The sequence below is a fragment of the Paenibacillus sp. KACC 21273 genome, from assembly GCF_028736095.1.
In the GTDB taxonomy this organism is placed as follows: Bacteria; Bacillota; Bacilli; order Paenibacillales; family Paenibacillaceae; genus Saccharibacillus; species Saccharibacillus kyungheensis.
The window spans coordinates 4297275-4354945 of sequence record NZ_CP117876.1; the positions used below are offsets into that span (position 1 = coordinate 4297275).

Here is a 57671-nt window from a genome sequence, read left to right on the forward strand (position 1 = left end):
TTCAAGCACAAGTTATTCAAAAGGCGTGGGAAGACCCTAGTTTTATGGAGATGTTAAAAACCGATCCAAAATCAGCATTGAAAGATGTCTTGGGTATTTCTTTTCCAGAACATGTGCAGCTCAAAACAGTTGAAGAAAAAAGCGATGAGTTCTATCTGGTAATTCCTCCAAAGCCTTCATCTATGATGGCTGACGCTAAAGTGAAAGTTGACGCTGGTTGGTAATATTCCCCTTGTATTGTTAATATGGTTTTCTATACTTATACATGTCATACAATCGTACACAAAAAAACTGTTACAACCTTCTGGCAGCGAACCCCTTAGACTTGCGGGTCCGCTGCTGGAAGATGAATAACAGCTTCTGTGCCTACATTCTTTTTACTTTTAAATTCTAATACTCCCCCGAGTGCTTCTATAATGCGAAAAGTCACCATCAGCCCCGGGCCTGTTCCTTTGGTTTTATTCGAAAAGTATGGTTCTCCTAATCGTTTTAACTCTTCTTCTGTCATACCACTTCCGTTATCTTGAATATGAATTTCAATTTCTTTGTCATTTTGTTCTGCCCAGATATGAATTTTACCTTCTTCAGGTAAAGCTTCTATACTATTCTTCACAATATTAATCAAAGCTTGCTTGAACTTGGAAGAATTGCCCCGGATATCGATATTTTCAGGGATATTCATAGTGATCGTTCCTCCTGCCAATGTAGCAAGTGGTCGCATAATCCCTTCGATATGTTGGAATTCTTGTGCTAAATTAAGTGTATTAACTTTATCAAATTCAGGCTTGGCAAATGTTAAAAAGTCTGTAATGATCGCTGATGCGCGGTCGAGTTCTTCTAAGGCAATCTTGAGATGCTCTCGTCCTTTATCATCTGTATTCATTTGTAACAATTGCAAAAATCCACGTGTCACTTGTAACGGATTGCGTACTTCATGAGCTACAGAAGCGGCAAGTTCGCTGATAATGTCCATTTTTTCTGAGCGCTGAAGTTCATTGTTAAATAATTCTAAGCGACTGGAGTAGAGCACCATCTGTTGATGATTTTGAGCAAATCGTCTTGCCATCACAGATATTAGTGAAATCACAAAAATCATTACGCCCCATTTCCAGAGGGTTACACTATAACTTCCAGCTTGGATATAAAACCATGTTAATTCTCCCCCGCTGATCAAAGCGAAAATAGAAAAGCCGGAAGCGAATAAGATTGCATCTTTGTTTTTGCGAAAAGCATACGTTACCGCTACGACCATCAAAATCAATAATTGAAGAATCAGCAGAATACCTAATGTTTTGACAGAAATAAAGTAGTAGACTGCAAAGTATCGTTCATTTGTTAAAATGTTAAAAATCATTGCCATTACGCAGATAAACGAATAGGCGTATTGGATTTTTTTCATTTTAGTAATGATGCCTTTGTAACCACTACCAAACACACATTCAAAAAAGTAAAGCAATGCAGGCAATAAGATAAATAAGCTTAAATCGAGTAAAACTGAATACAATTTGTAATAAGTCGGATAAAAAGTAAACAAAAATGGCGAGTAAGTTACCACTAATATGCCAAGAGAAAGAATAATGGCTGCTAGACTAAGCCACATTCTTAATTGATCTCGTCGTAAAAATACAGAACAGATCACCATGACCAGAGAGATAAAAATACAAGCACTACCCAGTACCACATCAATCAGATCCGAGCTAACATAAGAAATCAACATATCTTGATAATCGCCAACCATAATGCCTTGCTTCAGACTAATCTGTTCGCGCGCCGATTCTACCCAGATATACAGCAACTTGTAAGAATCTTGTTTGGTTAGTGGTAATAACAATTGATTTTGTTCATATGCATAACTACGTTTCGATTCAAAAATCTTATCTTGATCCAAATACACAATAATATGCTTACCATTTAGTTCCGGAATCAGTACACCGGCTGTATTCCACGATAATTCAGGCAAAGGGATACGAATCCATGCTGATGAACTATTCACCGGTTTGCCATCTTTCATAATTTCAGATGAAATCCAGGGGCTATCTTGATCACTATCCCATGGTTTGGATGTTAACGTATTTTGCGATTGCCATTTAATTTGCCAGTAATTAATAGAATGACCTGTTCGTTTTTCACTTTGAGTTGAAAATAAAGATAACGCCAAGACGACCACTATAACTGCGATTAAAACCCCGATTAAGGCTTTGGACAGAATCTTCATTTCAGCACCTCATTATAAATAAACTATGTAATACATATTCGTTTGGAAAATATACCCACCTTTATCTATTATACTTGCTCTCTTACTTCAGAGATACTATTAATTTTACAATGATACACCATCTACAAAACATTTCAAAATGCTTGCTCTATCGACTGATTTTGCATATTATTCTATATTACTTCACGTCTATTTACATCATGCTTCAGTTGTTGATATAGGATACAAATGACGAATAAATAATGAACTTTTATTTATAAAATAATACCGATACCGTTTGGTCAGCGACAGACTAGGGTAAGCACTATTGATATACGGACGTATTGGAGGGATTTACTAATGACAGACGACAAACATTACGATGACGTATTTTGGAAGACACGCAACACGATTTTAAATGATGAAGATTCCCAAACAAATACCGAAGAAGAACTGCCTGAAGATGCTAAAAAGGCTGTGATTTTACCGGAAAAGATGGATAATCCTTTGTTTGGACAGCTTGCTGATGAAGAAGATGCAGGTCCACATCCAAGTGCTGATCCAGAAGATCCTGAATCAGATGCAGCTCATATCAGCAATGATAAGCAAGAAGAATAATATAGGCTAACCCCTATCATTCATACAAAAAGATACCTGTTTTCGCACATATTGTGAAAACAGGTATCTTTTTGATGTTTTTTATTATTCTAATCCTATTTGCGTCCATAATCGGCTTTGATCTCACCCCAGCTTTTTGTTTCCCATTTCAAAATCTTATTATCATACTTATGTGTACGTAGCCATTGTTCTGCACGATCTACCAAATTCCAAATCTCGGCGGTAGATTCATCACGAACCAGTGTAGAGACTGCCTTTTTTTGTTTTACCCATTTCAGCGCATTAGCAGAATCACTATAGATTGTTTTGCTACTGCCTTGACGATGCAGATAAGCAAGCGCGTGAACAATCGCTAGAAATTCCCCTAGATTATTTGTTCCTTTGGCAATCGGGCCACAAGTGAAAATGACTTTACCTGTCTGTGTATCCACTCCCTGATATTCTACAGGCCCCGGATTACCGCGTGTGCCTACGTCTACTGATATACTATCGTAGTCTATTAGATCTTTAGAAATGGTGGCTGAAGACGAAGTACGCTTACTATAACTATTACCGCTAGTTGAATTGCTAGAAGAATTACTTTTGCCTTGTCCCCAGTGCTTTTTCCAGCCTTCTGCATATACTTTTTCAGCTTCAGCAAGCGTTTCATATGATTTATATTTAGCATCTTTGTATCCATTGGTATGTTGCTGACAATCTGCCCAAGAGGTATAGATTCCTGGATGATGTCCTTCCCATACTACATAATATTTTGACTTTGCCATACAGACCTCCATATTGTATTCCATCATTACTATTGGTTTAGATTGTAGTGTTCTTTTGCTCTGTGTGAGCTTAATTGTATTTATGAATGAGGTACTTTACCAATCGATTCAGAGGAATTCTCCAGTACAGGAATTTCCCAGCTGCGTCGCTTCACAAAAAGCGCGCAGATCAATAACATAACCCCATTGATCACAAACACCCAGCGAATATCAATCCAGTGTCCGAGCAGACCACCGATAATCGGCCCTGCCATCGTAGCGATCTGGGAAGCCGATTGATTCAATCCAAAAGCTCTACCGCGAAAATCAGACGGTGTGACTTTGACAATTAAAGCATTGATCGATGGTAATACTGCCGCATAAAATAATCCATACGCAAATCGCAATATACCAAATCCCCAGATATTCGTAAAGAAAAATTGTAACAGATTTCCGATACCGCTTCCTAATAAGCCGATAAATAAGATTTTACCGTATCCTATTTTACCACCTACTTTACCCCAGCGTGGAGCCATAATTAAAGTAGCTACACCGACAGCGGAGAACACAATTCCTGAACTTAATGAAGCATTATTGTTCGATACTCCCAAACTTTGTACATAGATCGTAATCAGCGGTTCCAAAATCATAATTGAAAATGTACTGATGCCCGCCAGTATCAATAGCGCTACAAATATAGGATTACCTGCGGCTTGCTTGAGATCATCACGAACATGAGAACGCTTAGCTGAACGATTAAAATTATGTTCTTTTGCCCAGAAGGTAGCGATAAGAGCTGCGATCAATACAATTGCTGCTGAAAATAAAAATGTATTGCGATTACCAAAATAATAACTCACAACTCCGCCAATCAGCGGGCCTATAATCGTACCTGTTGCGCCTGAGGTTGCCATGACTCCCAGTGCATAACCAGTTTTATTTTCCGGTGTGTTGGTGCCGACAAGAGCAATCGATGCTGGTACAAACCCTGCAAGCAATCCTTGAAAAATACGCACCACCAAAAATAAATAAGGATCTGTCACAAAATAATTAATCAAGTATAGAGCCGCTAGACTAAAGCCTGAACGAATCAGCATCGGTTTCCGTCCGTATTTATCCGATAATGATCCCCAGAATGGTGAAATTAAAGCACTCGCCAAAAAAGTAATCCCAAACGCAATCCCTGACCATATCTCTAAATTGCTTGTTACGCCCAGATCGGCTTTTAGAAAAATAGGTAGAAATGGAATAGAGATAGAGTACGCTGTACTACAAAAAAAGACTCCTAACCACAGTACAACTAAATTCCGTTTCCATGAAAAGTTCTCGATAGCTACCACTTATGCCTGCACGTCCTTTCCATCACACCACTTAAATATCTTACATTCTACTCTTGTTTAACCCATTCTCCAAATTCATTATCTTTTATAAGGAATGAATAACAATTTATAAGAGAGCGATTGCAATATTATAAATTCGGGTAAAGTACATGTAAGCCAAATCAATACGTGAAATCAAAATAGATATATTTATAACGTTAAGGGAGATGAATGATAATGAACAAACCATTTGATGATAATAGAGATGCTGCGGCGCAGGAATACAATAGATACCGGACGACTGAACCTGTCACTTCGGATGTAGAAGATGAATTGCGTACGATTCCTGAAAACGATTTAGATATTATTAATCCTACGATGCGTGATGAAGAAGGTATTCAACCGATTACAAGTGAAGATGTGGCTGTACGTGAAGCTAATGCAGAACTTGAAGATGAGCATGACGTGTCTCCATACAGTATTGATCTAGATGTAGCTGAGACACCGATTGATACAGGAAACGACTTGAATAGCGATCCACTTACAGATTTGGAAGATGTTACGATGGATGATGAGTTCCCAGACATTCCAGATGCTGATCTGTTAGATGGAGAGACTCCTGTCGATCCAGCGGCTGTTCCTTTAGAAGATCAAGATGCACATGGAACGGATATCTTAAACGGATCAACAGGCGAAGACGAACCAGACCGTTACGGACGTTAAGATAGTAACAAGGAGGAATCTACGATGAGTACTCATGATAAAGATCAGGATAAAGAAAAGAAAAACTTGGTGACTGAACGCGATAATGATGATGAATTTGGATTGTTCAAAGAAGATTCTTTTCCCGATTCAGCACCGGATGAAATTCAAAAAAGAGTAATCGATAATGAACTTCCGCATGATAATGAATTACCACGTCATGAAGAAGACAAAGATAAACCTGAAATAGAATAGAGTCTATACACCAAAAAGAACCTTTTCCTTATTGATTACAGGAAAGGTTCTTTTTGATTGTATATTAGGTCTTTTCAATCACAATAATACAGGTGCTATCTGGCAAAGGAACAGATTCGCCCCACTCATCTGTTATGTTTACTTTTGGTTGCAATGCTTCGGTATAACCGGCTTGTAAAAAAGATTCTAAATGAACAATATGTGCTTGTGCTCCTAAAGTCTGCTCGATAAAAGTACGATATTGAGAAGGTGTCATATACCCGAACTGCTCCTGCACTTCATGCACATAAGCTTCTTCTCCCCATGTGTACGTATATAGAAATTCCATCGCATCATTTACAGGCATTATCACTTCTTGCTCTCCTGTCACTTCATAATCAATCGAACGACCGACAAAATCTTGAGCATATCGTTCCAATGCGGACAGACCATCATCTTGCAAAAACTGAATCCGGCGCTTCTGCCCTGTCGGTTCAGTCATAATGCCATCCCGAATAATAATGCGTCCACCTTTAGAAAGAACATCATACGCACTGGATAAAGCCGCAGCGACCGTTTCCAGATTGAACTTATGCCCGTTAAATGGAACATATGAATATAACTCATGTAAAATCGACGAAAATAATACACTATCTACACTGCCAGGTTCAACAATTTCTCGTAATGCTAGCGCATCGCCTTTCATTACTTCCCATGAGCGACCTTCTAATTGCTTTTTACGTTGCAAAGCTTCGATCACATTTTCCGAAATGTCGATACCGATCGCACGTTTATCCGACGACCATTCTTCTTCGATCAAGTCTAGCATCACCCCGCCACCTGGCCCGATATCTATAATCGTCTCGCCGACTATATAACGGAGCAATATACGCTTATAATCGACCGTCTGATTCATCATTTCAAGATAACTTTCTTCATTATGAAAACGATCATAAGCATCACGCCGTAATCCAAATAGATCGAATAATAACAAAACAGCTTTCTCATATAGCGGTGACTTTTCTGCTTCGATACAGAATTCAATTAATTTCTCTGCCGCTGGTGAAAAAACAAAGTTAAAAAAGACTGTATCCGCAATATGAGGCTCTTGCACACATTCATAACTCAAATGCGGACTATCTTGTCCCCATGTACCTGTAGACAATTGATCCCAAGAGCACTCTGCCAACACTTTCTCAATCATTCTTTTTTTGTAGACATTTACTTTTTTGATGCCTTTGTAATCGTAATACATCGTATTCATTAATCGTTCAAAGCTGATATGGCGTACATCTTTAGGAACGATATGACTAATCAAAGTGAATATTTTGGCAAATTCTTCAAATGAGAAATCTTGTAATGCCGCTTCTACATACCAGAACGTCTGATGGTCAAGCAATGCAAAAGATTGCTCTACATTAATCTGTGCATTCAGTTGGTGTAGACTTTCAACTGTATTTTCTCCTTTATGAATACTGGCAGCCCGTAAGCGCAGTATCCGATCTTCGGTTGTCCAACCTACAGGATGCTCTTGATAGACAATCGGTTGGATCAACGCAAGCACATCATCTTGTACTTGTTGCCATAATTCTGACGAGACGGCTTCTATAATACAGCGGTTCAGTATCAGTAAAGTCGTTTTCATTTCTTCTGGTGATAAAATGCCATGACTGACTTGATCAGTTAACGGGAAATTTTCTGCAAAAGGTACTTCTCCACGCAGACATTGACCGATTAGTCCATGTGTCCGAATCAACGTAGTCACTAATTGAGTACGTTCTTGCTGTGGATCAGCAGAAGCATGCATATACAATTCTGCCGAGCCTTCATTATGTACAAATAAATTAATGCCTTGTTCTTGCCAGCGTATCCGTTCACGCATCGTTCCGCCTTTGGCTGTTTCAGACCATATCAGCACTTCTTCGATCATCTCTTTTTGCCAGTACGATACTCGCAATTGATCTAGAATGCGTAATGTACGTTCTACATAATCCAGTACAGGATTGGCATTGCTTAATTCTTGCAAAGTCGTTACACGTTCTAAATTGACAATTCGTTCTTCAGCGGATACCAAATAATGTAACCAAAGATATGGATTATCGGCAGATAAATAACCAAGATTACGATAATTGTCTATAGCAGTTAATGAATGTAGCATACGGTCACATCCTTATTTTCTCCAGAGTATAGGGTTATTGTTAGTTTACCCGTTTTGATGTGGATTGATAATAAAAAAGCGTTGAACCTGATGTTCAGCGCTTTTGAGTTTATTTGCCCATAGGAGACTCTACAAATTCTTTTCCTACAGAATACAGTTTATCTTTGTTAATAATATCTCCCAACCAACGACTTAATTTCACACCACTTTCTTCAGCAGTGTAAAAAACGCGTGATGGTGATAACGTATGCGGTGTACTTCGTTTCTTCGTACCGACACCATAATCGGTCACAAAGTAATAATAATTGTCTAACTCTTGATCCAGTTGTCCGGCAGAATCAAGCATACCTTGAGACCAGCTCTGCGTCATAACATCGTCTCCACTCACCAATCCAATCGTCTGCTGATTCAGTACAGCTTCATAGGAAGGTAAGACTTTATCATATAACGTATTGGATTGTAGCAAAATCGTATTCGCTGGAAGCTTCTGCGCATTGTAACGAAATGCCGCCGCAATAATATCTTCTTCGATCGGATAGCCGAAATGCTGCTCAAATTTGGATTGCCACACTTCATCAATAATATGATGCCACTGATGAGACGATAAATAAGAACCATCTGCATAATGATAGATTTGGGCATTCGGATAATGTTCTGCAATATGAGGAGCCCAGAATGCTGATCCAAATCCGCCTGCACTAGCTCCTGCGATAAATAATTTATCCGGTTCAGTAATATGATCGAATAACCAATCTAATCCTTTTAGCGTATTCGGTCTACCACTATAATGAGCTGTAAAATGAATTTTGCCTTTTCCTTTATACTTTACTTTATTGTTGCCAATATGGAAGTCTCCTGTCGCATAAGGGATATAAACAATCGTCCAATCGTAAAAAGGATTATCTTCACGATGATTATCCAGCATACCGCCTAACAGATCGGTTTTGTAAAAAGGAATATTGGCAAAATAATAACCTAACTCCCGATTATGCAATAAGGTACGCAATCCGAATGGCTTGGAAGCGGTATTGCGATCCCAGCTAATCCCTCCACCGGAAAAATAAACGACTACATTTTTACTTTTGCCACGCTTAGTTAGCAAGTAATAAGGTGATCCGTCTCCCGCTACTACAATACCGCTTAGATCTACCCGATTCCATTTATACAATGGCGATTCAGCAAAGCTGACTACACGAGTAGGACGCTTAATAACAAATAGAATAACAACGACAACAACCGCTACAATAATCAACCATTCAATGGTAGTCAACACCATTTCGATTCCTCTTTTCCCGCTTACTCTTCCTGTACGATGAATACTTTTGTTTTGCGCGGTGTACGATTCGCCTTTTTGCCTTTCAGTAACCATAGATCAGGGGTATCACTCACATCTTTGATCTCTAATTGAAAAGAGGTATTCGGTAACGATCTCGTGAATCGCAAAAATAACCGATTGCCATCTACAGCCGATTGACTGACTTTCAACTCATATGATTTACCCAATCCGATCGCTGGATATAACGTAACCGTACCAATAGATTGTGGATCAATACGCTTATTATAAATAATCATCACTTCATCAGGTGCTATACGAAGACCCGATGAAGGTAAAGGAGGCTCTGCATACATATACCCACCAATATGGTATTCATAAGCGGTCCAGCTCTGATATCCAAGCGCATAGGCATGATGTTCCAGTTCATCTATCCAACGTCTTCCTTTGATCATACTGGATTTGGAGCCGATATCTGCTTGAATACCAAGAGGTAATTTGGGATGTAATGCTCGGATCGGTGCAGCTATACTTTCATAATCGCGTATATAGTTAGAGGGTAGACCACGCTTCATCCAATCCGGCCAATGTGTCTGCAAAATATGCATATCAGGCTTGACCAGATCGATCATCGCCAGCGCATCCAGCCCTTGCCATTCACGTAGCTTTTGAGTGGCTTCAGGATCGCGTACAGCTAATGACCATGTAGCTACTTTAATATCCGGGCGCACATCTCTCGCTCCATGCTCGCCATTAATAATTTCATGGATTAATCCATTGACTGCTTCTACACGCATATCAACCCAGCGCTCATAAATATAAGGAATTTTTGTATAATAATTAGCTGCGGAAGAACGGGTAAAATTGGGCATATCCATTCCATATTTGTCGAGAAAAGCTTGCTGTGCAAGCGGTCCGATATCTCCATATACTCCGCGTTCGATTCCGTTCCATTCTGGAAAATAAGGTTCTGCAATCTCAATTCCATCGAAAGGAACATTTGCTACCAGATAAGCGATCACTTCTTTTTTCCATTGAATATATTCGGTTGAAAAGTGAGAAAAGCGCTCAAATCCATCATTGATCGGCTTGAGCAATTCCATCCGCCAAGACGACCATTCTTTAGGCGCAAGTTCTACACTGAATGTACCATTTCCTAATACAAGCGCCCATACGGCTATTTCTCGCTGTTGCAATGCTTCTACCAGTGCGATATCGACCTGTTGCTCATTCACAACAAAATAATGAACTGTTCGGTATCCAGCAAGCGCTAATTCATCAGCGATACTTTGCGAGGATCGATTAGCATAATACGGAAATAAAGGATCGATCTGTATACTTGCGCCATGCATCGCCCACGGACGATTACGCTGTAGCGGTGTACTCATCTGCGCGCTCCTCCTGCTCGGTATACCGGTGGTTTTCGCTTACGCCAAAATAATTGAAGAGAGCGGTGTGCACACCACAATGAAAAGCCTGCAAAAAGCACACCCCATAATACAGCAGGAATCCCAAATTGTTGCGCTAGCCCTGCCGCATCTCCAGCTCCAGCAGGGCTAGTAATACTAAGCCACAGAATCGTAATCGAGGATAATACCGATTCTTCTAGTGTCAAAAACAGAATCAACAAATAATAACCATTACGTAACCATTCGGGCGCAATCACCATGACACCACTAACAATCACAAATCCGATTAACCAGTACAGACCGAATCCATGATGCACATATAATATCAACATAATCAGCGCAATAATGCCTGTTAACACAATGCCTTCTTTTTGCTTGCGTTTGTGATACAGATAAAATAAAACAATCACAAATATCGAAGAACCCATATATCCTGCTAATCCGATCGGAAGTCCGCTCCACATAGAACTTATCGTTGTATATGTCACTCCACTATGGTCTGCATTCAGCTCTATACTACTGACCTGACCGGATGTAATTAACGTAATCATAGCATGTCCAAATTCATGAATCATCGTGTTCAAATTACGAAATAACGATGAAAAAGGGATCAATCGCGTCAATACCGCTGAGGCGATCAATAACAAAATCGTATTTAACCATTTATTCAAAAGGTCACACCCTTACTATTTTAAGTTGCTATCTTAAATATATCGCTTTATAGCCTGTAAATCCATCTTCTACCTTTACAGCTTATGGTATAATTTGTGAATCAAATCATTTGTAAAGGAGTGTCTATTGCTGTGGATCATAACGATAAAGTAGAACAACTGGAACAGCGTATTCTCAGGCTTGAACGCGAAGTCGCTGAATTGAAGCAACTAGAAATGCAACGAAGACAGGCTTCGCCTCCACCCGTATCTCCTAATCGAACAGCTCCGCCCCCACCATCTGGCTCACCTTTCACTCCGCCTCCGCCAACATCGAACTGGCAAGATGCTTATGTGAATGCACCGCCACCGAAAGGAAATTACAACGCTAGACCGCAAGCGCAGCCACAGTCAGGACCATTTGCTGGTGCACAGCGCCCACCTGTACAAGCGCCTTATACACCGCCTGTTCCCAAGCCACCCAAAGACTGGGAACATCTGATTGCGCGTGTATGGTTGCCGCGTGTTTTTATCGTTGTATTGATTCTCGGGATTGTGTGGGGATTTATAGCTGTGGTCAAAGCAGGCTATTTGTCTGAACCGATTCGTTGTATTCTCGGTGTACTGGTAGCAGCTATCTTATACTGGCTCGGAGAACGTGAGGTCAGTAAAGAACGACCCGCACTGGGCAAAGTGTTATTAGGCGGATCGATTGCGATTTTAATTTTGTCGATTGTTGCATCGTATCTGTTGTATGACTTGCTTCCGTTTATCTTTGCATTTTTACTGTATATCGGTGCACTTGTATTTGGAGTGTATATAGCATTAAGTCAGCGTTCTCAATCGATTGTTGGGATCACGTTGATTGCAGGTTATCTTGCGCCTGTATTGATTGCTCCTGATGATCCGAATCTATGGATATTTGCTGGATTTGAAACGATTTTCTCAGCAGTCATGTTAGTGGTAGCGATGAAATATTCATTCCGGGTCAGTTATATCCTGGCATTTGCTTTACTACATATTACGCTTGGACTAAGTATGATCTGGTATGGCTTCTCTGTACAAAATGTAGTAGCTGTTTTGATTCAACATGCTGTGATTTTAGCGATTTCTGTATTATGGAAAAAGCGCAGTACCAGTATGCAACTAGGTGTTCTTTTTACGAGCTTTGCCTTTGTCGGCGGATGGCTTACCATTTACTATCTCGATGGTAGTGAGACAGGCGCACGTTGGATGATTGCTATTTTGTCGCTGATGTATAGCATCTTGTATGCTTCCGGTATTCAAAAGCGTACTCCTGTCGGCATTGCTTATCCTGCTATGGCGATCTTTGGCTGGTTTTTGTTATTAAATATGATTCCGAATTTCCCTGCTCGTATGGCTGTTATTTTGGTCGAAGGTACACTAGCGTTCTTACTGGCTCTTCGATTCCGTAACAAATTACAATTGGTTCTCGCTTGTATTGTATATGCGTATGCACTGTTAGCGACATTGTTTGTTCCGATTGAACGTTTCTGGTCTGCATCTGCTTTTAACTGGTTAATCTTACTCATTACAATTCCAGCGATCTATCAGATTATTGGAAAATGGGTACATTCAGAAGATAAAGTCTATGGCTCACTGTATCGCAAACGTTATATTTTGATGTGGGCAGAAGCGATTCTGGGATTGATCTACCTTAGTCAATTGGTACACGTTGCTTCCCGATTCCAAAATGCTGATGTACGCCATCTGAGTCTTTCCAGTGCATGGATTATCTATGCGATTCTCATTATTGTGATCGGTATGGTTGTTCAGAAATCCAAATTGCGGATTATCGGAATATTGTTTATCTTTTTCACCTTACTCAAAATTATTTTTATCGATCTTCCAGATATTTCGATTGGCGTACGGGCGATCTTGTTTATTATATTAGGTGTGGTTGGACTGGGATTATCGCGTTTATTTTACAAACGCCGGGATAACAATGGACAACCTCCATCACAAGAGCCACCACTAGAAGCTAATATACCAACGAACAATCCTGAACGTTCTTATGAATCTTCAACTACACCATTAGAGAATCGTTCTGCTGATGTACCACCTGCTTCACCCGATAAACCTAAACATAATGATGATCTTTCATAAATGAAAAGATCCAAATGAATGATTAAAGAAAGAAGTGGAGAGATTGATTTTTACGATTTTGTACAGTGTGGTTCTACCGATTTTTGTTTTGATTGCGGTCGGGTCCATATTACAGCGTGTTTTCCAGTTGGATCTGTATACACTCGCCAAAATCAACTTTTACTGTATTACACCTGCGGCTGTTTTTATGAGTCTCTATCATTCCGATATGTCTGCTCAATTACTTGGAAGTGTTATCTTTTTCTATGCTTTGTATGTATTGATCTTGTATATTTTAGGATCAGCCACTTCCAAAGTGATGGGATATACCAAAGGGAAAAAAGCCGCTTTTAACAACAGTATTATGCTCGATAACTCGGGTAACTATGGTTTACCTATTAACGATCTAGTCTTTAAAGGCGATCCACTGGCTGCTTCTATGCAAGCTTTGATTATGTCGCTTCAAAGTCTACTGACTTTTACGTATGGAGTCATTTCGATTCAAGGATCACGACTAAATGGTAATTATCGAAGCGTGATTGTTGGATTTCTGAAAATGCCTGTACCGTATGCGCTGTTATTGGGTCTGGTTATGCATGCGTTTGCGATTCCTTTACCAGTGATTCTGGCTCAACCGTTAACGTATGCTCAACAATCGATGGTGGCAATTGCGCTAATCACGCTTGGTGCACAGATTGTCAAGTATCCGCTACGCTTATATCGGAAAGACATTTATCTAAGTATGGCGTTACGCTTATTCGCAGGGCCTGCTATCGGGCTTCTACTGATCTATATATTAGGTATTCATGGCATTCCTGCACAAGCACTGCTGATCGCGTCTGCGATGCCTACAGGTGTGAATACATCGATTCTGGCAGAAGAGTACCGGAATGAACCTGACTTTGCGGCTCAAACGGTATTGGTGTCTACATTAGTGAATGTATTTACGATTACTGCTGTTATCGCTTTGTCTCATCATTTATAAAATAAGGATAGAACTGGACGTTAAAGGGAATAGAGATGGTCTTATCCAAACTTGTATCTTGTTCTGTAGACGTTTTATACTAAGAATTGCTGATTCACAAGCGATCATTGAGCACTATAAACGACCTCAAAGGAGATGGATATTCAGATGTTGCGTCAATCACGTAAAAATGTAGCCTTTTTGCTTATCTTCACAGCGCTATTTTTGATTATTGCAGGCTGTGGTAACAATGGAACAAGCAGTTCCAGCACCGGACAAACAGGCACTTCAGGTACAACGACTGAAAGCACTTCAACCAGTACTTCAACTGACCAATCTGGTTCTACAACTGAATCAACAGGTACAGACAGCTCAGCAACAACAGGCACAACCGAAGAAGCTTCAGCGACAGACAATTCTGCTGATTTCAAACAAGCCAATGACCCTATCGTTACGATAGAAATGGAAAATGGTAAAAAGATCGAAATTGAATTATTCCCCAAAGCTGCTCCAAATACAGTGAACAACTTTATTTCTTTGGTGAAATCAGGATTTTATGACGGTTTAACTTTCCACCGCGTCATTCCTGAATTTATGATTCAAGGTGGCGATCCTGATGGTGCAGGTACAGGTGGACCTGGCTACAGCATTGCAGGTGAATTCAAGTCCAACAATGTACAAAATGATCTAAAACATACACGTGGTGTACTTTCAATGGCACGCGCTGCTGATCCTAATTCCGGCGGTTCCCAATTCTTTATTATGGTAGCTGACTCTCCTCAATTGGATGGAGAATATGCGGCATTTGGTAAAGTGACTAGCGGTATGGATGCTGTCGACGAGATTGTTAATCTTCCAAGAGATGGACAAGACAAGCCTAATACTCCTGCTGTTATGAAAAAGGTAACTGTAGATACTAAAGGGGTTACTTACCCTGAACCTGAGAAAGTAAAATAAGATGTATTCCAAGCCATTATCTCTAATGTAGATAATGGCTTTTTTGTTGTGAAGCTTATAGAAGCAATACTATTGATCGCACTTCACTAAAATGCATGCCTACTGAATAATCCATCACAATAAAAAAGGACGGTATCTGCATCGACACGTCCTTTCCCTTTTACCTATACACTTAATATCCAAAATCACAGCTCTGTTTAAATGTAGGCATTCCGTACTTATTTATACAGACTACAATTAGCCGATACTTCTCGTCCCATCAGCTTAAGTTATAGGATATACAAGATTGCCTTATTTTCATAGATTTGGATACTCAATTGCCTATCAATCCTCAGTCATTAAAATCAGGATAAATCCCTTCCCAACAAATAATATACGTAATTCCTACAAAAGGCTGCATATTATTATGTGGTTGAGTCATTCCGCTTGCCCCTATAGTTAAAGGTCCCATTATAGCATCTGATGCAGTATTATAAGTTGTCACTAGACCAGCTTTAGGAATATTCCCCCATATTGCTCCAGTAGGTTCTCCAGTACTTACTGTATTCATTGACTGCGGAATATGGTCATGTATAGGCATCTGACTGTAGTTTAGCGTCTCCGTTGTTGTCCCACCTGAAGTAGCAAAATTGTGTACTGTCAATCCTTGGCCTGCACCTCGATGGAGAGGAGCCTTTCCTGTCAAATCAGGTACTTTAAAATTTTGCATAGCTGTCCCACCAAATGTATTACCAAGCAAAGCATACAACACCTGATAATCACGAACATTTACCTGTTGACCATTACACAGCAACCAACCTATTGGTGCAAAGTTACCAGAAAACAATCGAATTTCTCCAACAAAAGGGTCCATAGCTAATTCCTTCCTTTCTCAATGTGAAATGCTTACGGTCTCGAAGGATATATACCTGTCAGTGCAATACAGAAGTTGAATGTCAAATATGGTTGCATGTTATTGTGTACAAGATCCCCACCACTTTTGCTAACTGCCGACGGAGAAAGTAATTGATTGGGATTAATACCTGTAGCATACGAGTTTACTGTTCCGGTCACTGCTGCAAAATTGCCAGCTGCTACTTTACTATTCGAACTAGTTTTGTTAGCTTTTAATGTATGGTTATGGTTAGGCATTTCATTTGCTGTCAGAGCATGCGCCGCTTCCCCCGAGGACTGCCCCAGTGTGATTCCCGTTCCTGGATTGACTGGAACACGTCCTTGCAAATTAGGAAGTGCAAAATCGTTCACACCGTCTCCGCCGTATAATGTAGTTATAATTGAAAATAAAGCCTGATTATTTCGGATTGGCAATTTTTGCCCGTTACAAGGTGCCCAGCCATTCGGAATAGTACCAAAAGCAAAGATTCGAATTTCACCGACAAATGGTTCTGCCATATCTATTCATCTCCTATCTAATATTATGAAGGCGTTGGGTAAATACCTTGCAGTGCAATAATAAAGCCAATCGTCAGGTAAGGCATCATATTATTATGTGCAGCATTTCCACCTTCACTCGAAATACTTGTATTATTCATAGCTGCTATCGTTGTTGTAGAGGTAGGAATACCATACATATTAACTGTTGTTGTAGCTGGCATGGCATTAGCAGGATTCGGTGTAGTTGCTTTCCCTGTACCACTTGCTGCATTTATCGAATGAGTATGAGATGGTAGTTGGCTAGCTACCAATGTGACCGTCTCTACACCTCCAGAATTACCCAAGTTATAAACGTTACCCCCAGGTGTTAACGTGCCCGCATGGATCGGTAAACGTCCTCGTAAATCTGGCAATGCAAAATTAGTTCTGCCATCTCCACCGTATACAGTTCCAATCAAAGCAAACAGCGCTTCATTCCCCGAAACAGATAATACCGCTCCGTCACAAAATGCCCAACCATTCGGAGCTTTTGTTCCTGCTAGTCCTGCAAACATCCGAATCTCACCAATATACTGATCGCTCATTGTGTAAACTCCCTTCAGGTCATTTTAATCAACTTTAAGTAAGTGTCATGTCATTATCGTACTGAATATAGGGCTTTGATACGTGCTTGGTAGGTACTCTCAGCATCGAATATAGCCAGCCTCTCCTCCTCTCCATGCATTTGCCTATTATCGTTGCCATTGCATTGTGATATAAGGAGGTGACTCTTCCTGTTCTGTAAACCCGAGCTTATAATAGAGCTGCCTTGCAGGGTTATTCTCTGCAACCTGTAGCATAATAAACGATGTAGTTTCTTTCAGTTGTTGTAATATAGATGTGCCATACCCTTGATTGCGGAAGTCTAGTAATAACGCGATAAATATCAGTCTTATTCTATCATCATGACGATCTGTAATGATGTATCCTGCCTTCCTATCATTAATCTCAATAATCTGATGACTTGCGGATGGATATTGATTTTGATAAGACATTTGCTGTGCCCGAAACTGCATATGCATAAGCATCTCAAGCTGTTCTTCTGGCATATTCATCATTATAAATTCCTCTACCCGTGTGCTTTTGAACACTTCAAACACAAAAACGGTATCTTGCTCTGTTACTTCAGTGAATACGAGCATAGGGTACCCCATTTCCTGCGATCAAGTTTATGTAATTTTATGTAATGCCTATATATCCGGTCTGCTCGATCAAGCAGATGCTGCCTTATATTAAAGCAGCATCCCACTCATCGATCTGACTGCCAAAAGCTCAGTCACTTGTTTCAACAGACTTACGGATCATAAATGTGACAAGATCAATTATTCGTTACCGATCCGTTTCTCCAACCCATCAGAAGATACTTGATAGTGGTGAGAAAAGGAGGCTTCTTCAATATCTGCAAATGCCCAGTGCGTAGCAGGTACGTCTTTCCAGCTTGGTGTTTCTACACCCGTTAATGGTCCTCGTTTAAGCAGACGATTCATCATCATAACAAGCTCTGCGCGAGTAACGCCTTCGTTCGGATGGAATCTACCATCCGAATAGCCTTTAACAACGCCAATCTGTACCAGTGTAGCGATGCTTGCTGCTGCCCAGTGACCGTTAACATCTTCAAAAGATGTTGTCGATGTGCTTGCTGGCGTTAGCTTCTGCCAGCGTACCGCCAGTGTTGCAAATTCTGCACGAGTGAGTGGACGATTCGGTGCAAAACGATCTGCCGACACACCTAGCATAATTTGTTGTGCCTGCAACTGACGAATCGCTTCGGATGCCCAGTGTGTACTCGGCACATCACTATAACGTGCTGATGTTGGCATTGCGGCCTCACTATCATTCGCTTGCATCACACGCCACAACATCGCGGCAAGCTCTGCACGAGTAGTGATTTGCGAAGGACGGAACGTATGGTCAGGATATCCATTAATATATGTTGTATGCTCACCTGTTGCTCCTGGTTGTGCCGGAGTTGATGGCTGAGATGGTATTGTCGGATTACTTGGTGTTGGAGTCGGTATTGGTGCTGCTGTACCACCTCCACCTCCGCCACCAGATGATGAGCGTTTTGGTTCGACATGCAAGATTGTGAATGTACTGAACTTACTAATATCTACTGTAATGCCTTCAACCTGACCGTTAGATGCCATTTGCACCATTCCACGTTGTAAGGCTATTTCACCATCACTATGCTGAATGTACACATACAGTCCAGCCGCATAAGCTGCTTGCTGTGCTGATGTTGCTGCTGGCAGATTCAACTTCGCTGCCGGGAATAACAAAGTTGTATTGTAAGAGCTGTAGTTCGTCTCAATCATCATCGGTGTACCAACTTGAGTTACAGTTCCCATAGATACTACCCGCTTCACCATCGGATCATTCATTGCCTGATCGGTAACTTGTGATACTTGTCCAGCTTCACGAATAGGTACGAAGCGGAAGAAAAGGCTTTGTCCAGCTGTTTGTAGCTGTGACAGTGTACTCTTGCTCAAAATCACCTGTGCAAAATCAGTATCCAGATTTAGGTCGACTTTGCTCGCAAGATCATTGTACGACGTTGCAGGTACATCAATCGTTACTTCACTTGCTGGATCGTTCGGTACATCAGTAACAACCACACGTACTTTGCTCTGATTATTATTGATTGCAGATTGCAGTGCAGAGGATAACTGAGATGCTCCAGCTACAACCTTATCAATTTTGCTTCCATCTGAAAGTGTTTTACGAGTGATTGGCGTCTGCTCCACATCGGTAGTGCTATTACCTACACGAATCGGCACGTTACGAGTCACTTCTGTACTAATAATACTGAGCCCTTGAGGCTTAACGATCACAAGGAACGTACGGCTAAGCTCTACACCATTATATTGAATCGTCGCCGTCAAAATAACAGAAGCTTCATCACTACTAGGTCGTATAACCGAACCATTACTTTGAACAATCTGCGACTGATTGGAGCTCCATACGATAGGCAATCCGTCTTGCATTGTCGGTAGAATCATATCTTGCGTTACAATTTCCCATGAATCATTGCCGTTATATCCAATCGCCAGATTATTGAGCGCATTCTTCACTTCATCCAGTGCGTTGGCACGAATAACATTCACTGTATAGCTAGCTGAAGTCTGTCCATCCTGCGCGGTTACTTTCAGAGTGATTGTGTTCGTTCCAATTTGTAGATTTGTTCTATAGGTGCTGGTACTGCTATCATAAGTCGCTCCAGTTACAGTTAATGTAGATAACGAATTGTATACGTCTGCTTTTACACTGTATTGCTCTACATTATTTGCTACATTGACTGTATACTCTGTAATCGCCGGGTCAAAAGTTGGCGTCAATGCGACTGGTGAAGCAGTTAATGCTTTCAGACGTGCATCCTTATTTGGTTCACGCATCACTTGAATCGTATATGTTTTGCGTGTTTGACCGTCTGTAGCAAGGACCTCGATTACTACAGTATTATTACCTGTTTGCAGCTCGATTGCTGCTGAAGTCGATCCATTCTGTACCGTATTTCCATTGATACGAATCGTTGCGTTGCTATCTGCTACAGTCGGTGTAAATGTAATACGATACACATCATTTGGTACCGAAGCCAAATAGCTTGTCTCTGCCGGCGTAAAGATTGGAATCAATGTACCGGCCGACAATTGCACAGATGTCAGATTTGCGTTACTGGATAGAAAATTGACGTTGACTGTCTGACTCAGTGTCGTATTCCCACTCACTACATTAGCCGTATAGACTACATTTTCAGTTTTCGTATTGGTGACAGTGAAGCTTGCTACACCATCTACATTCGTAGTCGATGTAGAAGGCGAAATTAATGAACTGCCACTTCCTTGTTGCAAAGTTACATCCTGACCGGATAGAACGTTACCATACATATCTTTGACTATTACTAGCACCGATGCAAAGTCTGATCCATTCGCCGAAGCACTAGCTTTGGAGGATGTAATCTGCGATATATTGGCATTTGCGGCACCCGGTGTGAATATAACCGGAATCGTATGCAAGATTAGCGTCACACTTCCGACAATAGCAGTATAGGTTACGCTCTCTGCTTTAGTACTTTTGACCATAAATGTTGCTACTCCGCTCGTATCCGTTGTTCCTTGAGTAGCTGTAATATTGGAGCTTCCGCTTCCTTGTGAAAGGCTAACAACTTTGCCACTGATTGGATTGCCTTGACTGTCTTGCAGTGTCACCGTAATTGTTGCACTATCCGTATTGTCAGCAACAACTCTTGTTTTAGTTGTCGTCACTTGTGATAAAGCAGCATCGACAGTACCGGGATCGAAGGTGACAGTTCCAGTCTGTGAAAGAGTAATGCTATCAGTTACATCAGTTGCAGTATATGTTACTACCCCAGCTTTAATGTTAGTAACAGTGAATATCGCTTGGCCGTTGGCATCAGTTACGACACCTGCCGATGGGGAGATAGCAGAGTTGCTGCTTCCTTGTGACAAGTTGATAGTTTTGCCAATGATCGGATTGCTATATGCATCCGTCAGTGTCACCGTTACCGTGCTACTATCGGCGCCATCTGCTGCTACATTCGCTTTAGACACCGCCACTGTAGATGCAGATGCACTTACCAAACCTGGCTGAAAAGTAACTCCCACCGTCGCTGTAATCGTCACTCCACCAGCAGTTGCTGTATAGGTAACACCTTCTGCCTTAGTATTTTTCACAGTAAAAGTGGCGACTCCATTCACATCCGTTGTTCCCTGTGTCGCTATAATTGACGAGCTCCCGCTTCCTTGATTCAGAGTTACCGTTCTATCATTGATTGCATTGTTACTAGAGTCTTTTAATGTAACCGTAATGGTCGCACTATCGATATTATTTGCAATAACTTTAGCTTTAGATGTAACTACTGTGGATAAAGCTGTATCCACAGCTCCCGGTGTAAACGTAACTGCTCCCGTTTGATTAATAATAAGGCTATCGGTTGCATCGGTTGCAGTATATGTTATTGTCTCTGCTTTTAAGCTGGTCACGATGAATACTGCTTGACCACTCGAATTCGTAGTTACCGCTGTAGATGGATTAATGGTAGAGCTTCCGCTTCCCTGCGTTAACGTTACACTTTTGCCGCTAACTGCATTACCATTCGTATCATTCAAAGTAACAGTAACGGTACTACTATCGCTTCCATCTGCAAACACGCTGTTTTTGGATACACTCACAGTCGATTGCGAAGCGTTCACTGCTCCCGGTTGGAAAGTGACTGCTGTAGTGGCTGTCAATGTCGTACTACCTGCTAAAGCAGTATAGGTAACACCTTCTGCCTTAGTACTTTTCACTGTAAAAGTAGCGACTCCGTTTGCATCGGTCGTTCCCTGTGTCGCTGTAATCGACGAGCTTCCGCTTCCTTGTGATAATGTAACAGACTGACTGCCCACAGGATTATTATTGATATCTTTTAATGTCACTGTAATGGTCGCATTATCCGTATTATTTGCGATCACATTAGTTTTGGAAGCTACTACAGTAGAAGTTGCTGCGTTCGCTACTCCCGCCTGGAAAGTAACGGTTGGTGTATTGGAGAGAGTTACGTTGTTCGCCGATGCCGTATATATGACAGCCTCTGCCTTAGTACTCTTGACTGTAAAGGTAGCAACGCCACTTGCATTCGTAGTAGATAACGCTGGCGAAATGGTAGAACTTGCGCTTCCTTGTGATAGCGTTACATCTTGACCGCTAAGGAAGTTGCCGTTTGCATCTTTGAGCGTCACTGTAATCGTTGCAGTACTGGTATTGTTCGCTGTAACTGTCGTTGGGGAGGCAGTTACAGTAGATTGTCCTGCACTGACTGGACCTGGTTGAAAGATAACACTAGCTGTTTGTGCAATGGTTACAGTATCAGCTGCTACAGATGCTGTATAGGTGTTTTGCTCTGCCTTTGTATTGGTTACAGTAAAAGTAGCTACACCACTAGCGTTGGTGACTTGCGATGCTGAAGAGATCACCGAATTGCCTGATCCCTTGGATAACGTAACCGTCTTGTCACTAAGCAGATTATTACTAGCATCCTTGACTGTAACAGTGATCGTTGAGCTAGATACGCCGTTTGCTGTTACAGTTGTTGGAGATGAGGTCACTGTCGATTGACTTGCACTCGCAGGCGCACCACTAGCAATCTGTGTAAGCACAGGAGCATCTGATACAACAATGATATTTTGATACGATGGATTAACAGACGTAGCAGCCCCAGTCAATAAAAACTGCACTGCTGAACCTGCTTTCGATCTTACAGCCGCATCCACATCAAATAGCAACGGCGTTCCGCCGGAAAGTGCTGCCGAAATAGCATTTGAATTTTTTGTATCGAGCAAGGTATAGTTAGAATCATTTTGTAAAGCTGTCATGGATGAGGGCCACGAGCCAGCATTCGGATTAGATCCACCGACATCAAACGGTGTAGCACCCGTATATTGCCATACTTGCAAAATCGGCGGATTGCCATCATTTTGATCCTGAATCTGGCTTACTTTCATTGATAGCATAGCTTTTTGTCCACTAGCGGGAAAACCGCTACTTGCAATATTATATTTAGCATAGGAATGAGATACTTTTGCATTACTAGATGATCCACCCATATACAGAGAATCATCTGGAAAAGCAGTATACCCAATATCAAAATCATGTGAACCCAATACAACAGCACTAACGTCTCCTGCCGCTGCTTCCGAGGTCTGCGATCCCCCTGGAAATGTATTGATAACGAGCAGTATACAAAGCACTCTTATCAAAAATACCCTCAACCACTTTTTCATCTTATTGCCCCTTTTGTTTTATTATTTGTATTTAATCAAAAATATGGTTAGCAAATATACAAAAATTGTATTAGGTAAGTATTGACGATACCCAATAAAATATTTATAAAAATGACTATTATCATACATGATATCGTATACAAAATAACTTATTTCCCATACAATTCCATAGAAATATATTACTCCTTGAAGTTCCTGTTTACAATAAAAATTATATCGTTAAATTCATTAAATATCGCATTGAGTACGTTTACAAAAAAATCATCCTATTTAAGAGTCTTGGACGTGACTACATATTTGATCATGTGAGAAAAATGACTATTCACAAGTAACTTTAAGCAACCGATAAACATTGTGTACAATCTTTTTATACAGTACATGTGTAAGTCTATCTAATCTCATATTTAATCAGGCAAATTTACTGAAAAGTAAAGACGCAAAGCCAAAGGGTCTAACACATGAATTGTAGGGCATGTCATGACAGCCGGTTACCGAGGAATACCTGATGCGGTATGAATCGAAGGAGTCCGATTCATCATGAATACGATGATGTCTTTTGTTTATAAAATAGGTCTAATGAGTGTAATGATTTGTCTTTTGCTAGGAGTTAGCAATATGAAATCGATTCATGCGCAATCAATTCAAAAAGCAACATGGTTGTGGAATACAACGCTTATCTTAGATTCGACAGCAGATATTTTACAGTTTGCCGCTTCACAACAGATTAATATGATTTACCTGCAAATCAATAGAGATCTGGATATTTCGCAGTATCAACGTTTTATCACAGCCGCTTCTGCACAGCATATTACCGTTGAAGCTTTGGATGGTGCGCCTTCCTGGGCATTGGATCAGGATCGCCACAAGTTGCAAGATACGTTGCAATGGATTACTTCGTATCAACAAGTCTCTTCGGCTACAGAGCAATTTAGTGGGATTCATATCGATATCGAGCCTTATTTGCTTCCAAATTGGACAACAGAACAATCGACTATCATTGCACAATGGCAACGTAGTGTACAGATGATTACAACCACTGCTCAAGCGCTTCATCTATCCGCTAGTGCAGATATTCCTTTCTGGTTGTACACATTAAATACGCCTGATGATCATTCTACACTCAGTCAATGGATGATCGATCAATATGATTCATTAACAGTAATGGCATATCGAGATTCAGGAGCAGCTATCTATGATATAGCTCAAGCCCAATTAAGTGAAGCCGATCATGCAGGTAAAGATATGTATATCGGTGTGGAAACGAATCCATCTTCTGAAGGCGATCATATTAGCTTTTATGGCAAAGGAGCAGATGCACTGACTACAGCGTTGAGTCAGGTGACTACACAAGCATCTACTCATTCTTCTTTTGCTGGAATCGCTGTGCATGATTATGTAGGCTGGGGCAAAATACTACAGCATTAATATCGCGAGTAAGAAAGTGATCTCTAATGACTTTCTTACTTAGCGGTATACATACAAAATCATTCAACGATCATCTCTCTTCTCCCACTAATATAACTTCCTTATTCAAGTTCCTGTATCTTATGACTATTAATAAAGTCGCTTAGAGATTTAACCCAATTGCTGATATAATTGAATGAATACATATTGTCAGCAAAGGGGCTCAATTAAAATGGAATCTTCACGAAATATCACCTGGCAGTCTTCCAATATCACACGCAAAGAGCGTGAGCAACGATACGGACAACGCAGTGTAGTTATCTGGTTAACAGGGCTTTCCGGTTCAGGGAAATCTACACTCGCATTTGCGCTGGAAAAAGAATTATTTGCACGTGAACATGCTTGTTATGTACTTGATGGAGATAATATTCGTCATGGACTCAATCGTGACCTCGGATTTTCAGAGGAAGATCGCAAAGAAAATCTGCGTCGTATCGGAGAAGTTGCCAAATTATTTATCGATGCAGGTACGATAGTGATTGCTGCTTTTATTTCTCCTCATGCTCAAGATCGGCAAATGGTGCGTGACTTATTTGATGAAGGCGATTTTATTGAAGTGTATATTGATTGTTCCCTTTCTGCTTGTGAAGAGCGTGATCCTAAAGGATTATACAAAAAAGCTCGTGCAGGTCAGATTCCGAACTTCACAGGGGTTAGTGCTCCTTATGAAGCTCCTCAACAGCCTGAATTGACGCTAGATACGGAACACCAGTCTGTAGAACAATGTGTTGCTAAAGTAATGGCTAAATTAGATCAACGGACACTTTAAATAATCCAAAAGAAAAACGGCTGTACAGTGACTTAGCCTCTACTTTTCCAGTGTTGGAATAGTGAGTATTAAGCGTTCTGTAGAGCCGTTTGTTTGGTTAATAATTGATGGAATGTGCCTTTGGTTTCGCGAGATAGCGCTCCAAATTCACCTTGTTGCACGATCTGTCCTTGATCCAATACGACCACTTGATCTGCATCACGAATCGTAGATAGACGGTGAGCAATCACGATCAAAGTCATTTTACCTTTGAGCTTCTCTATCGCCGCTTGAATCTTCGCTTCATTCTCACTATCTAGTGAACTGGTTGCTTCATCCAGTATCAGTACTTCCGGTTGACGCAGAATCGCTCGTGCCAGAACAATCCGTTGACGTTCTCCGCCAGATAGACGCACACCACGATCACCGATTACAGTATCTAATCCTTCAGGCAATTTGCGGACAAAATCTTCACATGCTGCAAAAGATAAGGCTTCCCATAACTGCTCTTCTTTCGCACGTGGATCAACTAGTAACAGATTTTCACGAATACTGCTATGGAATAAGAACGGCTCTTGCGAAACATACCCGATCGAATTACGCCATGTCTGCAAACGTTCACCGGTTAATGTCTCTCCATCTACAGTGACTTTACCTTCTTGCGGTTCCATCAGTCCCATTAATAGATCAATCAGCGTACTTTTTCCTGCTCCTGAACGTCCTACAATCGCTGTCATTTTACCGATAGGAATAAATAGATTGATATTGTTCAGCGCATTACCTTGATCTTCTAGATAGCGGAAAGATACATTTTCACAGCTAAGTCCCTTAGTCATATGAACTGTTTTTACTTGACCGGGTGCTACTGCTTTGTAAGATTCTTCTGCTTGATCGCATTCTTCTTGTAGTGCTGTTACCGCATGGAAAGCAGGAACAAGCGCACCAATATACTCTAGTGAAGATTGAATACCGCCAAATCTAGGCCATAAGCGAGCAAAAATCAAAATAATCAATATAGAACGCTCGGGTTGTAATTTGAACACTTGAGCTGACAAGACGACAAACATAATAATAAATACAACCGAAATAATTTTATAAATAAATTGAGTTCCCGAATTCAAACGAACCAATTGAATCGCATTTTTTTCTAACTTGCCACACATACTTCTAAACCATTCAAAATGTGAAGCTTCTAACATATTGCTTTTGATATCTTTGATTCCACTTAAATGTTCTTGCATCCCTGAAAAATACTCTTGTGATAAAAAGGTAGTTCGATCCCCCATCTGTTTGGCACGTCGTACAAATTTACGTGAGTACAGGGTTAGCAACACCCCACCGACAATCACTAATAAAGTCATTTGTACCGATAATACCATCGCAAATGCGATTTGGATCACCATAAAAATAAAGGATGTAGATAATTGCATCACTAGATTGGTTCCTTGACTCACACGCGCTAATTCTGAAGTAAGTACATGACTCAAGTCTGATTTGCGTTTACGTAAAAAGAATGTCCAATTCGCACGCAAAATCGAACGATACGTACGGATTCTCAAATTATTAACGAATCCTTGCTGAATCTCTGTTCCCATTACAGCCTGTTTACGCTGGATCAATCCCTGTACAATCATCAATACACTGTACATGCCAAGTACGACAAATAATGTCATACTTGCTGGAATACGCTGCAACGGCTCAAATAACCAAGCCATAGGCATTGAACCCTGTGTTCCAAATAACCCAACCAGACTAAGCAACGGAACCAGTAGATAAATACTTAATCCATCCAGACAGCTAATCATCAACATTAGGAATACATAGATATAAAGGCGCTTGCCCGCGAAGTCATGCAGTTGTCGCATATAAGCGCTGATAGCATTCACTGACCCACCTCCCGTTCCAAAGCAGCCCGTCTTTGAATACGACGATGTAATAATAAAAATGGATGCAAAGGATAATAGAGAAAGCGTAGCGATTTAGGTAACGGAAGCGTCTGTGTATCCCATGTATCCGGCACCATTTTCCGAGCTAAAAAAATCGCCTTCTGTCCAGGTGTTCGTAAAGAAAAAAGATAATTACGATAAATCTGAGCCAGTATTTCACTTTCCGGTTCAGGGCATAAGCTAACTTGTTCACGAATAAAAATCAGGACACGACGCGCCAGATCCTGTGGACGATCTGTACTCATCAACAAAGCCATTTCCCGAGAAATCGGTGTATTAAGCATAGCAGCAGACAAAATTAATGCCTGACCGACTAAATGTGTGCATTTGTAACGACGTAGTAGAGCGGTTAACTTGTCCCAGTCGAGCTCCATACGTGCAAGGCGATCAATATCCGCTAACCAGCGCAAACGAAACCATGCATGCCGAGCACCATGTGCTGTAAGATAAAACATCAAATCTTCTTTGCCCAACATATAAACATTGGTTCCTGCAAATTCTAATGTCTGACGACGACTCCATAATTCATAAAAACTAGGTTCCGCGCCTGCATCTCCATTCAAACGCCAGTGTAATTCAATTTCTATTCCTGTAGTCGCATGAGTAAATGATTCATGATTTTGACGCCATTTCCAATCGCTTACGATTCGAGAGACTTCTTGTGTTTTGATATATCCTAACTGCTCTAATACTTGTTCTGCTTGTTCAATCTGATCGGGATGAACCAAAATATCCAAATCTTTAGAAGTACGGCGTGACAGACTTCCATAAAGAAATTCTGCTAATGCCGGGCCTTTTAATTGCAAAGCATAGATGCCTTGTTGATCCAAAGCTTCACTAACCTGCGCCATTTTACCGCTTAATTGCAGCATAATCAGTGCATTGCGACTATAATCAACACTAAGCTGTTGTACCATCCCTTTTGGTGCTTGAGACAAAGGCTCTGCGCTAAATTGTTCATGAATAGTAGGGTACACCCGATGATGCCTTGTTAGTGAATAAAATTGTTGCCAGTTGATTCGATGATTCGACCAATCGATTGCAGATGGAGTATCTGTATCTACTGCCATCAGTTCAAGTAAACATTTTAATTCCACAGGAAAATCCTGCACGTCTAAATCCCAATCTATATTCATACCGAACTCCTTTGGATATAAACTGATGTTGATCATGTGTTCAGTTTATAGCGTTCATTCAGTGATTTTCAGATCCATTAAAGTATATACATGTTACTCTAGTATTAACCGAGTGGAATAGTATACTTTGTATTTATGCTAGTTTTTAGCAAATTTCCCCACTACCGTATACTGTTCAATTTCTTCTGCTCCTGTAACATAAAAAGCACCACTTCTAACCCACGCATGTGCAGCTACTTTACCCGCCCGATTGCGACGCATCCCCAGATATAAAGTGCTTGGCACTTTACGCCTTGCTAACATTTTCATGGCTGCCATTCCCATCACCATACATTCCGTTTCCCAGAAGACATGCCCGCTTACACGATGCAATGCTCTTGAGACCTGTACCCCTTGCCATTTCTGATCTCTGTTTAGATCATATGAAGTTTCTTCCATATAAGAACCTAGCGTCGGAGATACTTTGGCAAAAGGTAACATTTTCAAAAAGCGAGCCCACGCTAAATATACTAACGCTTCTAGCATTAATTTACGCATAGGCATCGGGGTATTACGGAATTTGGCGATCTTAGTCCACACGAAGCCCATCCTGTTCAGGAGCCACTTCAATCAGACCTTCTTTAAACATTTGTCCGGCAAATTCACTAACTTGCTCCAGACACATTTCATACGATACATCGTATTCAGCTACTAACGTATTGACAATATTTTGCACAGATACAGGAGAAGAACTAAGCTCCCAGATTCGTCCACCGACCATACCTAAATTATAGTATTTGCCAGATTCTACGTTCATCATTACTGTTTCGCCATTCATATCACTAGCAATATATTGTTTATTTTGTTCAATGACCTGATCGGGTCCGATTAAGCTTGTATTCATTCACATTCTCTCCTTTGATCTGATTTTCAGTTGAAATGTTTTGTAGAATAGATCGTATCCTCTTGCATTTCTTCTTGTTGCACTTTTCTCATAATCTGATTCATTAATTCTGGTGCTGTAAACCCAGAAGTCGGACGTAAAATTTGTAAAGCAAATAACTCTCCTGCTAAAGCGGCTGCACTTGAGAAATGCCATTGTTTGAGCCCTAATCTTGGAATCAAAGCACCACGATACGTGTGTAGCATCATCGCATGTAATCTTTCCAAACGATTCATTTCACGCATAACTACATATTCGCTATCCATTTTGACCAGTTCAAATACGCCTGCTAAAGGAACCGTCTGATTGCGAAATTGCTTGGTAACAGGAATAGCAAATTTGCTGACTTCATCATGAAGAGGTTTGAACTGCTCTTCTGACATTCCAAACAGGTCTAAACTTTCTTTCCATAACTTTTGCTGTGGATAAGCAGGATGGACAACAGGCTCCCCATTTTCATAGCTTACAGCGATAACATCATCACTTAGTAATTCAAATCCAGATTGTACAAAAGTAGAGGCAAGTGTAGATTTACCTGCACCTGATTCTCCGACAAACGCATATGCTTTATTATTAATTACGACTGCACTTCCATGTAAAGGCAAAATTCCACGTTGTAACAACAATACGCCCATGCAAGTTCCCAACACATATAGACGAATTTTGTCTATATTCGCATCGTGCAACGGATGGATCATAATCCGTTTGCCTTCTTGAATACAAAACAAAGCGGTATCTGGAATTTCAAACACAAATCCAATAGATTGCATCGTAAAATTATTTTCGCGTGTATTAACAACAGATCTCCATTCAGATAAATCCTGAAATTCGATTTTCACATCAGCTTCTTCAATATCTTGGCGTTGCAACAATTCCGACAACAATATCTCACTTTCAAAACGTAACCCAAATGCTTGATAAATCGTCTTATGCATAGTTTTATTTACGGTAAAAATGGTCATTACCTCCCATAGAGCCTATGACTCTGCTTTCTCCGAATATTATTCAAAGGATTGCTTTTATTAAAACAGAAAGTCCCTATACTAACTCGTATAAGGACTTTCTGAACAACTGCGTGCTTTTCTATCCCAGTGCTGCTTATAATACTCAGCTAGGGTTATATAGATCAGCGTCTTGCTCAGATACCCAGTCAATTTGCTTGTAACCAATACCTGCCATTGTTTCGTTAACATCCAAAACTTCTAGTGTTGGAGCTTGCCATTGCAATTTTTGTTCTTTCATTATAGTAACCTCCTTATAGTAGAATGGTGGATCGTTATGTTAAATGCTCAGCTAGGATTGAACAAATCAGCATCATGTTCAGACACCCAGTCAATTTGTCTCCAGCCAATACCTGACATTGTTTCATTCACGTCTAGAACTTCCAATACCGGAGCTTGCCATTGCATTTTCTCTTGATTCATTAATATAACCTCCTTTGAATGTTAAAATCTTTTTAAAAAATGCCTCAGCTAGGATTGTACAAATCAGCATCCTGTTCAGATACCCAGTCAATTTGTTTCCAACCAATACCTGCCATTGTTTCATTGACATCTAAAACTTCCAATGTTGGAGCCTGCCATTGCATTTTTTCTTTGTTCATGTTTTCACCTCCTCATTAAAGTAGTATTCGTTGCTATGCTAAGTTGCGGATGAAGCGCCCTACAATCAAGCTTCTCATCAACAAACGTGTAGCCGGATGGGCTGCTGCGTCGGCGTGAGGATGTTCGCCTACTTTTTCTAAAGCTTTCATAATCGTAGTCGTATTCATCCAATGTGCTACTGCTGGATCTTTGCACAAATCTCGAAGTTCATCTGTAAATGAAGACCATTTCGGTTGCATCCGTTGTACCCAATCTGCTGGTTGCATGCCTCTCACTTTTTGATTTAATCTCACCTGATCCGGTAAATCACCTGCGGTAGCACGTCTAATCAAAGCACGATCCATTCCGTCTTGTACATATTGTCCCACCGGAATCGAAAGGCAGAATCGCACTACACGTGCATCACTTGTGGGATCACGTTCCCAGACACCGTAATGCTCCGAGATTTTGGAGGTCATCGCTCCGTTTTTATTCGCAATCGCTAAATTTTTAAACTTTTCCAAACGAATATCAAATGCATTCTGAACTTCGCGACCGACTAACCATTCTTCTTGCTGTTGTACACGTTCGGTCATCCCTGTCTGACGTGCCATATCGGCATTGATCCAGACTAATGGATTTGGACGATCTTTCGATGCAGCAGCCTGATTCCATTTCGGAAAAGCTTTGCTATGAATAATCGGTAATAACCGAGAACGCCCTACACCTGTTTTGTGACCATACAATTTTAGTTCCCGATATAATTTAGTCCATTGGAACTTTTTGAGAAGCACTGCATAATAATCTAATGCAGGTCCCCATGAGATGGTAAAATTCCCTCTAGCTCCTGTTAGCAAAACACCTGCACCTTGTTGTTGAGCTTGTTCAAATATCCCTCTAATCCAAAATGAATTTTCAAAATATTTGTATGGCATTTCCAAAAAGTCTAACCACGAATCTACTTCTGTCAAAGGATTACGATCGGCAAAATCAAGATAATTCCCTTGAACATTACCAATATATTTTAACGTTTCCTCGATATATGGACGCTCATCAGGCACTAAGGTTGCGGATGTCCAATCATCAAAGCCGGCAATCGGTACATAACTATAGGTCTGTAAAGACTTGCCCTGCTCTGCCAAAATTTTGGATGCGTAACTAACAACAGCGCCGGAATCCAGTCCACCACTTAACGTTGATGCTACTCCTAGCCGGGTACGAACTTTAGATTTTACGGCTTGAGTAAAAACATCACGAAAAGCTTCTTCATATTCTCCGTTCGAGCGAAGTCGAAGCGGTTCTTCTGGCAATAACGTACCATACTGGAATATATGACTATGCTGCTCTGTGAGGATAATAGCGTGTGCAGGAGGCAACTGTAGAATATCTTCATATACGGTACCTTTAATATCCAAAGATTCTGTCATACCAGCCATAGTCAGAAATTCGGCCATCCAGGGAGTACTCATTTTTTTCTGAATATCACCTGTCTGAAATAAAGGCTCCATCAATGTCGAAAATGCAAATTGAGAAGAGGTGTGATAATAGTAAAGGGTTCGATTGCCTGACCAGTCTCGTGCACCATAAAGCTGATGCTTTTTCGTATCCCAGATCATAAAAGCAAAATCACCAATTAAATATTTGGGAGTATATTCTCCCCACTTTTGATACGCTTTTAAAATCAGTAAGACATCTGACAGTTGACTACCTTCAGCGCGGTTAATCCCGAGCGCTTCAAATAGTTCTTCTCGATTATCAATAATCGCATCTGCTGTAATCACAAGACCACTGATCGGATCGTGATAAGGAACGACTTGATTGACTGATTCCTCGGTAATCCAACGATCATGACAGCCTACAAAGATATCTTCATCTTGCCATACAGCAGAAGCATCCGAAGGATAATGTCGCATCTTTTTCATTAATCGTTGACCTTGAAGTGTGAGTGTTTCCGAGCTTTGACGTTGAAAATTCCAAATCCCTACAATCGTACTCATTTTTCGACGCCTTTACGAACAAGATAAGCATTAAATACGCGCCCGAGTGAACGGTTAAACGGAATCAATGATTTAATTTTGTTCATTTTTTGCTTCATATCTTTTACTTCTTTACGTAGACGTTCACTTTCTTGATGGAGACGATCACGTTCGATATAATGTTGCTCCATTCGTTTTTCCAAAGAACGTAATGTCATTCGCATACGTAGCAATTCATCAGCTTCGGCTTTTTCTTTTGATTCTTGAGACAGCGCACTTGCAACTTCTGGTGAAGTTTCAGGTAGAACAGCCGATTGCATCTTATACTCCGGTTCCCAGCGACAGCCGGTAGCCTCGGCGAACTGCTTCGTTTTGGCTTCAATCCACTTCATGTCTGGCTCCTCCTCAAACACAACGCCTGTTAGACGCTGTGCCTCTTCAAGCTCTGCTCCATATCCTAGCTCGCGGAATAGTCTCGCACCTAGTATACGGCAGTAAGCTTCGATTTCCCGATGGTCTAGCATGGTACGCCAGTTACCGATAGACTTCATATGTGGTGTACGGTGTTCACTGAGATATGGATCACCTACACCCATGCTATAGAACAGTTCCGACTTGGCAGAATCCATATAATCTCCATACTTTTCGATTCCTTCTTCGTACGAAATATCTAGAAATTCACATACCTTCTGCATCTGTTCTTCTGGATGTGCAGCCATTTGTTCATACTTCAACCAGAAAGCATTGTTGTTGCTTTGTGAAAAATATTGATGATAACGGAATAATCCGATAGTGATATCGACCATCTTCATATTCAACGACGGGTCATTTAGCTGATCTGCCAAATTAAAATTCGGTGCAGATCGCTGATTTACTTTTTTATAAGAAGCCGCTACATCCAGTGGATTACGAAATAATCCGATCCGCTTGGATTGCGGGAATAAACGATCCAAAAATTCAAGAAGATAATAGTAGCGTGGTGATTTGTCTACAACCATATCTGCTTCACTTGTAGATAGTAATCCATTATAGACATTCATTCCAAAGCTACGACATGCCTCATCATATACACTTTCAGGCAGAACACCATCAAAGAATTGATTTAGAATAGCTGTTCCACCGTATGCACGCTTCTCTGGCTTCTTCAAATCATATAGACTCATAAGAAACCACATTTCTTGTGCCGCATAAATGCGTGTGTGATTTTGTAGCATCACTGTTGCGAGCGAGCTACCACTACGTGGCACACAGAGAAGAAAGATGAGTTTGTTACCATTTCTTTCAATCATCCGGTTTCCCCTGCCTTCCAAACCTCTTTCATAACATGTACCCAAAAGTTATTCGTTTTGAATAACATTAATCAGCTAAGTACATTATATATTTAAAAAGCAGAATTTACATGATAAATTTTCCAATTATGAAAAAAAGTTTAGATAATTAGCTAATATCAAATAGTGTTGGTACGATCATGTTTTGACTGATTCTCAATTTATATTTTTTTAATTATAACTATAATTTATTCCCAAAACCTTATAACCACGCGAAAAAATCTGCATTCTCACTTTTGGCGTGAATGCAGCTTTTTTCTTTTTTTTCTAAAATTAAATTGGTAAAAAAATTCAAAAATAATATATTACATTTTGGTTACAAAACCTATTTTTCTGTTACCATTTAGTATATTTATACCATTAAAAGAACATATATTCCCATTTTATAGCATTTTTAATTTTAATTAGCATCATTTATTTTCTGCAATATGCGACTTAATGCGACAATGCTATCAACTCGTGTAAGCTTTTCCTTTGGTTGGAATTGTTTTAAAGCATTTCCTTTTAATATTCCGGTAGCACTCACATATTGAATCGCAGAACGCGACCATGAAGAAGCTTGTTTCGCATCGCTAAACAAAATCGTCGGTTCAGAGGTTACTGTGGCCTGATTCTGATCAATTAATGATAATATCCGCTGCAAAATAACTGCTAACTCTTCACGTGTAACTGCCGCTTGTGGACGGAACGTACCGTTAGCATCTCCCAACATCAATCCTGCTTCGACAGCGGTACGTACTGAATTGTTATACCATGCTGTAGAATTCACATCAGCAAATGAAGAAGCTGAGTCTGATGGTGAACGTTCTGCCAAACCTAATGTTCTGGTTAATAAAGTAGCCAGTTCTGCACGGGTAATCGTACGAGCAGGTTCAAATCGATTTTGGCCTGTCCCTGTGACAATCATCCGATCAGCAAACTGTTGAATATCTGCTTGTCCCCAGTGACCATATATATCGGTTAATAACGGCTCATTGCGATCTAATACCAGATACGTACTATTGCTACGACTATAGATCGTAACCGCTCCGTTAAAAATAGTAAAAGGAACAGGAGTATACGAAATATTGCCATTACTATTTGGCTCGGCACGAACTACTGCTAGACGATCTGTTGGATTTGTATTTGGACTGATCACCGAACGTTTAACATATTGATCAAAATACGGAATAGAACGCTTCTGATTCTGATCATCTAACATGTACCAATCAAAATCGACAGCTGTACGTACATCATAACCTGCTTGTTTGGCTTGAGTGATCGCCGCTGGTGCACTGGCTAGATCAAGGACGAGCTTTTGATTAGAAGATAAGGTCTCTTTTTGGATTGTAGAGACAGGCAATTCATAAGTGCCTATAGGCGTAGATACGATCAGACGATCTATCGCTGTTTGTCTGGTGAACGATTGTTGTACCGAAGCATCCCATTGCAGTTGATATAGAGTAGCATCTGGAACTTCAGGTAAAGAAAGACGTAAAGTATGTGCTCCTTCAGCACGAGCCATTATTTCTTGCAATATAGCTGGTGTTACTGTGCTAGACGCAATCACTGCATGATCAGAGTTACTATTGGATACAACAGGCAGTGTCCAGCTAGCTACTGTACCATTGCTAGATACTCCTTCATATACAGGTGCTGTCGGAAGTGCAGGCACAGATGAAGGATCTGTAGGAAGATTGGTTGTCGGGCTTGGTCCACCGCCACCATTATTTCCGTTACCATTTTGTGAACCCGGTCTTGTTCCAGAATCATCGTCTGAATCTTTTTTGGCAAAATCAATTCTAGCTAACAATGGATCATGATCGCTCACTCGTCCATCTGCTTCCATAAAATCAGAATTGATATGCACAATATCCAATTGAGCACGATTAGCGATATTGGCTGTCATCAGAATATGATCCAATGTCTGCGAATTTCCTTCATATACATAAGAGTAACGTTCATTAGCAGGCAATGTATCGACCAGATTGGTTAATTCTTGCCCTTTCAGAACATTAATCGTATTCGAAAATTGAAAATCGTTAAAATCTCCTAACAATACAACATTAGCCTGACTATTTTGAGATAATGTCTGTTTGACAAATTGATTCAACAATGTCGCTTGCTTCGCACGTTGAATTTCACTACTACGTACAGGTGGTTGAATACTGCCATATAACGCCTGATCTCCACCTTTAGAGTTGAAATGATTGGCAATAACGATAACAGATTCTCCGTTAAATACAAATTGTGCCGCCAACGATTTGCGCGAATTTGCAAAAGCTTCTTCTGTCGGTGCGATTCGCCCCGGGTTGTAGGTCAGTCCATTCGCACCATACGTTGTTGCTGTTACTGAATCACCTGCGCCGTTGGTAGCTACAGGCAGACTCACACGTGCTGGATTATACAAAAATCCTACACGAATATTACCACCTGGTGCGCCTCCATCTTGCTGATCTTGTGGAGCGATACTGGCATATTGGTATGTCGGGCCACCTGCAAGCTGAATATCTTTAATTAATGCTGCAAAGCTTTGACTTGCATCTGTTGTTCCATCGTTAGTCTCACCATTGTTATCCTGTACTTCCATCAGTCCCAAAATATCAGGATTGCGAAGATGATTCACTACATCGTCTGCAATGCGTGTTGTTTTTTCTTTGTCTTTAGGATTATCCCAGAAGTTCTCTACATTAAAGGAAGCAATCGTTAATTGTTTACTTCCATTTTGCAGAGTGGATACTTCACGTTGTAACCCATGATCGATAATAGGTGGCAATGATCCTTCAGGTAATATTTTAAAATTACTATAGCTGTAACTCATGATGCCATGTAATGCTCCTGCAAATTGATCACCCGTACTTACAGTTTGGGTAGGCTTAGCACTAATTAATAACCTTTTAGCATTCCATTGATTATGATCGATAACAAGCCCTCCTGCCGGAGTGACCAGTGGAGAAGATTTCAGATCGACAGTGACCGGAATCTCATACGTGTATGGCCCGATAATAGAAGCATCATTTAACTGTATACGCATACCTTCCAGACTTTCATAAAAGTCGATACTATAACGATTAGCATCATATCCAGCTAATCCATCACTACTAGCAATCTGATCAGGAATAGCACGACCTTGTTCACCAATGATTGTTGGAGCAGGCAATGGTTGATTCGATGCTTGTAGACGAATTGCTGAAGCGACAATTTCAGTCGTCGTCAGATCAGCCGCATCAGCATATCCTAATTCTTGATATTCTTTAATACTGCCATCGACACTTACTTTATCGCCTACTTTTAGACCATGCGCAGAACGATAGACTAATATACCTTCAGATGTGCCTTCATCACTATCCACTTGATCATCGGCTTCTTGCAGATAAAAACTTGTTTTGCCTTTGACCATGGTGACGATTCCTTCAACTTGTGTTACTTCTTTCCCTTCATAAGGAGAACGTTGAGCCGCGCCTTGAATATCATGAATACGTAACTGTAATGGAGGCTCGATAACAGGAGGTGTACCTCCCTCTATATCTTTAAGAGTACGTGGTATCAATTCAAACGTATTGTTATAACGAGACATAACTCCTGTGATACGGGTATACGTCTGATCTACTTCTAACCATGGATTAGAGGTATAAATAATAAACGTCCCTTTTGCATCTTTGACAGTGTAATTACTCCCGCTTTTGCTAACAACGGTCACGTTAGGAACACTGATCAATTGAGCTTCATATGTATTACCTGTTACAAAATCCGTACCATTTACTATCCGGGCAATCGGTAGCTGGATCGTAGAATTAGTAATATGGACTGCGCTTGCAGATGCTTCGATTTGTAAAAGCGCTTTGTACGCTGTTAATGTACCCTGAACTTCGACTTCTTGCCCTTCAATGCCCGATACATTTTGCCCCCGTATAACAATGCCTGCGCTTCCATCTTGAATATACAGATTACTATATCCATTACCTGTATCTTCCCGATACGTAATCACTCCACGTGTAGAGACTGTACTGCTCAAAGACTGACTGCGTACATCGGTGATCGGCATCGTTGTATACACATCTTGACTGACATTCTGAACTATAGAACGGCTGGCTAGCGGAGAAGAGGTGACGTTGACCATGGAGTTGGATAGATGTTCACTAGTTTCGGCGGCTGAAGCAATCTGCTCATTAACCGGAAGACCTGACCAGAGTGAAGTAACTAATACACTTGCAGAGATACCTATACTTATTTTCTTTTTCCAATAAGCCATACATTATATTCCCCATTTCATCAATAAAAGTCTATTCTTCATTTAAAGTATCATAAAATGGTAAAAATAAATCCATTTAAATGTAAAATAATCATATTTGCAATAATGATGTTCCCATTTGTATTGTGTTCTTTATTTTTATCTCTCTTTTTATTTGTAACCTTATGGAATATATAGTATATTTATCAAGAACATAACGATATCTATAGTTAAAATTAATATTTATAGGTATCAAAACTCTTTAAGGAGGAATACATGTGAAATCAAAACATAGTACACGTAAATGGAGTACAGCAAGCATGTTGATACTACTCGGTCTATTGGTATTTGCTTTGCCTGCTTCAGCAGCATGGAACGATACATATAAAGGATATGCCACTTACACAGGATCAGGATACTCGGGTGGAGCTGTTTTACTTGACCCTATTCCTGCTAATGCCAAAATTACAGCACTTAATCCGACACAGATGAATTACGGCGGTGTCAAAGCAGCACTTGCAGGCGCTTATCTGGAAGTGCAAGGCCCACTCGGCAAAACCACTGTCTATGTCACTGATCTTTATCCTGAAGGAGCTAACGGAGCATTGGATTTATCTCCAAATGCGTTTGCAGCAATCGGGGATATGTCTAAAGGAAAAATTGATATTCAGTGGAAAGTAGTTAAAGCGCCAATTACAGGTAACTTTAGCTACCGCATCAAAGAAGGAAGCAGTCAATGGTGGGCAGCTATTCAAGTTCGTAATCACAAATACCCTGTGATGAAATTTGAATATGAAAAAGCAGGTCAATGGATCAGCTTGCCCAAAACAGATTATAACCATTTTGTTGGCGAACAAATGGGCAATCAACCTTTAAAAGTACGTATCACCGATATTCGCGGCAAAGTCGTAACCGATACCTTACAACCATTGCCTAGCGAAGCTACATCTAGTTCTTATATTGTAGCTGGCAACACTCAATTCCCTGATTGATCATCTACAGCAAATAAGCGCTGTAGTGATATCCTGATATGGACATCATTACAGCGCTTATATTTACACACTTCTGCTACATTTAAGGCAACAATGTTCCTCGTGCACTTACATATAACGTATACCATTCATCCCGCGTCATTAGACTGGCTTGACGCTCTGCATCTGCACAAGCTTTGATTCGCTCTGGATTGGATGTACCGATAATCGGTTGAATCATCGCCGGGTGATACATTAACCATCCCAGTACAATCGCTTCTGCTGTTGTTTCTTTATCAGCCGCCATTTGTTGTACCAGTTGAGCTGTTTTTTGAATATGTTCAGGTTCATCTTTGATATCTCGTCCAGAGAATTTACCTTGTGCCAGTGGACTCCAAGCTTGCAGTTGAATATCTTCTGTACGACAATATTCCATCAATCCTTCAGCAAAATTCACTGCTGTGCCTGCTTGTTGGTTCACATGAACGACATGATCTACAAAATGCAGATGATTTAGACTCATTTCTAATTGATTGACCGCAAACGAATCTGGAATCGCTTGTTGTAAAAATTTGATCTGAGACGCGCTCATATTAGATACACCGAAATAACGTACTTTGCCTGACGATTTTAATCGGGCAAAAGCTTCTGCTACTTCTTCTGGTTCTACTAAAGGATCAGGACGATGCAATAACAAAACATCCAAATAATCGATTCCTAATCGCTCTAAATTACCATCTACAGAATCTAGAATATGTTCTTTTGAAAAGTTAAAGCGACCTGGTAGATCACCTTCACCTAATTGAATACCACATTTGGACTGAATCACAATCTGTTCCCGTAGATCCGGTCTAGCTTGCAATACACGTCCAAAAACCTGTTCTGCTTTTCCCCGGGTATAAATATCTGCATGATCAAACATCGTTATTCCGATCGACAATGCAGCTTCAACAGCAGCTTCTGCTTCTTTGACATGTTGCTCGGTAAAAGGTTCTGTATCCCAACCTCCACCAAACGGCATACATCCTAGTGCGAGTCGGCTATTTGAAATTCCACGTTTAGCCAGTGGCATTACTTTAGTCATTGAATTACCCTCCTGTCGATGATAGCGCTTTTACCACATCTATACTCTCATACTTGTTAGGCTAAATACAATAGTGAACTCCTAGCATTCACAAGCTTTGCAACAAAAAAAGAAATGATTCTAAAAACGAATCACTTCTTTTTATTTCAGTCTATTTGATTTTGATCAATAACTTATTCTTTTAAAATAATTCAAATTCACTTACAGCAACTGTAGATGGGCCTGAATTACGATCAAAAATCAGTTTGTATGTTTTGTAAGCTTTGGTATTGTCGATTTCATAGACTTTTTTCTGACCAACTTCCCAACGATAAGAAGATTTCACATCATGCAATACTTCTTCCCACTGTTCACCATCGTTACTACCTACAAGTGTCCAGAACGCAGGAGCTGTTGCTTTGTTAGCCAATGTAATCGAATAACCTTTCACTACCTGTGGACTTTCAAAACGATATTGAAGCGAAGCATCCATAAAATTATCATCATCTGATTGCCAGTAGCTATCTGATGCTGTATTGTGATCAAATGCTTTCCATGCTGTATCTTCATTTGCAGAAGCAGATGCTCCACCAGATGTAGATGTCATTGCATTGGATAATGGAACAAGATTGGTATTATCTCCAAATTCATATAATTCCAATTCGCTAACGGCTACATGGCCGCCGCCGTTATTCGAAGAGATAAACAAAGCATACGCTGTGTAAGCAGTATCATTTGCAATCGTATATGTTCTTTGCTCGCCTGACTTCCAATGAGTCTGATTGATCTGCTCATCGACTACCAACCAGTTTTTGCCGATCTTCCCTGCCAACTGCCATTTTTTTGGTGCTTCAGATGTATCATACGTATCTGCTTGCACTGTATATTGAGTAATTACTTTTTTCGTATTAAATTGATAAATCAGTTGATTAGAAGAACTTGCTGGAGCTTTCCATGAACTTTCTGGAGAGGAATTGTCGTCAAATGCTTTCCATGCTTCATGACCTGCTTCTTCCGCACTTGCACTTGCTGTTCCATTTGTTCCTGCATTTGAACTCAATACAGGTACTACATCATTGCTGTAATTCAAAGCATGTGCTGTTCCACCTTGATATACAGTCCCCATCAATAATGCACCAAGTAATACTGCACCCGTTTTTTTCAATGTAAGCAATCCCATTTGTCAATCTCCCCTTTAAAAATATTAGTCTTGCGTTGGGATGGCTAGATGTAGAAATAATCTATTTCGGAATACTGGTAGTACACAGAAGATAATCTGCGCCACTATAGAGTACAGTCGTTGTTTAGAATCTACTTCTTTGTTCCCCCAAAAATCATCAATGGACATCTAATTAAGTTACATATTCATAGATCGTTAATAACCGTTTTTCCAAACTTTGACACATTTATCATAAAAAAAGTTTTTATAGTAAAATTTTACTAGGTATAATTCATTAATATTGTGTATATTTTAGACTCAAATTATAATTAACCCCCCTTTCGTACCTACAAAAATAAAGGCGTTACTAAATAGGACGTAGTACTTACGACTTCTAATAAAGGTAATATGTAGTTTGTATATTACTGCTAAATAAGAATAATTTTTACTAATTAACTTATTAAGATGTTGACGCTTTATTCTATAATCAGTTGATCTTCTTTAGCAATACTTTTTTTGGAAAAAATAGGTATTTGATTCTTTAGACTCATATGGAGGTATGCAAAAAGGGTATTCTACATGTTGTAGAATACCCTTTTTCTTATAACAATGTATTAATTATCTTATTTGCGTTCTACGATAATATAAGCAGATTCAGATTTTACTGTTGCTCCCAAAATCTCTGCTACCGAACGTACAGGGACATAAGTTACGCCTTTAATTTTAACTACTTTGTGAGTCATTATTTTGGTTTTGCCATCGGTTACTGCTTTGTTAGAATTCAAAGATAATGTTGTCACAGCGCCAGTAATATCATCTGTTAATGTGATTTTTTTAGTCGCTGGGTCCCAAGTAAATTTGGCATCTAACTCTTCAGCAAGTTCTTTGACAGACATTAATAGTACACGATCTTTGGTGATTACATTATAAGAAGCATACGATGGATCTTTATCAATATAGATCGATTTTTCGGTAATGTGTGCTACATCATGTAATAACAAATACACAGGTGAAGTTTTATCAAAGCTACGCAAGAATGCACCTGGTGTCAAATCTTTTGAAGTGATATCAAGCACACCATTTGGGGTTGCAATTGGATCTGCTACAATATTACCGTCCACATTCCAATTTTCATTTTCTGTGTGTACATTGAACATACTGTAAGGCATATATTCTGAACTAGGCAAAGCCACTGTTAAGTCTACAATTTGCTTACGAGTATGCATATCTTTATCAAAATAAAGATCTAGGGATAGACGGGTATTTGTACCAAAAACCGTTTTGAATTCAGGCTCTGCTGATACTTCTTTTAGATATTTATCATATTCAGCTAATACATCTTTCAAAAAAGATTGAACCTCTGTATACGATTCATCAACAAATTCTTCTTTAGTCTGATCTAACGTTAAATAAGCCATAGCTTGTTTCTCATCAGCATTCATTTGTGATTCAGCATAAGTGATAAAGTCATATAACGTAGCTAACAGATCACGCCAGCCTGCTTCATCTGTAGAAATACTTGTTAAAAACGGTTTGACCAAAGTGATAAATTCTTCACCTGTTAGCTCAATGTGTAAATGAGTCAGATCCACTGATTCACCATATACTTCTTGAGTCACCGAATCTACGGTTACATTAGATGGATTAGGTGCATGCTTGAAAAATAAGCTAGCTGATTTGGTAATCAACTCTTTTGCTTGATCTTCAATTTGATTCATAGTTAGATTGCCAGGTAAAAAAGCCATTTGTTCTTCTGTAGTGAGTGGTATGTATAATGGCTTTTGCGCACCAGATAGAGCAATCGTAACTCCTTTCGTATCCATAAACATTTGGAATGGTAACGTCATTCCACTGTAAGCGATACCACCTTCAATCGAAACGTTGCCATTATCTTGAAGTTTGGCATGATCGATATTCAATTGCATACCGTTTAACACTGTTGCTAGTTGGCGTTCTTGTGCCGAAGCTGTTGAAGTAGGTGTTAATTGAACTGCAAGGGATTGCTTGGATTCGATCGATTTGACTTTGAGATCACCAACCATTGCACTGTTAATGTCTAAATTACCTACAGCCTGACAACCTGACAATAGAACAAGAAGCAGAACTAGTGGTAAAATAACCCATTTTCTATTTTTCATAATGTTCCCCTTTCGATATTAGATTCTTTTTTATTATCCCAGTTAAAGCGATATTTGTAAAACCTCAATATCGTCATTAACTCATGATATTGTATACTAGGAATAAACAATAAATAGGGTGCTGGAGGATAACACAGTGATCAAAAATGAGAAAATCAAAGCGATAGAAGTACATTTAACTGGAATCGATGGAGAAGACTTGGGGATTGTGCCTACTGCCGAAGCTTTGCAAATGGCAAAAAAATTAAAAGTTGATCTTGTATGCACTTCTTTATATAGTAGCCCGCCTCCTTGCCAGCTAATCTCAGCAGGAGCTGCCAAGCAAAACAAACAACAATCTAAAAAAAGTGATAAACCTATCAAAATCAAAGAAATTCGCTTAACTGCTAATATTGAAGATCATGATTATGAAACGAAAAAAAATCAGGCTGAACGTATTCTACAATCGCATAATGCTGTATTACTTGTAGTCAAAACACAAGGTAGCAAAGAATCAGCTAAAGCTAAAACGATTATTGAAGAATTGTTGCGTGATCTTCAATCATCTGGAAAAGCCAAAACAGGTATTCAAGTGAGTGGCAAACAATCTATGGTTCAAGTCGATCCTTTATCTTAATATAGACTGTATTACAAAAAAGCGTATTTCTTCTTCTTCAGAGGAAATACGCTTTTCTTATTAACTGTTACTTATTCGTAGTGATCTTTTTCTAACAGATGATTCGATTCAGCCAGCGACGAAGAATGATGAGGACGATGATGAATATGATTACTCCAATAAGCGAGCACTCGTTGTAGATCGGTATTGATCACAGGCTTACTAATAAAATCGTGCATACCTGCTGTCAAACAACGTTCCCGATCTTCTTTTCTAGCAAAAGCAGTAACTCCCACAATAATTGGCATCTCTTCATGAGCATAATGTTGATGAATCTGTTGAGTAGCTTCGATTCCATTGATCACCGGCATCTGTACATCCATAAAGATAAGATCATATCGATGTTCGATAGCTTGTTGAACTGCTTGTTGCCCATCGGTAACCAGATCAGGATCATAGCCGTATTTGTGTAACATTGCCAGCAGTACTTTTTGATTAGCAACATAATCTTCTGCTACCAGAACACGCATAGGATAGTAATCTTGAACTACCACTACAGGTTCTATTCTCTGGATAGGATGTGAGATATCTTCTTTTGCCAAAGACATACCCGGCAGATCATTCAGTTCCGAAGAAACTTCTAATTTCAACACAAAATAAAATTCAGCCCCGCTATTCTCATCACTGGTTACATCAATACTTCCACCCATTAATTCAACTAGCTTTTTACAAATAGATAATCCCAGTCCTGTCCCGCCGTATTTACGGTTTAACACAGGATGCAATTGGGAAAAAGGTTGGAATAACTGGGATTGTTGATGAACTGGAATACCAATCCCTGTGTCTTTGACTGAAAATTCAAGCCAGGTATCTTCACAAGTGGCGGATTGTCCTTCTTCTCGTTCTAACGGACGAACCTGTACTGTAATTGAACCTGTATCTGTAAATTTAATCGCATTTCCCACCAGATTGACAAGCACTTGACGAATACGTCCTGCATCTCCTACAAACCACTGCGGTATCGATTCCTCTATTTTGAAGATGAAGTCTAACTGTTTGTCTTGCGCTTTAAAAGCGAACAGTTCTTTGACATTATCCAAAATCGCTCGTAAGTTAAATGGCTCTGTATTCAGCGTCATTTTGCCTGCTTCGACTTTACTAAAATCAAGAATTTCATTTAGTAAATGCAGTAGCGTTTCACTACTATTACATACGATATCCAGATACCCTTGCTGTTGTTCATCCAATTCTGTATCAGCCAACAATCCACTCATCCCAATAATTCCGTTCATTGGTGTACGTAACTCATGACTCATGACAGACAAAAATTCAGATTTGGCGCGGTCTGCACGTTCTGCTGATTCTTTTGCTCGAATAATCTCTTTTTCTCCAGTAATATCGCGAAATACAATCACTGCACCACGTTGTTCTCCATGATCGATAACAGGCGTTACCTGATAAGCCGCTATAAAGCTAGAACCATCTTTTTTCCAAAATACAGTTTCTTCTTCTTGATTGGGCTTACCTTGACGAATCGCTTGAATAATCGAAGAATTTTCACCAAGTACATCATCATCATGAATGCCCCAATTACGTATTTGATTGGAACGAACAGACTCAAATATATCTTCTTCTTCAATATCCAGACCTAACATCATCGCACCGGCATGGTTAATAAACATCCCTTTGCCTTCACTATTAATACTAAAAATGCCTTCAGAAACCGCATTTAAAATCAATGAATGTTCATTGCTAAGGCGCTCAATCTGATGGATATATTGTTTTAATTCTGTGATTTCTGTGACTATTCCATATAATCCGATTACTTCACCATTGGCTACTATAGGTACATTAGTAATATTGGCAGGAAACAGTGAACCGTCTTGACGATATACATTTAGCTCATATGTCTGCGGGATTCCTTTTTTGGCTAGTCTAGCATGATGAATAATCCGATCCATCTGATTTGCTTCAAATAGAGGCAGTATTGATTGACCGATCAAATCATAACGTGAATATCCTGTAATTTCTTCGAGACTGCTATTCACAGAAATAAAATAACCTTTCAAATCAACAGCACATACTCCAGAAGGATTATTTTCAAATAAAGAACGATAACGATGTTCATTATCTTGCAGTACCATTTCTAAATGTTTACGTTCGGTAATATCTCTTGATACCGCTGTATAACTATACGAATCAGTGTCCTGATTATACATATACCGACTTGTCGTTTCTAACCAGACATAATGCCCTTTCTGATGACGACAACGAAATACAACAGTTTCTTTCTCATTTTTACGTTCACGTACGCCTTTTAGAAAATGAATAAATAAAGGTAAATCTTCTTTATGAATATGACTATATCCCGGGCTTCCAATCAGTTGTTCTGCTTCATACCCCAGAATAAGCTGACAGGCAGGAGATACATACAAAAACGTAGAATACTCATCATCCGCGTGACGGGAGATCATATCCAATGAATGCTCGGTAATCATGCGATACTTCTGTTCACTTTCCCGTAACTGTTCACTGATCATATAATGTTCTGTAATATCTTGAGCAAGACCGATTAATTGCAAAGGTTTTTTCGTTTCTTTATCGACAATAGCTTCCCAGTATCCATGAATAACTTTCTGTATATTGCCCGGTAATAGAATACGATACCTTGCTTCTTCACTCGTTTCCTGATGGATCGCTTTTTCGATACATTGTTTAACCTGCTCTACATCATCAGGATGAATCACAGCCAAATACGAATCTAGATTCTGCTCGACCAATAGTACATTTTTTTCGTAAATACGCCGAATATCTTTAGAAAAGTAAATTACATTTTCTTGCAAATCCCAATTCCAGGCGCCTAATAAAGCCATACGGTGAGCATGAGCAATAATATCTTCTTCTGATTTTTGCTTGGTTACATCCTGAGCAATAGCTAATACTTTTTCAACATTACCAAGATCATCTCGCATTAACTGTGTGAAAATTTCTAACCATATATAATGACCGTCTTTATGTTTTACACGTCGAATAAATGTTTTATCGTCGGCATACATACTGCCCGGTTGATGCATCTCTTGAGCGTCTTCTTCGTGGTAATATTCCATTCGCATTTTAGATACCATTTCAGAAGGTTCATATCCCAGAATCTTTTTGACCGATGGAGATACATATTGGATATTACCATCAGGTTCACTAACAGAAATAATATTGGAAGAATTTCGCACAATCATCGAATGTAAATCTTCTACTTCTCGATCTTTGACCACATTGATATACATCATCACATATTGCAATGTAGATGTATTATCAGCAAAAATATAAGAAACTTGTAACGACAACCAAACAGGTACATGATCTGCATTCATCCAGCGTCTTTCTGCTTTTTCTAATGTGCTGTTTGTGGTATGGTCTAGCCACTCTTCTGCTACTTTCCATGTAGTTAGTACATCTTGTAGTTCAGATTCTTCATACTTTAATATTCGGCACAACGCAGGATTGGCTTGTATGCATATCCCTTGAGCAGAAAATATAGCAATACCCTCGGGAATATTTGCATACATATGTGCCAGTACAGATTCTTCTGGGAAAGAAGCATTAACCACAAACCCATCCTCCTTTAATCATTTATCAATTCATACTGCTCTAAATTCGCAAATCTCGCGAAAATTGCAGTCTTTGCATTTACGTTGTGAAGGCATCGGAGTAAAAAAGGATTCTGGTTTGGGACGATTGTAGTAATCATCATCTAAACACGACTTCATTTCTTCAATATATCGACCGATACTTTGTTCCACTTTACCGATATCTTCTGTCGTGATGCGGTACTCTTTATGTTCGCCTGTTACCAGATATTCAACACGAATCTGGATTTTATCAAGCGGCATATTATATTTTTCTTGTACATATGAGGCATATAAGTACAACTGATCCGAGAAATCATCTTCACGTCCTGTTTTCCAATCTACAATCACAACTGTACCATCTGGTTTGCGGTACAATAAATCCATTTTTACATAGACTTTTGTATCAAACAATATCATCGTATCCCATTTTTCGATTTCCAAAATCTTCATATCACGCCGGGTCACTTCTTTCCATGTGAGCGTGTCATACAAATGCCGTATACACTCTTCTTGCCGTTGCTTAATCGTAGCAATTCGGCTGTTTAGCGTATCATCACCATAATATATTTCAGAAAGCATCGTATGGTATTTGGGATTGTTGATCCAGGCTTCTACATCTTGAGATTGAATATACGCTTCATTAAGTAATTTGCGCATTTGTTCTAACAAAAAGGCTTGTCTTGGAGCTGTTTGAGATTCTTCCCATTGCCGAAGCGCAGATTCACACATCCGGTGAGCGAGATCACCAAACAATAAATAAAAATTACGTAACTGCTTTAAACGGTAAGCGTGTATTTGCTCGTCTGAGCCTAACTTTTCACTCCACCCATTATGTGCAGCATAGTAATGAAAATAATATTTGCGTAAACATTCATCGAACATATTTGCTCGAGATTGAGAATAAGACCATTGCGGGTATTTTGCCATGCTAAACAGCCTTTCTATGACTTTAAACTATAGATTGTCATTATAGTTTAAATTATAACAAATATACGTCAAAAACGATGCAATTCTATCTATTTTATTCATAACAATAAGAAAGTATTTCTGTACATAAAAAAATCTGTAGCACCTATAGGCACTACAGATTTTTAAAATGTATACATTATATAATTTATATTATTCACTCATTTGGATAAACAATAATTTTAAGACTTTCATTTTTGTGATGAATGGCTCGTTCCATCGCTTCTTGTGTGCGAGATAATGGATATTTATCTGTAATAATCAGGTTCGCATCTACTTTACCAGACGAGAGAAATTCGATTCCCATCGGGTATGTATTGGCATAGCGAAATACGCCATAAATATCGATCTCATTATCTGCAATTGCAGGTACATTAACAGGAATTTGATCTTGAGGAGGCAACCCGACGATTACTAATTTACCGCCACGTCTAATAGAAGATAATGCACTTTGCAAAGCTTTGGGATTACCAGCCGTTTCCCATGCAACGTCTACACCTCTACCATGAGTTAACTCTTTTATTTTCGCTACAGGATCTTCTTCTTTAACATTTATGACTTCAGTTGCACCCATTTTGCGAGCGGCTTCTAAACGGATAGGTTCTAGATCAGTGACGATAATACGTGTAGCCCCAAAACATTTGGCAGCAGCGACAGCCATCAATCCAACCGGCCCCATTCCCATAATCGCTATCGTTGAACCAGGTTGTAGATGACATCTTCTAGCTGCATGAATTCCTACCGAAAATGGTTCATTCATAGCGGCTTCTTCAAAAGAAAGGTGCTCTGGAATAGGAAAAACAAAGTCCTGACGCATAATGATATATTGTACAAATGCTCCATCTACAGGAGGTGTCGCCAGAAATTGCACGTCCGGGCATAAATTATATCGTCCCTCTTTGCAATATTCGCAATGTCCACAAGTGACTCCCGGTTCAATTGCTACCCGATCTCCGACGTTAAAACGTGATACTTGTTCACCTACACTGACTACAATTCCAGCACATTCATGTCCCAAAATAATTGGCTTTTCTACTACGTATGGACCTATACGTCCATGCTCATAATAGTGTACATCTGATCCGCATACTCCTACAGCAATCACTTGAATTAATACCTCATTAGCTTGCGGTGTAGGAACAGGAATATCTTTGATAATGATCTGACCGGGCTCTGTCATTACTGCTGCTTTCATCGTTGCTGGGATTTCAACATGATTCGACATAAAATTTTTTCCTCCCTCTAGCAATCTGCAAAATTCCATGATATGATAGCGCTTACTTACAGATATAGTTTACCATTTAACGACTGTAAGTTGAAATAATCGGTCGTACTTTAGCTAACGAATGTCATGGAATGATTGACGAATATGAAGTGATTCGTCAATATATGGTAAAGAGCGATTGTAATTTTTGATACAAACACTCTTACTTTTTTTCCAGTTGAGGGAGTTGGCTATATGACTGTCAAAATTAAAGATGTTGCAAAAAGAGCCGGCGTATCCGTCACCAGTGTATCTAGAGTGTTGAATGGTGAGAAATATGTTAGCGAAGATATACTAGCACGAGTGAATGAAGCGATTGAAGAACTCAAATACTCTCCTAGTCATATTGCTCGTAGTCTCAAAAAACAGAAAACCAATACGATAGGCGTGATTGTGCCTGATTTAACGTCTAACTTCTACTCTACGATTCTAAGTAGTATTGAAGAAAATGCAAGTAAATACGGCTATAACCTGATCGTCTGCAATATTGCTGAGAACTTGAGTAAAGAACTCAAATACCTGTATATTTTTCAGGAAATGAGAGTCGAAGGCATTATTATTATGCATGAAAAAACAAATGATGATATTGTATCGTTTATCCAAAATGCAACAATGCCGATTTTGTTTTCCAGTGTAAAATCGCCTGACCCTACGTTTATGTCAGTATTGATAGATGATTATCAGGCGGCTTTTGATGCTACTGAATATTTGATCGATGCAGGTCATACTGCTATTTCTTATCTGGGTGGCGATCTACAAGATATTACTTCTGGCCAAAGTCGATATAACGGATTTCGTGATGCGTTAATTAAGCATAAGATAGCGATTAATCCTGATTATATTAAATTTGGTGATTATAAGCTTCCTAGTGGACAAGCGTTGATGAAAGAATTGCTTCATCTTCCTAATCGTCCAACCGTTGTATTTGCAGCTAGTGATGATATGGCAGTTGGTGCTTTGAATTGTGCACTGGATCAAGGTCTTAAAGTTCCTGATGATATTTCGATTATTGGCTTTGATGGTAGTACAATTACTAATATTGTTCGCCCGGCTATCACCTCTATGCAACAACCGATCTATGAAATGGGTCAAATTTCTTTAGAAAGTCTACACAAGTTAATTACTCGTCCCAAAACACAACAAAAAACAGATATCGTTTTGCAACATCAACTGGTAATCAGAGATAGTTGTAAAAAAATAAATTAAACTTATTTCAAATTTATACTTGTTATTTATAAAAGTTACGTAATATAATGTCTCATATCAAAACATTTTCTTTAAAAAAACGCTCCTAAGAATACTTCACAAGTTACTTTACCTCACACATTTGTTTATCCTTATCTTATTTATAACTCACAACGTCATCTTATTACTTTCACTTATCGTTTTGTTGTATATGGTATCTTACATTCTATCTACACCAGATGGAGTAACAAGCTCATAATGTGGTATCGATTCCAGATAACAGATATCACATTTTTTGATCTTTATGGAATCGATACCATATTATAGAAATTGATGTTACTTTACTTATTTTTTCACCTGCTTAATCTTATAACATAGCTTATACATCTGTATGGTATCGATTCCATAAAAGGGGGAATACAGTTGAAAAAGATAATTGTTGATAACATCTCCGTCTCACCGCTCATTATAGGCACAGGGGATTTATCCAAAATGAATGGTACATGGATATTGGATGAATTTGTAGCTGCTGGTGGAACAACTATCGATATGGCTTATCAATACACCAATAGTGAGGTCATTATTGGGCAATGGATGAAAGAACAACACAATCGCGAGCAACTTGTATTACTTAGTAAATGTGCTCATCCTCTCAAAGGTGAAACCGCACCACGAGTACATCCCGAAGCGATTACTCATGATCTACTTATCAGTCTGGAACGATTAGGAACAGATTATATCGACCTTTATGCTCTACATCGAGATGATGAGTCTGTTGCTGTTGAACCGATTATCGATACACTCAATGAACATGTCTCGAATGGTCTTATTCGTACATTTGGTGCTTCTAACTGGAGTTATCAACGGATACAACAAGCTAATGATTATGCAGAGCAACACGGATTAAAAGGATTTACTTTTAATAGCCCTAATCTTTCACTTGCTGTTGCTTTGGAAGCGCGCTGGCCTGGTTGTGTATCCGCAGATGAACACACTGTTCAATGGCATCATAACAACCAGCTTCCGCTACTTTCTTGGTCAGCACAAGCGGGTGGATTTTTCTCCGGTGCTTTTGCCCCTGAAGATCGTTCGAATGAAGAAATGGTGCGTGTGTATTATAGCGAACCGAACTGGGAACGTTATCGCCGTGCTGTCATACTGGCAGATGAGAAAAAAGTAACTCCTACACAGATCGCTCTTTATTTTGTACTTCATCGTCCATTCCCTACAGCAGCTATTATTGGCCCTCGCTCTTCCGAAGAATTGGCTCAATCGTTTGCGGTATTGTCGCTCGATATTCATGAATCTGATCTACAATGGCTCAATTTGGAAAGGGATGAACGATGATGATTCAAGATAAATTAGCAGCTCAATTGTTTACGGTACGCAACGAACTCAAACAAGACTTTATATATACGCTAAAAGAACTTCGCAAAATGGGCTGGACAGCGGTACAGATTGATGGATTGCATGGTAATGATCCTGCTGAAATCGCAGCAGTAATGAAAGAAATTGGACTTCGTACTGCTGGAATGCATGTAGGTTTAGAACGAATGAAACACGATCTCGATCAAGTCATTATCGAAGCTGATCTTTTTGAGACACCGGATATGATCTGCCACTCTTTACCGGATGAACACAAAAATGAACAAGGTTATCTGTATGTACGACAGGAGCTACGCAAAGTATCTGCTATCGTTTCCCCTCAAGGTTATCGTGTTGGATTTCATAATCATGATTGGGAATTTCATACGATGATGGAAGGCAAATATGCACTTCAATATTTGCTTGAATACGATGAAGCAACACCTGTATATGCTGAGATCGATACGTATTGGGTCAAAAAAGCGAATCTTGATCCGCTACGTATTATTGAATCGTATGCTCACCGAATGCCTATTTTACACTTTAAAGATATGACAGATGATGATCGTCACTATTTTGCAGAAGTGGGTAGTGGTGTTATCGACTTTACCCCTATCTTACGCTGGGGCGAACAACATGGTGTAGAATGGTACGCTGTTGAACAAGATTATTGTTCGGGATCACCAATGGACAGCCTAGAATCCAGTCTACATTACTTACGTCAGTTAATCACCACTCTGTAAGCTACCCGCATCATTTCTCTATTTATGTGTATTCGCCAGTATGAAAGGAGTAGTGCTATGCAAGCCGAACTTGATTCTGTTCCCAAAAAATCAACGAAAAGCAAAAAAGCATCTTCATCAGGGTTATGGAAAACGATTGTTGTGAATCGTTATCTGTACCTGATGTTGCTACCATGTCTTATCTTTTTCGTCATCTTCTCCTACCTTCCTATGGCAGGGCTGGTCATGGCATTTAAAGAATTCCGATTCAATGCCGGGATGTTCGGAGGTCCTTGGGTAGGACTTCGCTACTTCAAATTATTTTTCTCTTATCCTGATGCTACTCAATTGATTTTGAATACGTTTATTGTAGGTTTTCTCAAAATTATTGTGTACTTCCCTTTCCCTATCTTACTAGCATTAATGTTAAATGAAGTTCGATCCAAACGATTTAAATCGATAACCCAAACGATCTCCTATCTCCCTTACTTCCTCTCATGGGTTGTTGTTGCCGCTTTTACCAATAAAATCCTTGCTCCTGATGATGGTATTTTCAATCAATTTATGGCTGCTCTCGGTGGCGACGGTAGTATTTTTTACATGATGGATGGCAAGTACTTCTATCTGATTATGTTTCTCACTTATCTCTGGAAAAATATCGGTTGGGGTTCGATCATTTATCTGGCTTCGATGGCAGGAATAGATCCTACTTTATACGAAGCCGCTGAAATGGATGGCGCAAGCAAGTGGCGCAAAATCTGGCATATTACATTGCCTTCGATCCGTCCTACTATCGCGATTTTGTTTATTTTGGATATTGGTAGTCTGTTAACTACAGGGTATGAACAGAACTATTTACTTCGTACTGCAGGTAACTCTGATTACTCCGATATTCTGGATACGTATGTATTGCGAGTAGGTATGATGCAAGGACAATATGGATATGGTGCAGCTGTCGGTTTGTTACAAGGTCTGGTGGGTTTAATCCTCGTTATTGTAACCAATTATCTAGTCAAGCGCTTTAGCAAAAATGAAGCAAGTCTCTGGTAGTCCAATAAACCATTTGGAGTGATTTTTGTGAAAACTATTAAACGCCACACTTCACTTACGCTTTGCCTTTTATTGTTTATGGTTGTATTGTTATCTGCTTGTTCTTCAGACAGCAGTGGTAGTGAAGCAACAAGTGACGTTGCCGCTGACGGTCGCAAAAGCGGTGAAGATGGATTTATCGCTAATCGTGATTTAACAGGACGTATTTTCCTTGAAGGCGATGGTGCACAGTTACCAGATGATCAAGTCGGAAATCCGATTGCACTCAAAATCAAAGAAAAAACAGGCATGACGATCAACTGGCAATCTAGCGGTGCGGCTGATGGACTACAAGAGTTAACAGTAGCTCTAGCAACAGGAGATTTGCCCGATGTGATCGAAGCGTATCTCGATCATGGGGGGCGCCCGGAAATGAATGTACTTCTCAAAGGTGCTCGTGAAGGTCTATTCACTGATTTGAGCCCTTACCTCAAAAATACCAAAGTACTCAAAAACTATCTTGATCCTGAATTCTTACCTCGTGATACCAAAGAAAATGTTATGTTCCGTCCTGAATTTGGCGGCAAAGTGTACTTTATTCATATGAATATTCCTGCCAAAAATACAACCGATGAAGATCGTCTTCACTATCGTGCAGGACTATGGATTCGTGCAGATATCGCCAAGGCATTAAATGTCGATCCTTCCAAAATCAAAACACAAGATGATCTATACAATCTAGCACTCAAAATCAAAGCTGGAAATTTCAAAGATAACAATGGTAAACCAATCACTGTTATTGGCCCACGTAAATGGGGCGGTCAGGTGACCAGCACTTTATTTAAAAACTTCGACTTCGGTAATGGTACACAGTTCGATATTGAAAATGGACAAGTCAAACATGTAGCTGAAACTGATTATGCACTTAAAAGTATCGAATTTGTACAAAAGCTGTTGAAAGACGGTCTACTGGATAAAGAAGCTTTTAATATGGATGGTGTACGTGCTGAAGAAGCATACAATAACGGCTCTTATGCTATTTCTTCGTATATGAATATCGCTCCAGATTCATTGACAATGTTCGAGAAAACCAAATATTTGCCGATGGATCAGATGGAAAATCACAAAGGCGAAACAGACATTTATGAAAAAGAAAAATCCGGTAGTCAAGTGGTAGCCATTCCTTCTACTACCAAAAATCCAGAGCAAATTATTCAATATATGGATTACCTTGCAAGTAAAGAAGGAAAAGCGCTTTGGAACTATGGGATCGAAGGCGAAGATTACAAAATCAATGATAAAGGACAATATATCTACACTGATAAAGTACTGGATGTAATGAAAAATAATCCAGGCGAAGAACGCAATACCATTCCTTACTTCTGGGGTAGCTTACTTGGCAAAACTGATGTCAATAACAACAAAGACTTTGGTGAATTGATTCGTAGTGCGAACTCCCAGCCAGAACGGTACAAACTGTATTTTGAATTGATGAATTATGGTAATCCAAAATATAAATACTGGGATGGTTACACAGCCGCTTCTTATTTAGCCGAAGTTCCTGATATTGAAGCATCGCTCAAACCTGTACTCGATTCCTATAAAGATGTGTTAGTCCAAGCATTTTTTGCTAAAGATATGACAGAAGCTACGCAAATGTTAAACGATTATCGTCAACAGTTAAAAGATGCAGGTGTCGAGCAATACGAGAAATATTTACAAGATAAATACAATGCCGATCCTTCTTCAGTTGTATTCTATATTGATGCATTTTTCTAAAAATATATGCTGTGATCTAATCGTGATCCACCACTGAACTGCTTAGGGGATGTGTAACCATCCCCTATCAAATTAAAACTGCGGAGGTTATGCAGATGGATAAAGCAGTAGGCAAAGCACCGCTCAATGAGCGCATAGCTATTGCAATCAACTATATGTTACTGGTGGTTTTGTGTCTGGTCATTCTTATGCCACTAGTCAATATTCTGGCGCTTTCTTTGAATGATGGTAAAGATGCTTCACTCGGTGGGATTGCTTTTTGGCCTCGTGTTTTCTCGGTATCTAACTATGTAGAAGTGTTCAAAAATCCAGCGGTACTACAAGGTATGGAAGTGACTTTATTTCGTACGATTTTAGGAACATTTCTAAGTGTATTACTTACTTCTATGGCAGCCTTTGCACTCAAAAATAAAAATTTACCCGGTGTAGGCATTGCCAGTATATTTATCGTGTTCACGATGTTGTTCAATGGTGGGATTATTCCTTACTTTATGGTTTTGAAAATGTTCCACTTGAACAATACGATCTGGGTATACATTATCCCTACCTTGTATAGCGCATGGAATCTGATTCTAGTTCGTACTTTTTTCCAATCGATAGATCAAAGTATGGAAGAATCGGCTAAGATCGATGGTGCTCATGATTTTCAGGTGTTATTCCGCATTTATATTCCGCTCAGTATGCCGGTATTATCCGTTATCTGTTTGTTTAATGGTGTTATGCACTGGAATGACTGGTTCTCAGGTGCCTTTTATGTCACTGATGAGAAATTAAGACCTTTACAGACTATATTGCAACAGATGTTAACCGCAGCCGAAGCGATGCGCAAAAACTTATCGATGAATGCGATGATGAGCGCGGGCAACTCGGTAACGACCGAATCGATGAAAATGGCGATGGTTATTATTTCAGTCGTGCCGATTGCTACAGTTTATCCGTTTATTCAGAAGTATTTTGTACAGGGTATTATGGTCGGA

General features: G+C 39.7%; 46 protein-coding genes and 1 riboswitch (2 of these 47 cut by a window edge). Of the genes, 17 read left to right on the forward strand and 29 right to left on the reverse strand.

Annotated elements, in window-relative coordinates; translation table 11 throughout:
* A protein-coding gene (locus tag PQ460_RS18890) for an NHLP leader peptide family RiPP precursor (RefSeq protein WP_204825378.1) crosses the window boundary here: on the forward strand, positions 1-224 show its 3' portion. It extends 19 nt beyond the left edge of the window; 224 of the gene's 243 nt are visible here — the last part of the coding sequence; its start codon lies beyond the left edge, outside the window; the stop codon is at positions 222-224.
* Between the two features lie 95 nt (positions 225-319).
* Here PQ460_RS18890 and PQ460_RS18895 read toward each other — a convergent pair whose 3' ends face one another.
* The gene (locus tag PQ460_RS18895; RefSeq protein WP_274170757.1) at positions 320-2215 is read right to left on the reverse strand and encodes a sensor histidine kinase; all 1896 of its coding nucleotides are present in this window, start codon (positions 2213-2215) and stop codon (positions 320-322) included.
* 339 nt (positions 2216-2554) lie between these two features.
* On the opposite strand from PQ460_RS18895, the gene PQ460_RS18900 reads away from it, so the two are divergent.
* On the forward strand, positions 2555-2812 hold the full coding sequence (locus PQ460_RS18900) for a hypothetical protein (RefSeq protein WP_273615139.1): 258 nt from the start codon (positions 2555-2557) through the stop codon (positions 2810-2812).
* A 95-nt stretch (positions 2813-2907) separates the two neighbouring features.
* Here the strand turns inward: PQ460_RS18900 and rnhA are convergent, their stop codons facing one another.
* Positions 2908-3576: a ribonuclease H gene (rnhA, locus tag PQ460_RS18905; protein WP_274170758.1), complete on the reverse strand. Its 669-nt coding sequence runs from the start codon at positions 3574-3576 to the stop codon at positions 2908-2910.
* An 80-nt stretch (positions 3577-3656) separates the two neighbouring features.
* Positions 3657-4895, reverse strand: coding sequence for an MFS transporter (locus PQ460_RS18910; RefSeq protein WP_443147168.1), 1239 nt, complete (start codon positions 4893-4895; stop codon positions 3657-3659).
* A 216-nt stretch (positions 4896-5111) separates the two neighbouring features.
* Here PQ460_RS18910 and PQ460_RS18915 point away from each other — a divergent pair, with 216 nt between their 5' ends.
* Both PQ460_RS18915 and PQ460_RS18920 read left to right on the forward strand, forming a co-directional pair.
* Positions 5112-5597: a hypothetical protein gene (locus PQ460_RS18915; RefSeq protein WP_273615137.1), complete on the forward strand. Its 486-nt coding sequence runs from the start codon at positions 5112-5114 to the stop codon at positions 5595-5597.
* 24 nt (positions 5598-5621) lie between these two features.
* Complete coding sequence (locus PQ460_RS18920; RefSeq protein ID WP_273615136.1) at positions 5622-5831, forward strand: hypothetical protein; 210 nt, start codon at positions 5622-5624, stop codon at positions 5829-5831.
* A gap of 64 nt (positions 5832-5895) precedes the next feature.
* On the opposite strand, the gene PQ460_RS18925 is transcribed toward PQ460_RS18920, so the two are convergent.
* From PQ460_RS18925 to PQ460_RS18940, 4 genes are all read right to left on the reverse strand, one after another.
* On the reverse strand, positions 5896-7968 hold the full coding sequence (locus PQ460_RS18925) for a class I SAM-dependent methyltransferase (RefSeq protein WP_274170759.1): 2073 nt from the start codon (positions 7966-7968) through the stop codon (positions 5896-5898).
* A 109-nt stretch (positions 7969-8077) separates the two neighbouring features.
* Positions 8078-9337 carry a pectin acetylesterase-family hydrolase gene (locus PQ460_RS18930; RefSeq protein WP_274170760.1) on the reverse strand — a complete coding sequence of 420 codons (1260 nt, stop codon included), beginning with the start codon at positions 9335-9337 and terminating at the stop codon, positions 8078-8080.
* Entirely contained in the window at positions 9265-10629 is a 1365-nt protein-coding gene (locus tag PQ460_RS18935) for an N-acyl-D-glucosamine 2-epimerase (RefSeq protein ID WP_274170761.1), read from the reverse strand. Before PQ460_RS18935 ends, PQ460_RS18930 begins: the two co-directional genes overlap by 73 nt.
* Entirely contained in the window at positions 10626-11321 is a 696-nt protein-coding gene (locus PQ460_RS18940) for a M50 family metallopeptidase (protein ID WP_273615132.1), read from the reverse strand. Before PQ460_RS18940 ends, PQ460_RS18935 begins: the two co-directional genes overlap by 4 nt.
* A 132-nt stretch (positions 11322-11453) precedes the next feature.
* Here PQ460_RS18940 and PQ460_RS18945 point away from each other — a divergent pair, with 132 nt between their 5' ends.
* The 3 genes from PQ460_RS18945 to PQ460_RS18955 all read left to right on the forward strand — a co-directional run bounded on the left by PQ460_RS18945 (position 11454) and on the right by PQ460_RS18955 (position 15327).
* The gene (locus PQ460_RS18945; RefSeq protein ID WP_274170762.1) at positions 11454-13427 is read left to right on the forward strand and encodes a DUF2339 domain-containing protein; all 1974 of its coding nucleotides are present in this window, start codon (positions 11454-11456) and stop codon (positions 13425-13427) included.
* Between the two features lie 43 nt (positions 13428-13470).
* Positions 13471-14391: an AEC family transporter gene (locus tag PQ460_RS18950; protein ID WP_274172971.1), complete on the forward strand. Its 921-nt coding sequence runs from the start codon at positions 13471-13473 to the stop codon at positions 14389-14391.
* A gap of 147 nt (positions 14392-14538) precedes the next feature.
* A complete protein-coding gene (locus tag PQ460_RS18955; RefSeq protein ID WP_274170763.1) occupies positions 14539-15327 on the forward strand; it encodes a peptidylprolyl isomerase in 789 nt (262 codons plus the stop codon).
* Between the two features lie 331 nt (positions 15328-15658).
* Here the strand turns inward: PQ460_RS18955 and PQ460_RS18960 are convergent, their stop codons facing one another.
* The 5 genes from PQ460_RS18960 to PQ460_RS18980 form a co-directional block, all read right to left on the reverse strand.
* Positions 15659-16180: a phage tail protein gene (locus PQ460_RS18960; protein ID WP_274170764.1), complete on the reverse strand. Its 522-nt coding sequence runs from the start codon at positions 16178-16180 to the stop codon at positions 15659-15661.
* Between the two features lie 32 nt (positions 16181-16212).
* Entirely contained in the window at positions 16213-16719 is a 507-nt protein-coding gene (locus tag PQ460_RS18965) for a phage tail protein (RefSeq protein WP_274170765.1), read from the reverse strand.
* A gap of 23 nt (positions 16720-16742) precedes the next feature.
* Complete coding sequence (locus tag PQ460_RS18970) at positions 16743-17285, reverse strand: phage tail protein (RefSeq protein ID WP_274170766.1); 543 nt, start codon at positions 17283-17285, stop codon at positions 16743-16745.
* A gap of 147 nt (positions 17286-17432) precedes the next feature.
* Complete coding sequence (locus tag PQ460_RS18975) at positions 17433-17882, reverse strand: GNAT family N-acetyltransferase (protein ID WP_274170767.1); 450 nt, start codon at positions 17880-17882, stop codon at positions 17433-17435.
* Between the two features lie 180 nt (positions 17883-18062).
* A complete protein-coding gene (locus PQ460_RS18980; RefSeq protein ID WP_274170768.1) occupies positions 18063-23519 on the reverse strand; it encodes an Ig-like domain-containing protein in 5457 nt (1818 codons plus the stop codon).
* Positions 23520-23920: 401 nt separating this feature from the next.
* A riboswitch (cyclic di-GMP riboswitch) is annotated at positions 23921-24015 on the forward strand.
* A 41-nt stretch (positions 24016-24056) separates the two neighbouring features.
* Here PQ460_RS18980 and PQ460_RS18985 point away from each other — a divergent pair.
* Positions 24057-24944: a hypothetical protein gene (locus tag PQ460_RS18985; RefSeq protein ID WP_274170769.1), complete on the forward strand. Its 888-nt coding sequence runs from the start codon at positions 24057-24059 to the stop codon at positions 24942-24944.
* A gap of 211 nt (positions 24945-25155) precedes the next feature.
* Positions 25156-25752 carry an adenylyl-sulfate kinase gene (cysC, locus tag PQ460_RS18990; protein ID WP_274170770.1) on the forward strand — a complete coding sequence of 199 codons (597 nt, stop codon included), beginning with the start codon at positions 25156-25158 and terminating at the stop codon, positions 25750-25752.
* A gap of 68 nt (positions 25753-25820) precedes the next feature.
* Here cysC and PQ460_RS18995 read toward each other — a convergent pair whose 3' ends face one another.
* The 11 genes from PQ460_RS18995 to PQ460_RS19045 form a co-directional block, all read right to left on the reverse strand.
* On the reverse strand, positions 25821-27617 hold the full coding sequence (locus PQ460_RS18995) for an ABC transporter ATP-binding protein (protein WP_273615126.1): 1797 nt from the start codon (positions 27615-27617) through the stop codon (positions 25821-25823).
* Positions 27614-28813, reverse strand: coding sequence for a nucleotidyltransferase domain-containing protein (locus PQ460_RS19000; RefSeq protein ID WP_273615125.1), 1200 nt, complete (start codon positions 28811-28813; stop codon positions 27614-27616). Before PQ460_RS19000 ends, PQ460_RS18995 begins: the two co-directional genes overlap by 4 nt.
* 138 nt (positions 28814-28951) lie before the next feature.
* Entirely contained in the window at positions 28952-29392 is a 441-nt protein-coding gene (locus PQ460_RS19005; RefSeq protein ID WP_337993943.1) for a lasso peptide biosynthesis B2 protein, read from the reverse strand.
* A complete protein-coding gene (locus PQ460_RS19010) occupies positions 29382-29696 on the reverse strand; it encodes a lasso peptide biosynthesis PqqD family chaperone (protein WP_274170771.1) in 315 nt (104 codons plus the stop codon). The genes PQ460_RS19005 and PQ460_RS19010 overlap by 11 nt, the downstream gene beginning before the upstream one ends.
* 26 nt (positions 29697-29722) lie before the next feature.
* The gene (locus PQ460_RS19015; protein WP_274170772.1) at positions 29723-30670 is read right to left on the reverse strand and encodes a phosphoenolpyruvate carboxykinase (ATP); all 948 of its coding nucleotides are present in this window, start codon (positions 30668-30670) and stop codon (positions 29723-29725) included.
* Positions 30671-30842: 172 nt separating this feature from the next.
* Entirely contained in the window at positions 30843-30977 is a 135-nt protein-coding gene (locus PQ460_RS19020; RefSeq protein WP_204825395.1) for a paeninodin family lasso peptide, read from the reverse strand.
* Between the two features lie 47 nt (positions 30978-31024).
* Positions 31025-31159 carry a paeninodin family lasso peptide gene (locus PQ460_RS19025; protein WP_274170773.1) on the reverse strand — a complete coding sequence of 45 codons (135 nt, stop codon included), beginning with the start codon at positions 31157-31159 and terminating at the stop codon, positions 31025-31027.
* 44 nt (positions 31160-31203) lie between these two features.
* Positions 31204-31338 carry a paeninodin family lasso peptide gene (locus PQ460_RS19030; protein WP_274170774.1) on the reverse strand — a complete coding sequence of 45 codons (135 nt, stop codon included), beginning with the start codon at positions 31336-31338 and terminating at the stop codon, positions 31204-31206.
* 33 nt (positions 31339-31371) lie between these two features.
* The gene (locus tag PQ460_RS19035) at positions 31372-33315 is read right to left on the reverse strand and encodes an asparagine synthase-related protein (RefSeq protein WP_274170775.1); all 1944 of its coding nucleotides are present in this window, start codon (positions 33313-33315) and stop codon (positions 31372-31374) included.
* Positions 33312-34583 carry a sulfotransferase family protein gene (locus PQ460_RS19040; RefSeq protein ID WP_274170776.1) on the reverse strand — a complete coding sequence of 424 codons (1272 nt, stop codon included), beginning with the start codon at positions 34581-34583 and terminating at the stop codon, positions 33312-33314. The genes PQ460_RS19035 and PQ460_RS19040 overlap by 4 nt, the downstream gene beginning before the upstream one ends.
* Before the next feature lie 439 nt (positions 34584-35022).
* Positions 35023-38853: an S-layer homology domain-containing protein gene (locus PQ460_RS19045; protein ID WP_274170777.1), complete on the reverse strand. Its 3831-nt coding sequence runs from the start codon at positions 38851-38853 to the stop codon at positions 35023-35025.
* A 257-nt stretch (positions 38854-39110) separates the two neighbouring features.
* Here PQ460_RS19045 and PQ460_RS19050 point away from each other — a divergent pair, with 257 nt between their 5' ends.
* Positions 39111-39824 (forward strand): expansin ExlX, encoded by a 714-nt coding sequence (locus tag PQ460_RS19050; RefSeq protein ID WP_443147169.1) that lies wholly within the window; start codon positions 39111-39113, stop codon positions 39822-39824.
* A gap of 82 nt (positions 39825-39906) precedes the next feature.
* Here PQ460_RS19050 and PQ460_RS19055 read toward each other — a convergent pair whose 3' ends face one another.
* From PQ460_RS19055 to PQ460_RS19065, 3 genes are all read right to left on the reverse strand, one after another.
* Positions 39907-40887, reverse strand: coding sequence for an aldo/keto reductase (locus tag PQ460_RS19055; RefSeq protein WP_274170778.1), 981 nt, complete (start codon positions 40885-40887; stop codon positions 39907-39909).
* 181 nt (positions 40888-41068) lie between these two features.
* Complete coding sequence (locus PQ460_RS19060; protein ID WP_274170779.1) at positions 41069-42046, reverse strand: hypothetical protein; 978 nt, start codon at positions 42044-42046, stop codon at positions 41069-41071.
* A gap of 602 nt (positions 42047-42648) precedes the next feature.
* Positions 42649-44163, reverse strand: a complete 1515-nt coding sequence (locus tag PQ460_RS19065) for a copper amine oxidase N-terminal domain-containing protein (RefSeq protein WP_274170780.1) — start codon at positions 44161-44163, stop codon at positions 42649-42651.
* 136 nt (positions 44164-44299) lie between these two features.
* Between PQ460_RS19065 and infC the strand changes: the two genes are divergently transcribed.
* Complete coding sequence (gene infC, locus PQ460_RS19070; protein ID WP_274170781.1) at positions 44300-44779, forward strand: translation initiation factor IF-3; 480 nt, start codon at positions 44300-44302, stop codon at positions 44777-44779.
* A 71-nt stretch (positions 44780-44850) separates the two neighbouring features.
* On the opposite strand, the gene PQ460_RS19075 is transcribed toward infC, so the two are convergent.
* The 3 genes from PQ460_RS19075 to PQ460_RS19085 form a co-directional block, all read right to left on the reverse strand.
* The gene (locus tag PQ460_RS19075; protein WP_274170782.1) at positions 44851-48363 is read right to left on the reverse strand and encodes a PAS domain S-box protein; all 3513 of its coding nucleotides are present in this window, start codon (positions 48361-48363) and stop codon (positions 44851-44853) included.
* A gap of 30 nt (positions 48364-48393) precedes the next feature.
* Positions 48394-49311, reverse strand: a complete 918-nt coding sequence (locus PQ460_RS19080; protein ID WP_273615112.1) for a PD-(D/E)XK nuclease family protein — start codon at positions 49309-49311, stop codon at positions 48394-48396.
* 196 nt (positions 49312-49507) lie between these two features.
* Entirely contained in the window at positions 49508-50575 is a 1068-nt protein-coding gene (locus PQ460_RS19085; protein ID WP_274170783.1) for an NAD(P)-dependent alcohol dehydrogenase, read from the reverse strand.
* A gap of 234 nt (positions 50576-50809) precedes the next feature.
* On the opposite strand from PQ460_RS19085, the gene PQ460_RS19090 reads away from it, so the two are divergent.
* From PQ460_RS19090 to PQ460_RS19115, 6 genes are all read left to right on the forward strand, one after another.
* Positions 50810-51820, forward strand: coding sequence for a LacI family DNA-binding transcriptional regulator (locus tag PQ460_RS19090; protein ID WP_274170784.1), 1011 nt, complete (start codon positions 50810-50812; stop codon positions 51818-51820).
* Positions 51821-52222: 402 nt separating this feature from the next.
* Positions 52223-53146 carry an aldo/keto reductase gene (locus PQ460_RS19095; protein ID WP_274170785.1) on the forward strand — a complete coding sequence of 308 codons (924 nt, stop codon included), beginning with the start codon at positions 52223-52225 and terminating at the stop codon, positions 53144-53146.
* Positions 53146-53907, forward strand: coding sequence for a sugar phosphate isomerase/epimerase family protein (locus PQ460_RS19100; protein WP_274170786.1), 762 nt, complete (start codon positions 53146-53148; stop codon positions 53905-53907). Before PQ460_RS19095 ends, PQ460_RS19100 begins: the two co-directional genes overlap by 1 nt.
* 57 nt (positions 53908-53964) lie before the next feature.
* Positions 53965-54936 carry an ABC transporter permease gene (locus PQ460_RS19105; protein WP_274170787.1) on the forward strand — a complete coding sequence of 324 codons (972 nt, stop codon included), beginning with the start codon at positions 53965-53967 and terminating at the stop codon, positions 54934-54936.
* Between the two features lie 27 nt (positions 54937-54963).
* Positions 54964-56694, forward strand: a complete 1731-nt coding sequence (locus tag PQ460_RS19110) for an extracellular solute-binding protein (RefSeq protein ID WP_274170788.1) — start codon at positions 54964-54966, stop codon at positions 56692-56694.
* A 95-nt stretch (positions 56695-56789) separates the two neighbouring features.
* Positions 56790-57671 carry the 5' portion of a carbohydrate ABC transporter permease gene (locus PQ460_RS19115; protein ID WP_273615103.1) on the forward strand. Its footprint extends 15 nt past the window's final position, so 882 of the gene's 897 nt are visible here — the first part of the coding sequence; its start codon is at positions 56790-56792; its stop codon lies beyond the right edge, outside the window.

Coding starts and splice junctions, on each gene's coding strand:
- PQ460_RS18895 (WP_274170757.1), bottom strand. CDS start 2,215: ATGAAGATTCTGTCCAAAGCCTTAATCGGGGTTTTAATCGCAGTTATA.
- PQ460_RS18900 (WP_273615139.1), top strand. CDS start 2,555: ATGACAGACGACAAACATTACGATGACGTATTTTGGAAGACACGCAAC.
- rnhA (WP_274170758.1), bottom strand. CDS start 3,576: ATGGCAAAGTCAAAATATTATGTAGTATGGGAAGGACATCATCCAGGA.
- PQ460_RS18915 (WP_273615137.1), top strand. CDS start 5,112: ATGAACAAACCATTTGATGATAATAGAGATGCTGCGGCGCAGGAATAC.
- PQ460_RS18920 (WP_273615136.1), top strand. CDS start 5,622: ATGAGTACTCATGATAAAGATCAGGATAAAGAAAAGAAAAACTTGGTG.
- PQ460_RS18925 (WP_274170759.1), bottom strand. CDS start 7,968: ATGCTACATTCATTAACTGCTATAGACAATTATCGTAATCTTGGTTAT.
- PQ460_RS18930 (WP_274170760.1), bottom strand. CDS start 9,337: ATGGTTACTGAAAGGCAAAAAGGCGAATCGTACACCGCGCAAAACAAA.
- PQ460_RS18935 (WP_274170761.1), bottom strand. CDS start 10,629: ATGAGTACACCGCTACAGCGTAATCGTCCGTGGGCGATGCATGGCGCA.
- PQ460_RS18955 (WP_274170763.1), top strand. CDS start 14,539: ATGTTGCGTCAATCACGTAAAAATGTAGCCTTTTTGCTTATCTTCACA.
- PQ460_RS18960 (WP_274170764.1), bottom strand. CDS start 16,180: ATGGACCCTTTTGTTGGAGAAATTCGATTGTTTTCTGGTAACTTTGCA.
- PQ460_RS18965 (WP_274170765.1), bottom strand. CDS start 16,719: ATGGCAGAACCATTTGTCGGTGAAATTCGAATCTTTGCTTTTGGTACT.
- PQ460_RS18970 (WP_274170766.1), bottom strand. CDS start 17,285: ATGAGCGATCAGTATATTGGTGAGATTCGGATGTTTGCAGGACTAGCA.
- PQ460_RS18975 (WP_274170767.1), bottom strand. CDS start 17,882: ATGCTCGTATTCACTGAAGTAACAGAGCAAGATACCGTTTTTGTGTTT.
- PQ460_RS18980 (WP_274170768.1), bottom strand. CDS start 23,519: ATGAAAAAGTGGTTGAGGGTATTTTTGATAAGAGTGCTTTGTATACTG.
- PQ460_RS18985 (WP_274170769.1), top strand. CDS start 24,057: ATGAATACGATGATGTCTTTTGTTTATAAAATAGGTCTAATGAGTGTA.
- cysC (WP_274170770.1), top strand. CDS start 25,156: ATGGAATCTTCACGAAATATCACCTGGCAGTCTTCCAATATCACACGC.
- PQ460_RS19000 (WP_273615125.1), bottom strand. CDS start 28,813: ATGAATATAGATTGGGATTTAGACGTGCAGGATTTTCCTGTGGAATTA.
- PQ460_RS19010 (WP_274170771.1), bottom strand. CDS start 29,696: ATGAATACAAGCTTAATCGGACCCGATCAGGTCATTGAACAAAATAAA.
- PQ460_RS19015 (WP_274170772.1), bottom strand. CDS start 30,670: ATGCATAAGACGATTTATCAAGCATTTGGGTTACGTTTTGAAAGTGAG.
- PQ460_RS19020 (WP_204825395.1), bottom strand. CDS start 30,977: ATGAAAGAACAAAAATTGCAATGGCAAGCTCCAACACTAGAAGTTTTG.
- PQ460_RS19025 (WP_274170773.1), bottom strand. CDS start 31,159: ATGAATCAAGAGAAAATGCAATGGCAAGCTCCGGTATTGGAAGTTCTA.
- PQ460_RS19030 (WP_274170774.1), bottom strand. CDS start 31,338: ATGAACAAAGAAAAAATGCAATGGCAGGCTCCAACATTGGAAGTTTTA.
- PQ460_RS19035 (WP_274170775.1), bottom strand. CDS start 33,315: ATGAGTACGATTGTAGGGATTTGGAATTTTCAACGTCAAAGCTCGGAA.
- PQ460_RS19040 (WP_274170776.1), bottom strand. CDS start 34,583: ATGATTGAAAGAAATGGTAACAAACTCATCTTTCTTCTCTGTGTGCCA.
- PQ460_RS19045 (WP_274170777.1), bottom strand. CDS start 38,853: ATGGCTTATTGGAAAAAGAAAATAAGTATAGGTATCTCTGCAAGTGTA.
- PQ460_RS19055 (WP_274170778.1), bottom strand. CDS start 40,887: ATGACTAAAGTAATGCCACTGGCTAAACGTGGAATTTCAAATAGCCGA.
- PQ460_RS19060 (WP_274170779.1), bottom strand. CDS start 42,046: ATGGGATTGCTTACATTGAAAAAAACGGGTGCAGTATTACTTGGTGCA.
- PQ460_RS19065 (WP_274170780.1), bottom strand. CDS start 44,163: ATGAAAAATAGAAAATGGGTTATTTTACCACTAGTTCTGCTTCTTGTT.
- PQ460_RS19080 (WP_273615112.1), bottom strand. CDS start 49,311: ATGGCAAAATACCCGCAATGGTCTTATTCTCAATCTCGAGCAAATATG.
- PQ460_RS19085 (WP_274170783.1), bottom strand. CDS start 50,575: ATGTCGAATCATGTTGAAATCCCAGCAACGATGAAAGCAGCAGTAATG.
- PQ460_RS19090 (WP_274170784.1), top strand. CDS start 50,810: ATGACTGTCAAAATTAAAGATGTTGCAAAAAGAGCCGGCGTATCCGTC.
- PQ460_RS19100 (WP_274170786.1), top strand. CDS start 53,146: ATGATTCAAGATAAATTAGCAGCTCAATTGTTTACGGTACGCAACGAA.
- PQ460_RS19105 (WP_274170787.1), top strand. CDS start 53,965: ATGCAAGCCGAACTTGATTCTGTTCCCAAAAAATCAACGAAAAGCAAA.